This window comes from Sedimentibacter sp. zth1 (genome assembly GCF_017352195.1).
Taxonomy (GTDB): domain Bacteria; phylum Bacillota; class Clostridia; order Tissierellales; family Sedimentibacteraceae; genus UBA1535.
On record NZ_CP071445.1, the window covers coordinates 807,400 to 865,070 of the forward strand.

Genomic DNA, 57,671 nt, shown 5'->3' on the forward strand with positions numbered 1-57,671 from the left:
TTTTTCACAAAACTTATACTTTTATGAGATATATCTGTAAAGTGACACTGTTTTGCACCTCTGCATAAAAATTCTATACCAACATTTCCTGTGCCTGCAAATAAATCTAGCACAACGCTATCTTCATCAATATATCCTAACATATTAAAAATTGCTTCCTTGATTTTATCAGATGTTGGTCTAACTGACATATCCTTAGGTGCAAATAATTTTTTCCCTTTATTGTTTCCTGATATTACTCTCACTTAGTCACTTCCTCAAAATTTATATCTAGTTAAATACAATGTTTTCTTTATCAAATAATTTTAATATTTTATCTTTTAACGCTTTGTACTCTTCACCAATTAATGATGGATTATGAGTTAATAGGTCTTTAGTTAGTAATTGTACGTTTTGAACAATTTTGATATCTTGAATTAAATTCTCAATATTGTATTTTTCTACTCCATGTTGCCTTGAACCAAAGAAATCACCCGGTCCTCTAATTTTTAAATCTTCTTCAGCTATTAAAAACCCATTGTTGGTATCTTGTAATACCTGCATTCTTGCTTTAGAATGTTTCGATTTACTTTCATTTACAAGTATACAAAAAGACTGATATTGGCCTCTACCTACACGCCCTCTTAATTGGTGAAGCTGCGCAAGCCCAAATCTTTCAGCATTCAAAATTAACATTACAACTGAATTAGGAACATCTACACCAACTTCTATAACCGTAGTTGAAACCAAAACATTTATTTCTCCATTATAGAATTTATCCATTATTTCATCTTTTTCTTTATTAGTCATTTTACCATGTAGTAATCCAAGATTAAATTCCTTGAAATAATCATTTTTTAATTTTTCATATATTTCAGAAGCAGAATCTAGTTCCATAGTTTCTGATTCTTCAATTAGTGGAGCTACAATATATGCTTGCCTACCTTCATAGATTCTCTTTTTAATAAATTCATACGCTTCTTCTTTATCATTCCCTTTTATAACTTTTGTTATAATTTGTTGTCTGTTTGGTGGCATTTCATCAATGATAGAAATATCTAAATCCCCATATATCATCAATGCCAGCGTTCTCGGAATAGGTGTAGCTGTCATAACAAGTATATCTGGATTTTTTCCCTTGTTAGAAAGCATTGCTCTTTGCCTAACACCAAATCTATGCTGCTCATCAGTTATTGCCAATCCAATATTATTGAATTCTACATTTTTTTCTATTAATGCATGTGTACCTATCAAAATATCAATTTCATTATTCTTAACCATTCTAAGAATCTCAGTCTTTTTCTTTTTAGTAGTTGAACCAGATAAAAATTCCACTTTTAAGCTAATTCCACTTTTATCTAAATATTCTTTGATAGTTTGATAGTGTTGCATAGCTAAAATTTCAGTAGGCGCCATCATAGATGCTTGATATCCTGATGAAACAGAAATAAGCATAGCAATTATAGCTACAATTGTTTTACCAGATCCAACATCACCTTGTATAAGCCTATTCATAGGTTTATTTGATTGCATATCTAATTTTATTTCATCAACAACTCTAAGTTGGGCATTGGTTAACTTAAAAGGTAAATTAGAAAACAATTTATCAGACAAAGAAGTATTTGTTTGTACTATTCCTTCACCACTCAGATTAAGTTTGCTTTTTATGCTTAACAAACCTATTTCCAACACTAACAACTTTTCAAAAGCTATTGTTTTTTTTGCCAAAGTATATTTTTTACCATCCGGTGGGAAATGTAAATACCTAATCGCATCTTTTTTATTTAACAAATTATATTTATCAATTATTTCATTTGGTAATATATTTTCTATATAAGCACTATAATCTCGCATACATTGCATAATTAGTTTTGTAAGCTCATTATTAGTCAATGAATTAGTTAATGCATAAATGGGCATAATTCTGCCTGATTTTACGCTTTCATTTACATTCTCAATATCCGGATTAATCATTTCAATATTACTACCAATTCTTTTGCATTTTCCGAACAAATAAAAATACTGGTTAAGAATAAGCTTATCAAACAAAAAATCTTGATTAAAAAACGTTATAGTAATATAGCTTGTATCATCACTAGCTATAACCTTAATAATGGACATTTTTTTGTTAACTTTCCTGATAGTTGGTGGTTTTAAAATTTTTACCCTCAATAAAACCTTAATATCATTTTCAACATCAATTATATTGGATATTTTTCGTCTATCCTCATATTTCGTTGGAAAATAATTCAATAAATCTTCTACTGTGTAAATATCAAGCCTATTTAATTTTAAAGCTCTTTTGGGACCTACTCCCTTTAAATACTTAACATTAGTATTAATCATAACTAACTCCATCAACATATTGCAAAAATGCCAAATAAATCAAGCATTTAGCAATATATAAATTTTATTCAACAGCTATAATGTAATAATATAGCGGTTGACCACCATACACAATTTCAACATCACAGAAATCAATAATTTCTTCAACTTTACATTTTAAAGATTTAGCCTCTTCTTCTTTTAACGTATCACCATAGAAAATTGTTACAAGAAAATTATCATCTGAAACCATCTTCTTAATAAGTTCAAGAGTTTGTTCTTCAATATTAGCTCCATGGTTTACTATATTTTTATCAAACAATGCTATTATGTCATCTTTTTTTATATCAAAACCATTCATAGATGTATCTCTAACCGCATATGTTACTTGACCAGTTTTAACATTTTTAATTGCCTCTTCCATTTCTTTCACATTATCTTCTATATTTGATTCCTCATTAAAAGCAAGCATAGCACTTATACCTTGAGGTATTGTTTTAGTAGGTATAACATGTAAATCTTTTTCAGATAAATCTTTTGCTTGTTGTGCAGCCAAAATTATATTACTATTGTTTGGCAATATAATTATATGCTCAGCATTTAATTTATTAACTGCTTCAATTATATCTTCAGTACTTGGATTCATTGTTTGACCACCTGATATAAAGTAGTCAACATTCAAGTCATAGAACACCTTTTGAATTCCTTCACCAAATCCTATTGAAATAAAAGCAAATTTTTTCTTTTCTTTGCTAACAACTGGTGCTTCTTTAATTTTTGCTCTAAATTGCTCTTTCATATTTTCTATCTTAATATTCATAATTTCACCAAATCTAACAGCTTTGCTAAGTATTAGACCCGGGTTATTAGTATGAATATGTGTTTTTATAATACCATCTACTCCAACACAAACTATTGAGTCACCTTTATCCATGATAAATGGCAAAAATTCTTCATGACTTATTTTAGCATCTTTTATCATAAATTCTGTACAATAAGTAAATAAAATTTCATCTTCACTACCAAACTCAGATACTTCGGCTTGAGTTTCAACCACTTCGTTAGTGTTTTGTTGCTTCACTATTTCTACTCCTTTAAGAGCAGCTAATGCACCTTCTAATAAACATACTAAACCTTTACCACCTGCATCAACAACTTCCGCTTGCTTTAATACTGGTAGCAAATCTGGAGTTTTATCCAAAGTTATTTTAGCTTGTTTAATTAATTCTTCTAAGAATAGTATCATATCTGAATACTGATCACATATTTCTACTGCTTTTTCAGCAGTTTCTCTTGCTACAGTAAGTATTGTACCTTCAATTGGCTTCATAACAGCTTTATACGCTGTATCTGATGCATTTTTAAAAGCACTTGCAACAATGCAAGGAGTCAATTGATTAACATTATTAACACCTTTAGCAAAACCTCTGAATAATTGAGATAATATTACCCCAGAGTTACCACGAGCTCCCATCAAAGAGCCTTTTGCAGATGCATCAGCTAAATTTTGAATACTACTTTCTGTAAGATTATTTATCTCTTTAACAGCAGATTGAACTGTCAAATTCATATTTGTACCTGTATCACCATCTGGAACAGGAAAAACATTTAGCGAATCTACTAATCCTCTATTGTTTTCAAGATTAGTCGCCCCTCCTAAAATCATCTTTTTTAACATAACATTATCTATATAATTAATTACCATTATAGCCTCCCAAACTATTTTTGAACCCTTACACCTTGAACAAAAATATTTACTTTACTTACATCTACTCCCACTAAAGATTCAACATTATATTTAACTTTTGATATAATATTTTCAGCTACAACTGATATTTTTACACCAAATTGTAATACGATATATAAATCTATAGCAATTTTATCATTTTCTGAATCTACTTTTATTCCTTTAGATAATTGATCCTTTTTTAAAAGTTCAAAGAAGCCTTCTGTAGCATTCTTAGTTGCCATTCCCACTATTCCATAGCACTCCATAGCAGCCATTCCCGCAATACTCGCAATAACTTGATCGTCTATTGATATATTACCCAATTCATTAGTAATTTGTAATGACATATTTAGTACCTCCTATTTATATTAATTTTATTTTTTACAATTTTATGTCTTTTATCATTATATCATAAAAAAATAATTATGAAAATATTATATAAAATTAAATTACTTATTGCAATATATATATTTTAATGTTAAAATAAAAAAGCTTGATTTAATACAATACTAATTTACATAAATTTATATATAATTTAAAATTATTGATTTTTAATGGGAATTAGTATAAAATAATATTATTATAATAACTTTGCTTAAATAGGAGGTGTGAAAACATGGCAAAATTCTGTGAAATCTGCGGAAAAGGAAAAATGTCAGGTCATACTGTAACTTTCTCAGACAAAAAAATAAATAGAACTTGGAAACCAAACGTAAGAAAGATTACTGTTATTGAGAACGGAGTATCTAAGAAAAAATATGTTTGTACAAGATGCATGAGATCAGGTAACGTTGTTCGTGCTATATAATTAATTTTTCAATAATGGCCTTGGCCATTATTTTTTTATAAAAAATTAGTGATTTAAAATAATTTTACTAATGTACAACCTAAAGCTATCAATAAAATGCCTAGAATAAACAACCAAATTCTTAAAGGTAAAATTTGTACAACAATAATTGCACCTATTACTGCCACCATTATCCCTAATATACTTGTAAAGCGAAATCTACAGCATCCTTTTTTATATCCAAAAAAACCCATATAGTCATTCTCCTCATATAATTTTTAATTCATTAATATAAAATATATAATATATAGTATTCAAAATTATACAAATAATGCTTATCTATATAATAATAATAAGAAAAACCGTTTACAAAGTAAAAATACTCTATTAACGGTCTATAATTTTACATTTTTAACAAACACTTATTGAATGAGATTGTAGTAGACTAATAATTTTTCAAAATCAATCTCGCAAAAATTATAATTTCTTTTTATACTGATAAGAACATATATTATTTGGGAAACAATCTAATACTGAATACAACTCATACCCTTGGCGTTTATAGAAATTAGGAGCTTGAAATGAAAATGTGCTTGTAATTGAATAAATACAACCCGCTTCCTTGCCAAGCCTTTCTGCTTCATTCATTAATCTATATCCAATTCCTTTTCCTCGATATGCTTCAGCAACCCAAAGAACATTAATGTCCAAACACTCTAAGTACGTTTCACACATGATACCACCAATCACGTTACCATCTTTGTCACGACAAACCAAATTAACATTAACACCTGGCTTTAAAAGCAACCCTTCGGTTGCGTCAATATTATATTGCAAAAGCCCATGTTTGCACACAATTTCCTTCAATTCTTCATCAGTACATTTATGGTCAATATATTCTAAAAACATTTTTATAATCCTCCCTTAATGAATATTTATCATTTTAATTCTTTCTTTATAATCCGGCATATACTTTTCTATTTCTTTATAAAAAATTTTGCTATGGTTTTTTATTTTAATATGAGCTAATTCATGCACTACAACGTAATCAATAAATTCATTAGGCATATTAGCTAATCTATATGAAAAACAAAGACTATTTTTGTAGCTACAGCTACCCCACCTTGTTTTTGCAGATGTTATTTTAATACCAGTTGGATTTACATTCATCATTTTACTGAAATACTCAACTTTTTTTGGTATGATTTTTTTAGCTAAAAGCTTTAATTTCAGTATTTCTTCAGTTGTTAATTCTTTGAAGTCATTTTTTGAAATTTTGTTTTTCATTATTACTAAGTGTTTTTCAATCCATTTATTATTTTTAAGCACAAATTTTTCTATATCCATTGTAGACATTATAATTGGTGCTCTAACAATAATTTCAAGACTTTTATTGATAGATAACTCTATAGTTTTTCTATTTGAACGTATTAGTGTGTAATCATATTTTTGCATTAATGTGCACCTCTAAGTAACATTTTATAGTATTATTGCTTAATAGCTATTATCTTCCCATTTCATTATTAGCGAATAATATAATTGATGATGCAACTATACCTGCTGTTTCAGTTCTTAAAATTCTCTTACCAAGAGTTACAATATCTGCTCCGATCTCTTGAAGCTTAGCTATCTCATTTTCATCAAATCCGCCTTCAGGACCTATTATAATGTAATATTTGTCTTTTCCTGATGTTAATGCTTCTTTTAACGTCTTATTACCTTCTAACTCATATGGAACTATAATTTGAGCATTCTCGTCCTTTATTTTAGCAATTAATTCTTTCAAAGTCATAACATCAAATACATTAGGAACTATATTTCTTTTACTTTGTTTGGAAGATTCATGCGCTACCTTTCTCCATCTTTCTAGTTTCTTTAATTCTCTAGATTTATCATTTAATTTCACAACACATCTCTCAGTAATTAAGGGAATAAAGCTTTTTACACCAACCTCTACATTTTGCTGTATGATATCTTCCATCTTAGCTTGTTTAGGCAAGCCCTGTACTAAAGTAATATGAATATTTGATTCATTATTTATATCTGTTTTATGATTAAATTTACATACAATTTCGTCATTAATAAAATCCAATATATTATAAACATATTCAGCTTCTTCTGTAACAATGGCAACCTCTTGACCAATTTCAGCACGCAAAGTATTTTTAAGATGTTTTGCATCAGTACCTTTTATATTAACTATCTGATTAATTATTTTGCTTTCATTAGTAAAATATCTAAACATTTTTCACCTCTATTTGTATAGTGCAGTAATAGACACCCAGTCTTCTTTCTGTCTAGTTTCAAGAATTTCAAAACCAATATTTTTAAGTGTTTCTTTAACTTTGTCTACATATTTTTCTATTATACCAGATGTAACCAAAATACCGCCTTGTTTTAAAAATTTTGGAAAGCTATCGCTCATTGCTATAATAATATCTGCAATGATATTTACAGCAATCATGTCATATTGATTGTATCCTATAGTATCTTGTAGTCTTTCATCCTCAATTACATTACCACAGTATGTTGTAAATTTATCTTCATGAATTCCATTTACAAGTGCATTTTCCCTAGCTATTCTAACTGCATTTTCATCAATGTCTACACCAACAACATTTTTTGCTCCCAATAAAATTGAAGCAATGGAAAGTATTCCGCTTCCACAACCCATATCTAAGATTTTCATATCTTTTTTGATGTATTTTTCAATTTGTTCAATACATAACTGAGTCGTAAAATGCTGTCCTGTACCAAAGCTTGCTCCAGGGTCAATTTCCAACACTACTCTATCTGTATCGTTTTCAACAGTTTCCCAAGTTGGTTTAATAATAATATGCTTACCAACCTCAAAAGGCTTGAAAAACTGTTTCCAATTATTTGCCCAATCTTCATCATTTACGGTATTCATCTGAAGATTTAAACTTCCCATATCAATACCAAAACTATCATTTTTTAAATTATCTATTTCACTTTTCAAGGCTAAAAGTTGTTTTTCACCTTGTTCATCTTCATTCAAGTATAATTTAACTCTACTAGGACAATTTTTCATATTATTTAAACTTTCATCATAATAATCCCAATTCATAGTTTTACTTTCTAAAAACTCTTCAAATACACTAGCATCTTCAATAATTACTTCAGTAATATCAAGCTTTAATAAAATAGCATTTAGTATTTCTAAACCTTGCGATGTTGTTTCTATAATAATCTCATTAAATTTCATGTGTTTCTCCTATCTTAAAACAATTATGTTATCCATAAATATATAATATACAAACATTTTTGTCAAATATTTAAAAATTATGTGTAATAATTTAAAATTTTGGATATAATAAACAAGTCGAGAGTAAAATAATGAATTAATATAAAAAATGCCCTATAGTACAATCATAGCGCATTTTTTATTTTTTGTTATTCATTATAATTTTATATAATAAATGATATAGCTATAATATAAGCTATGTAAACAGCAATCATTATAATTCCTTGAACTCGGTGTAATTTTTCTTTAAACAATGTTGGAATAACAAATATACCCATCACTGCGAAGCAAACAGGTATGTCAATCATAAATGTTTGTTTAGCAATTGGTAAAGAACCACCTGATAACAAAGCACACACTGGTAAAATAATTGTAACATCAATTATATTTGCACCTAAAATATTACCTAATCCTAAAGAACCTTGCTTTTTAACAATAGAAATAATTGTTGTAATCAATTCTGGCAATGAAGTTCCAATTGCAATAACTGTTAAACCAATTACACTTTCAGATATTCCTATAATTCTAGCAAGTTCACTACCATTATCTACGAGTAATCTTGCGCCAATAACAATACCTGCTGCACCACCAATAAATTTTAAAGCATTAATTACAATATCTTTTTTACCATAAATCATATGTTTTTCATTCGATATTTCAGATTTAGCTGATTTTACATTTTCTATGATAAATATAAAAAACATTGCTAATAAAACAAGACTTCCGCCTAATTTCAATTCACCACTAAGCGATAGTAATAACAATGATAAACAAGATACAATCATCAAAATACCTTTAAAAGCAAAACTTTTTCTTTTAACAACTGCCGGTATACAAACTATTGAGATACCCATAACTAAGCCTGTATTGCATGTAACAGAGCCAATTGCATTTCCTATAGCCATTCCTACTTTTCCATCAACTGCAGCCATAGCGGATACAATTAATTCTGGAAGAGTTGTGGCTAAACTTACGACTGTAGCACCAACTATAAACTTTGGAATACCCGAAACTTCCGCAATCCAAGTAGCTGCGTCAACAAAGTAATCTCCACCTTTTAAAATTAGTATAATACCTAAAACAAATAAAAGTATTACAATAAAAATTTCCATAAATAGACCTCCAATAATATTTTGCCCATAAAGATAAAAAAAACTCTTAGCATTATAATATAATGCCAAAAGTCTCGTTTCCTTAAAAAAAATCAATTAAGGTGTATAACCACCGATTGAAAAATCAGATGATGTTGATTATACAACATAACTACTCCCTTTTGCTTATATGAGTATAACTTATATAGGAAATTATGTCAATAAATAATTTTGATGTGGAGTTGCGTAGCAACTTTTTTATACAATCTTATTCACATAATATGTTTAAATCAATAAATTTACATACGCCATCATTGTCATTGTTTTCTGCAATATATTTAGCTGAATTCAACACGTTATTAATTGCGTTTTCAACAGCTACACCATATCCGCAATATTTAACCATTTCTTCATCGTCATTATCATCGCCAAATGCAGCTATTTCATCTAATGAAATATTATAATATTCTGCTAATGTTTTTATACCATTTAGCTTGGTAGCTTGATTAGACAATATTTGAAATAAATAACCTGCTGCAATTTTTCCATATAAATTTGAAGGCAAAAGGTTGATTATTTTTTGCAGTTCCACGTCATTTTCAACAGTAAGCAATATTTTGTCTGCCTCAAGGCTAAATTCTTTAAAATCAGTAATTATGTTGTTGGTAACTGTTCCGAATACATTTTCTATATCAAAATTAGAAAATATTATGTCATCTGACTCAACTGATAATTTACAGTCTGGATATATATTTATTATTTTTTGGATTAAATCAAAAGTTATCTTATTACTAATTGTGTTTTTTTCTAACACTTTCCCATCTATTGTAATTAGCGCACCATTTAAACAAATTATATCATTGCAACCAATTTGTTTAGCATACTCAATTGTTGCTCTATATGGTCTTGCAGTTGCAATTACGAGTTTTATACCATTACGCTTACATCTATTTAAAATTTTTAATGAATAATCTGAAATTGTTTTATCTGTTCTCAGGAGAGTTCTGTCTAAATCCATAACTATCATTTTAGTTTTCATTTTTATTCCTCCAACTATTATTGTAATTATAAAATTTTGTGTGTATTATTTAGAATACAACGTTTTCCTTTGCTTGTCAATAATAGTTTTTTAAAATTACATTGTAGAAATTTATATAATAATGGTGTATTATATTTATATATAAAAAATACAGGAGATTAATTATGAAAAATATTGTACCTACAATTGCAGCAATTCATGATATTTCAGGTTATGGTAGATGTTCTACAACTGTTGCTTTACCTATTTTATCTGCTCTTGGTTGCCAAGTATGTCCTTTACCTACTGCAATACTTAGTAATCATACAGGATATAAGGATTTTTTCTTTTTTGACTATACTGATTATTTAGAAGAATATTATAAACATTGGGAAATCAATAATTTCAAATTTGATTGTATGTATAGTGGATTTCTAGGCTCTCAAAAACAAATTGAAATTATAACAGATATAATTGAAAGAATGAAAAAAAATAATAATACCTTGATTGTTGTTGATCCTGTTATGGGTGACCATGGCGAGGTCTATTCTACATATACAAAAGAATTAATAGAAAAAATGAATGAGCTTGTAAAACATGCTGATATAATAACTCCAAATTTGACTGAGGTATGTATTTTGCTCAATATCAAATATGAATCAACTAATTTATCGATTGAAACATTAAAGGACTATTTGTATAAATTGAGCACTATCGGCCCAAATACGGTGCTTATAACAGGTGTAAAAACTGTAGACAATGAGTTTGTAAATGTATGCTATGATAAAAAAGAAAATAAATATTACAAAATACCTTATGAAAATATTGATATTAAATATCCTGGAACAGGAGATTTATTTACCTCATTATTTGTTGGATATTTGTTTAAGGGATTAAAATTACCCGAAGCTATAGAAAAAGCTTCAAAATTTGTTACATTGGCTGTTAAAACTACTTCAAAATATGATGTAGATATAAACAATGGTGTATTGTTTGAGCTAATAATGAAAGATTTGTTTAATGAAAATAATATTTATAATTATTTAGTAATTTAATACGTGAAAAAGGTATTACTCTACAACCAACTTAGTAAAGTAATACCTTTTTATATATTTAACTTTGTAATATAAATTATTTATAAATTATAATTTCCATAAATCTACGCAAAACTGCACTCACCTGTGCCCTTGTAGCTGTTCCTTTAGGTTTAAATTTAAAATTACCAGTACCATTAATTATTCCAGCTTGCTGCATTGCAAATATAGCTTCTTTTGACCAATTACTAAAATTGTTAACATCATTAAATAAATATTTTTCGCTCATAACTGGTATTTCATATCCTGAATATTGTGCAAATTTATACATCATTACTGACATTTCTTCTCTAGTAATTGGTTTATCAGGTGAAAAATTATTATTTCCTACACCAGTAGCAATATTGGCTTTAACTGCCCATTCAATATATGGTGTATAATATTTGTTTTCGTCAACATCTTCAAAACCACTTTTAACAGATCCTTCTAAATCTACATCTACATCAAGATATAACCTTGCAAGTCTTCCTAAAACTGTTACAAACATTCCTCTTGTCATTTCGTTATTTGGTAAAAATGTGTCATTATTATACCCTGAGAAAATACCTAATTCTATCATAAAATCAATGTCTATTTCTGCCCAATGATTAACGGTATCTCGGTAGCATTTTGAATTATTATTTCTACCAAGACCTACTATTCCTAGTTTATCTGTTTTCAAAATAAAGTATTTACTATTTTCTTCATAATCATAATTTTTACAATAAACTACTCTATTATTATCATCTATTATTACAAAAAATATACTATCCTGTCTTCTATTATTATCTTTTACTAAGCCTCTCAATTTATCAATTTTGTCTATTATTGAAGAATTCATATCGTATTTTATTCCAATTTCAACGTCTTTAAAATCAAAATCATTAATATACGAAACTGCTTTTCTTCCATTTATTACCATATTGTAATAAACGGAGTAATTATATACAGGTCTTTTGTAGATAATTTTTTTCATAGAATTAGTAAGCTTACTCTTATCAAGTTTTTCAATATTTATTATGATATCATTTTCAGTTTCATTATAAATAGTATACAACGAGTTATAGTTAAATTCTAAATAAGTATTATTAGTTTCAACATACAATGATTTGACATTATAATTTAAAATTTTGTTAATAGAATTATGATCTAAAACTATTTTTATACATTCGCTTTTTAGACTTCCTTGATTGTTAACAAGTCTAATTTTTAACGAAATATCTCTAACTTTTTTGCTTGACATAAATTTATTTGCCTTGTTCAATGCGTTTGATATTATATTTTTTGATACACTAATACCATTGCTTATTTTAATATCATCAACCGGTACTATATCTATACATGCAATCAAAGGTTTAAGCCTTTCATCTGCATTTTCAAAGCTAATTTTATAATATAGATTATCTGTATTAGCAGGAATCACTGAAATTGAAAACTTTTCTATATTTGAGCATGGGCTATAACCAAATAAAGTACTACCTTTATATATAATTTCAACATAATAATCCCCAACTTGCAAAGGTGCGTTTTCTAGTTTTTTTCCAATAATATTTCCATCACGTTCGTAGAAATTAACTTCACATTTAGGTAGGTTGATTATTTTACCACTTAATTCACTATATTCCTTTATGTAATAACTGATATTAGGTACTTTTTCATTGTATTCAAAAATATTTAATGTTGGCATATCAAAAAATATTTTTGTTTTTGCACCAATTCTTATAGTATTGTCGTTGAAAACATATATACCATAGCTTTCTAGATCCGAATCATATATAAATTTTTCTATATCAAGATACTGTTCATCTTTTGCATAAACTAACAAAGTACTTAATGTTCTTTTAGACGAAGAAATACCTATTGTTCCATCTATTTTACCTACAATATTTATATAGGTGTTCTCCAAATAAACATTTTCATTGTCTATATTATCAATAATACTTATTTTTCCTTTTATAGCTAAAGATGCGCCAAATTTGACAAATACATTGCCTAATTTAATTGATTTATTACTAATTATTTTTCCACCAAATAAGTTTAAATCACCATTATCAATAAAAATTGCACCACCAAATGAACTACAGTTATTTTCTATAGAACCACCATACATATTTAAAATTCCATTTTGCACATATATAGCTCCTCCATACGATGTTACATTATGATTATTTTGAATTTTAACACCATCATATAAATTAATAATCCCATGACTGAGCTTTATCAATGCTTCTTCTGATTTTATTGAGTTATTGACAGACAAATTACTATCATCCCATTCTGCTCCTCCATCAATAACTAAAGCATTTCCATCTCCCATACCACCAATTTTTCCAAAAGTTAAGGTACTAAATTTTTCGGTTTCAAATAAAGCACCCCAAAATACTGTGTTTTGTGTATCCTTATTTATTTGTCTGTAAATTTTTCTATTGCCTTTAGCTACAACTTGAATATTCTTATAAGGATTAACTTTCAATGTTTCATCTACATAACAATCCCTTATTATGCTAATAATTGCGTTATCAATGTTATCCTTCTCATTAATATAATTAATAGCATCACCTAGTGTACAAAACTCTTTAGTACTTTCTTCATTATTAATTTGAAGAATAACTACTGTTTTTTCAGTAATAGTTTTCTCATCAGCATAAATATTTAAGATACCGCTAAGTATAGTTATAGTAAGAAAAAAACCAATGATTTTAATAATTAATTTCATCTAAATACCACCTATCACAATAATTTATTATATGTAACAAACTTATCATATAATAATTGTAAAATATTGTAATAAACAAGAAATAAAAAAAATAGTTGCATATTTCGTGCAACTAAAATCGACTATAATTATTTTTTTATGATTTTACTTGATATGTAACTACTTAATAATGCAAGACCTCCATAAATTAGAGCATAAGATAATGCTGAATCATCATAGAATAAAAAAGCTGTAGGAACAAATAACACACCTACTGTGATAGGATATAAAATATTAAATCCGTATTTAGAACCACACACAAAAGCTTCGGCTATGGTTAACATTGGAAATATTAACGTTAATAACATTACTAAGTGGTTCTGATTACTTGAAATAAGTGGCAATATATAAAATGGCAATATATTAGCGGCTAAGTAAGGTAGCATCTTTTTTAACTTTTCCATAGTATCTCCTTAAATTATATAATGAAAACATTTTACTATATCCTAGTCATAATTTCAATATAATTTTATTTTATTTAAAATTCGCAAAAAAAACTAGGCGAACTCATTACCTAGTTTTTACTCATTTTTAAATCCATCTACATACTCTTGACCTAATTCTTCCATTATCTCAAATGCTTTAATTAATTTTTTACCCTTATCTTCTGTTAAATAGTATTCTACTTTAAAAGGTTCGTTAACAAAGTTTTTTTTACCTACTAAACCATATAATCTTAGCTCGTTCAGTTGTTCTAATAGCATTTTTTCACTAATTCCTTTTATACTCCTTTTCAATTGAAAAGTTGTGGCGCCTGATCTAAATCTAAGTTGCCAAAGAATAACTGTTTTCCATTTACCTTTTAAAATATCATGTACATATTCTAAAGGATTGATACTGTTTTCACTTGCTTTCATTGTAGATTTCTCCTATTTCATATATGAAACCACATAATTATTAAAACAATAATTTTTTAGGTATCTTACATAATTAAACTTAGAATATTATTATACCACCAGTTATAAAAATTATAACTTTAAATGATAATTTATATTTTGCATAATAATTTACTTCGAAATTCCATTTATAAACTTTTAACTATTTTTACTACTCTACTAGTACCTAGTCTATCAGCACCAAGTTCAATAAATTTTTCAGCATCTTCTAATGTTTTAATTCCACCAGCAGCTTTTACTTTTACATCTTTTCCAACATGGTTACGCATCAATTTAACTGCATCAAAAGTTGCTCCACTTGTTGAAAATCCAGTAGAAGTTTTGATATATTCTGCATTAGATTTAGTAACAATTTCACACATTTTAATTATTTCTTCATCTGTTAGCAAACATGTTTCAATTATTACCTTTAACAATTTTCCATTGCATGCTTCTTTAATTTGATTAATTTCAACAAGTATTTCATCATATTTTTTATCTTTTAACATTCCTATATTTATAACCATATCTATTTCGTCAGCACCATTATGAACAGCATCCTTAGTTTCAAAAACTTTTGTTGATGTCGTCATATATCCATTTGGAAAACCAATTACAGTACATATAGGTAATTCATCAACTACATAATCCTTAGCTTGTTTTACAAAATATGGAGGAATACAAACTGAAGCAGTTTTATATTTCATTCCATCATCACACAATGCTTTGATTTCATCCCAAGTAGATGTTTGAGCAAGTAATGTATGGTCTACAATTTTTAAAATGTTATCATATTTCATTTCATTCACCCTTTATTATTTATTAGATTTATCTTCTTTAATTAAAATTCTTAAAGCCTCAATTCCTACCTTTATAGCAGAGTCCGTATCATGAACTATTGGATTATCTAATCCCTTTTTTTGTCTTTCTTGATTAGCAACAACTAAAAAATTCGAACCTACCCTTACCCTTTTATGAGCACCAACAATAAAAAGAGCAGCTGATTCCATCTCTGAAGCTAAGCATCCCATTCTTAACCATGCATCCCATTTGTTCATAAGCTCATAGCTAACAGGCTTAGTTTCTGGTTCATGCTGTCCATAAAAAGCATCCTTACATTCCACTACACCTGTATGATAATTATAATTTAAATTTTTAGCAGCTTTAACAAGTGCATTTGTTACATTTAAATTTGAAACTGCAGGAAACTCTATTGGGGCATATTCTTTAGAAGTTCCTTCCATACGAATTGCTCCAGTAGCAACAACTATATCTCCACCTTTAACATTTATGTCCATACCTCCACATGTTCCAACTCTAATAAAAGTATCAGCACCACAATTAACAAGCTCCTCTAAAGCTATGGAAGCTGATGGTCCACCAATTCCTGTTGAAGTAACACTAACCTTTTCTCCATCTAAAAATCCTGTATATGTTATATATTCTCTATTATCAGCAATTAATTTTGCATCTTCAAAATATGCTGCGATTTTTTTACATCTCTTAGGGTCACCAGGCATAATAACATATCTTCCAACATCACCTTTTTTGATAACTAAATGATACTGTAAACCTTCTTCTCCCGAATATTTTTGCATTTTATATCTCCTTTCAAAATTGTATAAAAAAGCTGTGTATTTGTATATTACAACAAAAATTTTATTATGTCAATTTTATATAACTAGTATATTATTCATATAGTTTACTAAAATAAATCATATTATCTACATAATTATAAAAGTTTTAAAATAAATGAAGAATGAGCTAAACAATAGCTTTAAAATATTAAACATTATTGTCAAACAAACATAAAGTGGAAAAATATAGATGACAAAGATAAAGAGAAATACATATTTTCAATTTTTGGGACTACAAAACAATATCATATTAATTACATGTATAATTTGCTATGAACATCTGCCTATATTCAACTTATTTCAACATTTATTATCATTATTTAACAAATATATATTATTTTTACTATTTATGTTTATTTTATAACTAAATTATAGTATAATAATAAGGAAAATATTTTAAATTACACAAGGAGAAAACATTATGAAAAATAGCTACAATTTTATTTTAAAAGAAAAAAAATTTGTAAAAGATGTAAATTCTGAAGTATATGAATATGAACATCAAAAAACAAAAACTAAGCTAATATTTGTTAAAAATGATGATACAAATAAAGCTTTTACTGTAGGATTTAAAACTATTCCAAATGACAGCACAGGTGTAGCACATATAATTGAACATAGTGTATTATGCGGATCAGAAAAATACCCTATCAAAGAGCCTTTTGTTGAGTTAATGAAAAGTTCTTTAAATACTTTTTTAAATGCTATGACTTTTTCTGAAAAAACTTTATATCCATTTTCTAGTCAAAATGAAGAAGATTATATGAATATTTTAAGTATTTATTTGGACGCTGCTTTCAAACCAAGTATCACAAAAATCAAAGAAATATTTATGCAAGAAGGATGGCACTATGAATTAAATGATAAAAATGATAAATTATCTATAAATGGCGTTGTTTATAACGAAATGAAAGGTGCATTCTCATCTCCAATGGAAATTTTGAACGAATCTGTTAATCAATCACTTTTTGACAATTGTTATAAATATTGCTCAGGTGGAGATCCAGATGTTATACCAACTCTTACATATGAAAACTTCATTAAGTTTTATAATACATTTTACCATCCATCAAATTCGTTAATGTATGTTTACGGAGATTGTGATATAGATAAAATAATGAAATTTATAGATGATAACTATTTATCTAAATATGATTATTTGGAAGTAGATTCTTCAATTAAATTTGTTGAACCATTTAAAAAAGAAAAAACATTGTCTGTCCCTTACTCAATAAATGATGAAGATTCAGAAAAACAAAAAACATTTCACTCTATAAATTATGTAACTTCAGTAGCTAGTGATGAAGAAACTTGCTTAGCAATGGATATTTTGCAAGATGTTATAGTTAATTCTGATTCATCTATCATTAAGAAAAAGCTTTTGGAAAATAATTTATGTGGTAATGTTAAAGCACAATTTGATAATTATACAATGCAACCTACATTTAGTATCATAGCTCAAAATACTGATGTCGAAAACATTGATAAAATCAATGAAATTGTTGAAAGTACACTTAAAGAACTTGCATTTAATGGTATAGATAAAAAGTTTCTTGAAGCTTGTATAACAAAAGCTGAATTCGACTTAAAACAGGATATTTCTAATAATAGCTTTAAAGGAATTGAACTTGGAATTAAGCTATATAATCGTTGGTCTTTTATAGATAATCCTGTTGAAGTATTATATTTTGAAGATAGAATCAAAAAAATGTATTCTTGGCTTGATAATAAAGGTTTTGAAAAATTAATAGAAAAATATTTTATCAATAATAATCATAAATCTAAAGTTACTCTTTATCCTAAAAAAGGCCTAAGCAAAGAAAAAGATTTAGCATTAGATAAAAAACTTCAAGAATATAAAAATAGTTTAAGTGATTTAGAAATTGAGAAAATCATTGAAGAAAATAAGAAACTAAAAGTTAGACAGTCAAACCCTGATACAGAAGAAGAACTTAAATGCATGCCAACTTTAAAACTTGAAAGCATAAATAAAAAATCTATTAAAAGAAATGTTTCTGAATATAAGATTAATAACTTTGCCCTACTACATCATGAAGCGTTTACAAATGATATAGTTTATGCTAATTTAATGTTTGACGCTTCTAATTTAACAGAAGAAGAAATATCTTACGCAGGACTTCTAACTAAAATATTAGGTAAGATTTCTACTAAAAATTATACTTTAAATGATTTATCAAATGAAGTAATGATAAATACTGGAAATATCAAGTTTACTAACAATGCATTTCTTGATACAAAAGATATTAATAACCCATATAAACAATTTGAAGTTAATTTTAAATCAACAACAACTAGATTACCTAAAGCTATTAATCTTGTTAAAGAAATATTATTTAATTCAGATTTAAACGATACACAAAGATTACAACAATTATTAAATATTAATATTGGATCAATTCAAAGCAGACTTGTAAGTTCTGGACAAATATATGCAGTTATAAAAGCAGCATCAAAATTTGATACAGCATATTACTATTTAGAAAAAGCTAGTGGTTATAGTTTCTATGAATTTATCAAAAAATCAAATGATAACTTTAACTCATTAAGTAGTGATATAGTTAAAAATCTTAAACTTGTATTAAAAAAATTGTTAAACAATAACAATTTAATTATCACTGTAACATGTACTAAAGAACAAAAGGATATATTTGCAAAAGAAATATTGCGTATTACAGATGAGCTTTCTAATGAAAATCAGCCAATAGTTTTTGATAATTTTAAGTATAATAATCAAACCGAAGCATTTTCAATAGCTTCTAATGTTCAATATGTAGCACAAGGTTATAATTATAAAAAGCTTGGATACAAATTTACTGGAGCTTTGAAGGTTGCTGAAACTTTACTGTCTACAGATTATTTATGGAATAATATACGTGTTTTAGGTGGAGCTTATGGTGCAATGATGAGATTAAATCAGTCTGGACAAATTTGTTTTGTAAGTTACAGAGATCCTAATTTAGCAAAGACCCTAGAAAATTATAAAAATATATATAATTATTTTAATAATTTAAAATTAGATTCTAAACACATGACAAAATATATCATAGGTACAATTAAGAATTTAGATCAACCATATTCTATTGAAGTTGAAGGTGATATTGCTTTTAAAAACTATATTTCACATAATTCATATGAATATCAACAATCAATTAGAGATGAGATATTTGCTACTAAATGTGAAGACTTAGTTAATACTAAATCTTTATTCAAATCTATTTTAGATAAAAATCTATATGTAGTGTTTGGTAATAATGAACAAATTAAAAATAATAGCAATATATTTGATAAAATAACTAATGCATAATAAATTGATATAACAAAAACACCTCTACTTAAGGTCTTGATGACCATTAAATAGAGGTGTTTTTTTATGAGACTATCTTTCAATTCCATCCCTTGCTTCTACTCCGGAATAGTAATAATGCTTAATTTCCTTCATTTCGGTAACTAAATCTGCAATATCTATTAATTCCTTTGGTGCATATCTTCCCGTTATGACAACCTCAACATTTTCAGCTCTATTGTTTAATATTTCAATAACTTTCTTTACATCAAAAAGTTTGAAGTATAAGGCTATATTAAGCTCATCAAGTATAACTAAATCATAATCTCCTGATTTTAAAATTTTAGCACATTTGTTTAGACCTTCTGTAGCAATATCAATATCTTCTTGTTTAGGCAAAGTATTAATAAAACAGCCATGACCAAGTTGCTCTATTTTAATATTTTCGAAATATTTTTCTATTTTGGTTTCATTGTACTTCATATCCTTTACAAATTGACCTATATAGACACTTTTACCTGCCATCATAGTTCTTAATGCAAGCCCAAAGGCAGCAGTTGTTTTTCCTTTTCCATTACCGGTGTAAATATGTATATATCCTTTATCCATAATTTCTCCATTATATTATATTTTAGTTTAGTTTTTTAAACTATAGTTAAAATAATAATTTTACTAATCTACATTCAATTGTATTTAATAAAACTCATCACCATATTATACAATATTTATGGAAAAGTTTCTATGCAATTTTGCTAGGAGGACCTATGTCTCTCTTCGGCATAAAAATCAAAGTTCTTACAATTTGTAAGAACTTTGACTTATTTACAATAATTTTTTATTTATTTCTAAACGGTAACTGTAGCTTCTTCCTGCTTTGCCTCTTCCAGTTCTACTTCTTTCTCATCTTCATAAGGAATATTTTCTATATCAAATCTCAATTTATAAAAATACTTAAGCCAGTCAGGTTGATTTTTAAGTTCCTTAGTTAATTTTTCAGTAAGTTTAGGTGTTACCCTTTTATCCATTATAGCAAGCATTCTGATTAATGGATTATGCGAATATAAACTATTGTTGAAATTAGAACGTTTATATTCTTTTATAGCTTTTAACATATAAATTGAATCAAGACCATTTTCTTTAATTGTGTTTTGTTCATCTTGTTGTTGAATAACTTTTTTATCCTTTAATGCTTCAATATTTCTTTCTATGCCATCAACTTTAATGTAAACAACTTTTTTATTATCTGATTTTATAATGTATTTTACACGTCCCTTTAATTTATCACATAATAAATTTTCTTCTAAATCTCTTTTGATTACACTCCATGAATTTTGCAATTAAGTATACCTCCTAATAATTTATATATTGTAGTTAATATATACCAGGAGTTAAGATTTCCTAGTATATAAAAAAGTTGCTACGCAACTCTGCGTATATAAAAAAACAAGCCAATTATTATGACTTGTGCATGAAATAATGCCACAAAACGTTTTTGGTGAATATGTGCATTAGTCATAGCATAATCATACAATAATTTTCTTGTCCTGTCAATATTTAGAATTTAGCACTGCTTATCTTATTATAAAGTATAATACTTTGTAGTATCCATTTCTTTCTTGGTTTTGATTCCCTTTTCATATGTAATTTTATATGCTTTTGAGTTGATATTTTCTTTTATTACATGATATTTGCCATTTTCATCAACAAAAGCTGAACCGTTTTCGAGTGCTATACCACAAATCGTCTCATCCTTAAGCATTTCATCAAAACTTTCCCTACCTTTTTCATTGTAATGCGGGCAATGAGCTGCCTTTATTAACCCTAAACCATAAGCTCTTGTAAAATCCCACCATCCAACATTATTAAATGAATTACTGTCACTATGACCAAATTCAAACCAACAAATAGAACCAGCACTTATACCTGATAAAACAATGTTTTTCTCATATGCTTCCTTTAAATATTCATCAACATGATACTGCTTCCAAACTTTCATCATTTCAACAGTATCTCCACCACCAACATATATAATATCCGTATCGAGAATCATATCTCTTATTTTATTTTGGCTATATGAATCGCTATATAAGCATAACGCATCTACCGTACAGCTTTTCATACCAAAATACAATTTTATATTATCTATGTAACCCTTGTCATCATGGCTTGCAGTTGGTATAAATAACAATTTTGGATTTTCTTTTCCGCTAAGCCTAATTATATAGTTATCTATACTGTTTGTTTCTCCATTTCTCATTTCTCCGCCGCCTATTGCAACAATTTTACCCATAAATTCACCTCATATTAAATTATTTTAATAAAAATCAATAATCTACTAAATCGTTTTCCTTAAATGTAAAAAAAAAAGAGTTAGTCGTATTTTAGCATTGTTTGAAATTGAAGTCAATAAAAAATATTATTACTCCTTCCACCTAATAAAAATATCTTTCCTTATAGTAGTAGCATCAAATCTATAATGTCTAACAACATTTGAAATTTTAAGATAATCTTCTTCCCTATGAATTTGACCACCATTATGTATAACATAAGCTTGACCTTTTCTGTTCCTCTTATCTGAAATTATGCCTATGTGCTTATCCTTGCCAAAAATAACAATATCACCTGGCTGCCATTCTTCAATTTTGTTTATGTCAAGTGTCAATTTTTCTGCATATTTATCAAAGAAAACTCTTAGATTAACAACTCTTCTAAAATCAATATTTGTATCTGGTTTCTCTATATTTTTGTAATCTTCCAAACTTTCTGCTATATCGTTATCAATCATACCTTTTAGACTGTATCCGGCATTTTTAAAAGCTCTCCAGATAACATCTGAGCATACACCTATTTCATCTGGGGGATAACCTTCTGCTATATACTTTCCATTGTATTTCGGATGATTATCAGCATCCTTTCTTGCACCAAGCATTATATCGGTATAGTCATCAATGCCGTCATTATCAAAATCTACCATGCTTTTTACTGTTTCAATACCAAAATGCTCTGCTGTATATGATTTGAATTGAATTAATCTTAGATTTTTGAATAAAATCATAACTAAAATGAACAAGCTAATTATAAGTACTATATTTATAATTTTTAGATTCTTTCTATTTGAACTCAAACCATACCTCCTAAAATACCTAAACTATATAACAATATTTTACTATAATTTTACAATAAAGTAAATAAGGCACTAAACATATTTGTAGTTTAGTGTCTTTATATTTTGACAATATTTTAAAATTATTTAATTTTAAAGTGTTTTATTCTACCATTTGAGTAACAATTGTTGTGAAATTTTAATGTCTTGTTATTATCTATTAAAATCTAATTTGTCAGGATAATAATTAATTATTAGTTCTTTAGGAAAATTAACTTCTTTTATTAAGTTTATGCAATTTGTAAATTCACCAACATCATAGCACATATGTGCATCACTACCAAAGATTATTTGTACATTATGTTCTTTACAACGTTCAAGCAATTCAATATAATTTTCTCTTGCATTTTCTCTAAAGCTTGTTGGATTTAATGATGAGTTATTAACTTCCAAAAATATATTGTTTTCTTTAGCAGCAAGAACAAGCTTTTCATAGTCTATAGGAAATTTTCCATCATCAGGATGACCTATAATTTTAACCTTTTCATGTTTCATTGCTCCAATAAGAGCATTAGTATTTTCTTCTTTAGTCCCAGGTTTTATACATGGACCGTGTAAACTTGCTATCATATAATCTAGCTGTTTTGAAATTTCCACGTTAACATCTGTGTTTCCTTTAAAATCAATAATATTTGCTTCTATTCCCTTTAATATTTTAACTCCCATAATTTCATCTCGTATAACTCTTAAATTATGAAAATAGAATTCATGTGCAGTTCCAGGCATATTGACTGCATGTTCTGAAAGGCCATATATTTTTAATCCTTTATTTTTTGCTTCCTGAATATTTTCCATAAGTGTACTATAAGCATGCCCACTTGCAAGTGTGTGTGTGTGTAAATCTATTAATGGTTTCATGTAATCTCCTATATTTATACTATTTGAAATTTCAATTTAAAAATAACTACTCTATACTATCATTAAATAATTAAATTATCAATAAAAGTTTTAATCTTATTGAAAACAAAAAAATGTATTGAAATTATTTCAAATCCAATACATTTTTTATTGATTTACTTAATTTTGATTTTTATAGGAGTTTTTAATTCAGTATGTTTTGTGATATCATTTGCATCATCTAGGAAAAATACTGTTTTATAAGGGTAATCGGTTAGCCTAATTTCTATAATCTCATGATATTCTGGAATATCAATAATATCTTGTTTTGTACGATACCTATAAGTCTTATGATAACATCTTATCTCGTTGATGTAATATCCTTTATCTACTTCGTCATAGTAAATTCCACCTAATGATACAAAATGATTTTTACCAAAATATGAACCTTCAAAAGCTAACACCCAATCTTTCCCTTCTTTAAAAGCTTCAATCAGTTTATATGGCTGATTCTCAAAATTATTTTTTTCTATGTCTTCTAAATATATTTTCACTTTTTCTTTGCTATTTTCAACCCACTCAGCTTGTGTTATATTTAAAGTTAAATGTTCATTATTAAAAAAGTAAGGACTTTCCAGATAATACATATCCATAGTTTTAGAGTTTACAGCACTTGCTATAGTTCCATTTTGGCGATAATCAAATCTTTCTCCGTTTTCATTCAATACATACATAGTTAATCCCTTTAACCATGCAGTATTTTTAATATCATCCTTAAATTTAAGTTTCATATTAGACGGACTTATTTTAATATATTCTAATATCAGCTTTTGATTATCAATATAGAATGTTTTATTTAGACTAATATATTCACTTTTTGCTACTAAATCAGGATTTAATTTTATATCAAACTTAAAATTTGCTATATAATCTTTTTCCTCATTTTTAGAAATTATTATATTATTATTTACCTCATTTTCTTGATTTGAATTAAATACGTCCAAAGAAAAAATAAATCCTTCTGAAAAGTTATTCATAAAAAAAGATATTCTCTTATCAATATTTGAATTCGCTACTCTTAAGTTGCTTTTTCGGATAAATTCATTTCTATTGAAACATGTGTTAAATTCATTTCCATCAAGTGATTTAATTTCAGATGTTTCGTATAAATTTTTATAAGTTTCTGATTCTAATGTATAAAAAATATTGATTTCATCCTCATCAACTATTGCATATTTAACCGTCGCTGTAATTCCGTTAATAGTTTGAGACTGATTAATTTTTTGTACATAGTCATTCTCAAATGCTTTTTCTAAAGATGGTGATATTTTTACAGCACTTGCTAAATCCCGTAAAATAGGTAATTCTGCGCATGCATATGCAAATTCTGGTACAAAATTCACAAAGCAAGTAAAAATCGCTAAAATCATTAACAAGGAACTTATAGGTATGCATAAACAATTTCTTATTCTTCTTTTGAATACTTTTTTCTTAAATCTTTTTTCTACATTTTCAAGCCCATTTGGTACAACAGCATTAAGTTCATCTTTTAAATTATTCAATTCTTCAATCCTATTCATTACTTTCCTCCTCAATCAAATCAATTCTTAAAAATTTTAGTGCCTTTCGTTGTTTAGTAACAACTGTTCCCTGCGGTATATTTAGAGTCTGAGCTGTTTCATGCAAAGTAAAACCTATAAAATATCTTAAGATGATAATACTTTTTAAGTCATACGGTAATTTATTTACTGCTTCTTTAAGTGGCAATGAATCATAATTAAAATCTTCAATATTTTCATTTGCTGTAAATTCTATATTTTCATCTAATTTAATTCGTTTTTGCCTTTTAAATTCCTGTTTGCATTCATTTATTAAAATTCGTATAACCCATGTATTAAAATATTCAGGATGATTTAAAGTTTTTAATGATTTATAAGCTTTAAATATGCTTTCATCAACTATTTCCATGGAATCTTGTTCGTTACCGAGATATAAAAAGGCAGTATTGTACAGTTGCTTTTTTATAACAGTAATTCGTTCTGTAAACTCTTTTTTATTCATTTATAGCCCCTTTCTTTATCTATCTAATTATTAGATGAATTAGTAGCGTGTTTTGATTTAAAAAATTAAAAAATCTTACAAATATTTATATTTTTGTAAGATTTGTTGTTTTTGGCTAAACAATGTATTTCTTTTATCTTATATTTTAAATTAGATTATGTAAATCTTAATGATGGCTAATATAACCAAATGTAATGGATAGAAAATATAAAATGCCCATTTATTAAATTTATTATCACTACCCTTTTCACCGTTGTATAGATAAATTATAGGTAAAAATAGAAACAGCCCTACTTGCCATAACTCGCCATACCATTTAAATCCATTTGATATTGAAAATATTATGCCTAATATAACCACAACACCTGATATTAATATGTACGAAGTAATTTTTGATGATGGCTTATTCCTATAAATTCTAAAGAACAATACCCATAAAGGAGCAATGACACCCCAATCACCAAAAGATGATAACATTATGAGTACTATTATGGAAATCCATTTTAATAATATGTTTTTGATATTATCGTAACTTAGTAGTACTAAAAAACTAATTAAAAATGTATAAATAACATTTAAATCTAAATCCCCTAATTTATTACCATGCGAAAAAGCATATGCAAATTGAGAAATTATAGCAAATATCAAAAGCCTAAAAGCATACTTTTTCTTTGAAGAAGTATAATAATAACCTTCTGCCAAAAAATACGACATAATTGGAGCTGTCAGTCTACCTACTACTCTGCATATAACTCCTAAAGGATTAACTAACGGTATAAAGAACATACCAATATGGTCAATTAGCATTGCTATGATTGCAATGTATTTAATTTGTGTTCTGTTTAACTTGTTCATTATCATTTGTCCTTTCTATGTATATAATATTATATCATAAAGTTCACAAATGTAAATATACGGAAAAAGAACCAAATTTGATAGTTGGTTCTTTTTTTCCTGTTGTTGCTACATTTTCAGTTGCAACTATGTGCTCTGTTTTATATCATATCTAATTTTTTATTTAACTTATTATAAATTATTTTCATATATGGTTCTGAACATTTTTCAACTGCCTGTTGTTTATCAAACCATTGTATACCGCTGTTTTCGTCAGGTTTAATTCTTATTGATTTACTTTCATCTGCAAATAATAAATATGTAACATTTAAATGCAAGTGATTTGCAACATATTTTCCATGCTTAACATGTCCATCAACGCCCAGTATCTCAAGCGAAAATATATAATTATTTAGACGAGTAAAATTATCCAAACCAGTTTCTTCATTTGCTTCTTTTAAAGCAACCTCTAAAAGATTTTCCTCACCATCTGCATGACCACCTACCCATGACCATGAATTATAAATATTGTGATATATCATTAATACTTTAGATTTATCCTTATTAACTATCCAAGCAGATGCTGTTAAATGTGCCATTTCATTGTTTCTTGTCAATAAGTCATCAAATGTATCCATATATTTTAATATTAACTCTTTATCTTTAGCTTCTTGTTCATTAAAAGGATTATATTGCTGTATTAATAATTTTAAATTCATTTAATATATTATCTCCTTTTCAAAGCACTTTAGATTTTCTTTATATTTATTCATAAAGTAAAATTCTTCTATGCCAGCATAGCGATAGCCTAATTTATTATATAATGATGCAGCAGGTATATTGTCTTCATTTGTATCAAGTCGAATAACCTTATAGTTTTGTTCTTTTGCATAATTTTCAATAAACATCATAAACTCTTTTCCCTTGCCTTTTCTTGAAAAAAGTGGACTAATACATAATGTGTGTATTACTAAAACTTCTTCTTCATTAGCAATATACTTCCAATTTATTTTTTTGTATTCCATCGCTTGTATTTTATTTAATATTACTGATCCAAATATAATTCCATCTTCTTCACCAACAAAAAGTGTACCTTCATTTAATGAATTCTCAGCCACAATTCTTGTAGGATAAATACCTCTGTGCCATGATGAATAGTTTTTATTTTTCTCCTCATAATCAAATAAATCGTTATAAACCTTTTCTACCGTATTAATATCGTTTTTTCTTGCTTTTCTAATCATATTTACCTCTTTACAGCTCTTGTAGCATAAAATGTTGGAGTAAGTAATCCAAGTTTACTTATATTTAAATAACTTGTACAATAAAACTATACATAAGTTTAATTCCATATAGAACAATTATAGAGCCACATATAATATTAACAACCCTAAGTATTTTATCATTAAATATATTTTTAAATGTACCTATAATTAATGATATACCCAAAAACCATATAAATGAAGCACTTGATGAACCAAGTATAAAACTTGTTAAATTTGATGGTGATAATGTCGCCCTAAATGCACCAAACAATATAGTTCCATCAATAAGAGCTTGAGGATTAAACCATGTAACAATACATGATGTACCAATAATTTTTGTTATAGATACATTAGTATCCACCTTTTCATTTGTATTTATTTTTGAAATAATAAGCTTACTACCAAGGTATATTAAAAACACACTACCAACAAGTAAAATTATCATTTTTAATATTTGAAACTTATCCATTAACGAACCTATACCAAAAAAACACGCTAATGCTAATGTTATATCAAAAAATATAACTATAAATGCAGTTATTAAAGACCTTTTTTTACTCTGCTGTAATGCTGTTTCTATAACAAACAAATTTTGTGCTCCTATTGGCGCAACATACGCCAATCCAATAGTTAATCCCTGAAAAAAATAATTAATATTCATGTATATCTTCTCCGCAATTGTATTTATTTTTTATGAAGCACATGCCAGACGTCATTGCCCATAAACCCACATTTTCTATATAAACGCATTGGATTTGTTTTATTTACACATATTTAAGACAAATTCAAGATCAACATCTCTTTCTAAATGCGCTGGTGTCCAAGGTATATATACATCAACATCTACACCTTTACCTTGTATCCCTTTGCCTTCATCAACAACATTTGAACGTGATAGCGGATACATAAGTTTAAAATCTCCTAATTTTGAAAAAGTACAATTACTATAATCAGTTATTCCAAAGGTATTTCTACCAATCACAGTAACTTTAGAAGATTTTTTACATGTTTCTACAAAAGAATCGCCTGAACTTCCGCAATATACATCACTTAATATATATACTTTTTCAGGAACATTCATCCCTTTTATTTCATAATCAAAATCATCATTATTTATTACAAAACCTTTACCCCAATTATTATGTATTTGACTAATCATATGATCAACCAATTTTTTTGTTTCTTCATTAGCTTCGTGTTTAGCATATTCTGTTAACATTTCTAATCTGTTTGCGCAATTTCGTTCAGAGTAATTAACGTAATCCTTTACGCCGTTAAATAATTTTTTTATTGATACATTTTCACTAAATATATATTTTAACAAAGGAAAATATGATGTATCAGAACCACCATCGTTAATTCGCACATCTATAATTAAATTTTTTTTACTTTCAATTTCTTGTATATTACTATTTATTAACTCAACAATTTTTGATTCATCCTCAAAATTTGGAAGTGTCATAATTAAAGTGTTTTTATCAATACTTTTAAAACTAAATTTTCCCGCAATATTTACAGGCTTATAATGTTTTAAAACAATTTCACTTTCAGATTTGTCTTTATGAACAATTTTACAAACAGAGCCTTTTTTTATTATTTCTCTCCACTTTTGTCTTTCATTTGTTTCTTTCTGTAAATACAAACTATATTCTATTTCTAATTGTGGAATTGTTTTTCCGTCAATTTCTTTTATGGCGTCTCCTACAATTATATTGCTCTCTTGCTTAGCATTTGTCACATATAATAAATCTTGATAACGTCTAACAGAAAATCCATTTGAAAAATCGATATCATGGTTACTAAAAAATGCTACGTGTCCATCACAAAAAGGCAATAGATATTCCTTTACTAAGCACAAAAAGTCATACTCGGACATCATACTGTTCTTATTAATTAAATTTATGTATTTTTCTGGATTATCAATATTAACCTTGTCATTACAGCCTGCATAATCATTATGCATTATATCTACTACTTCATTGAATATTTCTATGTAATTCATTAGTTTTCTCCTTATTATATTTATTTTATTAGTATATTATGACTTATTTATTCCCCCCCATTTGTTATATTTAAAAAATCCGCTTTATAAATATAATAACATATTTTGACAATTTGCTCAATATTTTTTGTATTATTTATATTGTAAAATATAAATAGTGTAGTGGTATAATATAGTTGTAACACCTCAACCTAATATGTATAATAAATAATATTAGAGAGAGGTATGCAAATGAAACATTATGAACCAGAGTTTAAAAATAAAATAATACACCTTCACATTGAAGAAGGACGTACAATTGAAAGCTTATCTAATGAATACAAAGTATCAAGAGCTAGTATATCAAATTGGATTAAGTAAACCCGTGAAGAATGCCAAGCAAACAATGAGACCAAAGAAAATTATGATTACATGATAGAGAACCGAAAGTTGCGAAAGCAATTAGAAGAAATGCAAAAGGAAAATCAATTCTTAAAAAAAGCAGCGGCATTTTTCGCAAAAGTCTAGTTATCGTGCTCAAAAGCAGAACATACTTCATGAGATAAAACATATTTATCATGAAACAGAAGGTATTTTAGGTCATCGAAATATGAAAATATTCTTGTCAAGAAAGGACATTTTCATAAGCAAATCAACTGTACATAAGTATATGAATAAACAATTAGAACTGCATTCTATTGTAAAGCCTAAAAAACCTAAATATGTTAAAGGCCATGCTCATAAAGTATTTCCAAATCCCCTTAATCAGAATTTTAAAACAGATAAAAAGAATTCTGTATGGTGTACTGATTTTACTTATTTGAACCTTACTGATGGCAGTAAAAGATATAATTGCTCTATAATAGATTTATATGATCGTTCGGTTATTTCTAGCTTAAATGGTAAAAATAACAGCTGAATTAGCTATTAGAACATTAGAAAAAGCTTTAACTTTTCAACCGAAATTAAAAAACCATTTAATTATACATAGCGACCAAGGGTCGCAATATACTTCTAAAGAGTTTATTGATTATTGTAAATCTAATAATATTACTCAAAGCATGAGTAAAGCAGGATGTCCATATGATAATGCACCAATGGAACGATACTTTAATGCATTAAAAAATGAATTAATATACCACCATTATTATCATAATGATAATGAATTAAATATTGCTATCAATAATTATGCCTATGTTTGGTATAATCATTTAAGACCTCATACTTTTAACCGTGGTCTTACACCTTTTGAAGCTAGAAATCTTAAGTAAAAAAATTGGGTTTTAGTGTTACAAAAATGCTTGACAATTGCAAATATTAACGAAATCAACTATATTTTACCGACTAATTGCGTTTCGTTTTGACTATATAATCCTTAATAATACAGGATTATATAGTAATATACATTTAACAAAATAATTATTTGGTATGCTTCAAAGAAATAACTAAAGCCACAACAAGTTTGTTGTGGCTTTAGTTACGGTAAATATAAATTATATATACCTTTAATAAAACAATACAGTAATATCAACGTAAATACTTTGTTGATATATATACAATGCTAGTTCATTTACGCCTGCTCTATTGTATATTGATATAGTATCTAGATGTCAATGGTAAGTAAACCATTTGCCCATGCCATGGACATTTAAAAGCAATTAAAAGGTAAGCCCTTAATAGTAAATATCCTATCTCAGTGAATACTATGTATACTATAAATAATAAGTATAGTTATACGTTCTAAAATACATTATTTCACCTCATTTGATACTATAAATACCATTATTTTTATTGTCATAGTTATTATAAATGATGTGCCATATAAACTCTTTATAACATACATGTACACTCCTATTAATATAATATAGAACATACATAAACGAAAGGAGGGTTATTTATGAATAAAAAAGATAAGAAAGTAAGCAAATTAGCTTATTTAGGCTTGTTAGGATATGTAGGCATATTCTTAGCACTATATACAAAAGATAATAAATGGTTTGGTTTGGTAGGCTTTTTCCCATTTCTAAATTACTACAAATTCAGATAGAATAAGATGTCTTTTATTATCATTACCTATTTTCAGAACTTATTGTATTTATGTGTTTAAGCTACTATACTTATTGAGAATAAGTTTACTAAAATTCACTAACTTACTTTTCATTATATCATCAAAATTGAGAGATTTATCTTAAACTTATTCTTGTTCTAACTCTAATACTTTTATTTTATTCTTATCACTAAGACTTAATTGTTGTTGCTGACTAAGTAGTTTATATAAATTCTCTTTCTCCTGCTTTGCTTTTTCTAGTTTATCTTTAGAATGCTTAAGCTCTCTTTCTAAAATTTCTATTAGCTTATCTTTGCTTGAATTTTCCGCGTATTGTCGCGTATTACTTTGTGTATCATTATGCGTATCACGCGTGTTACATCGTGTATCATTATTTATATAATAACACTTCATAAACAATGATACAATTTATAAATATTTATAGACTGTAGGTCTACTTATTTGTAAAACTCTTGCAATTTCTGTTGGATTATCATTAGGATTTTCTTTTATATAATCTTTAACAAGTTTCTCTTTTGAAGGTCTGCCTTCTGATTTCATTTCTCCTAAATCTTTTTAAGTCTGCTTTGTTCCCCTTGCAATTTGCAAGTGTGTTCTTTGAGTACGATAATTCCTTTTATTCTTTTCAGCAAGTAAAATTATCATTTTTAATATTTGAAACTTATCCATTAACGAACCTATACCAAAAAAGCAAGCTAATGCTAAAGTTATTAAAGACCTTTTTTTACTCTGCTGTAATGCTGTTTCTATAACAAACAAATTTTGTGCTCCTATTGGTGCAACATACGCCAATCCAATAGTTAATCCCTGAAAAAAGTAATTAATATTCATGTATATCTTCTCCGCTATTGTATTTATTTTTTATGAAGCACATGCCAGACGTCATTGAATTCATATAAAATTATATATTTACAGTTTTCACTTTGCCTTATAATCACAGTAACATATTTTGACAATTTACTCAATATTTTTTGTGCAATCAATATAATAAAATATACATAGCATCAAAATATAAATTATAGTATAATTATGTATACAAAAGATTAATGGGAGGCTTTATGACTCTTGAATTTATTGATGCTAAAACCATATTGTCTAATTATTCTGATGACAATAAATGGTTCGGCTGTAACTATAATATGAATATATACAAAGGCTGTTGTCATGGCTGTATTTACTGTGACAGCAGAAGTGAATGCTATAGAGTTGATAATTTTGATAAAGTAAGAGCTAAAAAAAATTCAACTGAAATAATAAAAAATGAATTAAAGAAAAGAAAAAAAGTTGGAGTTGTTGGTACAGGTTCTATGAGTGACCCTTACAATCCTTTTGAAAAGAAATATGAATTAACAAAAAAAGCATTGGAACTAATTGACTATTATGATTTTGGTGTAGCAATAGCGACCAAAAGTGATTTAATAACAAGAGATATTGATATACTTAAAAAAATCAAAACACATTCTCCTGTTATTTGTAAATTAACAATAACGACAGCAAATGATAACCTAAGTAAAATTATTGAACCTAACGTGTGTTCTTCATTTAAACGTTTTGAAACTATCAGAAAGCTATCACAAGAAGGCATATTTTCAGGTATATTACTTATGCCCGTTTTGCCTTTCATAACTGACAGTGAAAAAAATATAAAAAAAATAGTAGAACTTGCACATCAAAACGGAGCAAAATTTATATATGCTGCATTTGGGATGACATTAAGATCAAATCAAAGAGATTATTATTATCAAAAATTAGACGAAAAATTTCCTAATTTTAATTTAAAAGAATCATACAACAGACAGTTTGGAGACAAATACAGTTGTGGAAGTCCTAATGCTAAAGAACTTTGGAGTGTATTTGTTCATGAATGTGAAAAATACTGTATACTTTATAAAATGTCTGATATTGTTAATGACTATAAAAAAGGCTATGAAGACAGACAGATTAGTATTTTTAACTAATTGCTATTTCATAGCTTTAATACCTTATAATTTATATTCGCAACGGAAAGATTATTAATTAAATTTTACAAATGAAACACATCCATATTTTTCGCTATTATTAAATCCACACTTTTCATAAAAAGCTTTTTTGTCTTCCATATTATCTGTTAACAAAACATTTTGGTATACATTATCAAATTTTTCAAATACAGCACTAAGCAACCTATATCCTATACGATTTCTTTGATACTCAGTTAAAACAAGCAAATCCTGTATGTATATTATTGAGTAGCCATCACCTACAACTCTGATTACGCCTACAAGTTTTTCATCATGCCATGCAGATATGATTTTAAGTGAATTTTTATATGCATTTTCAAGCATTTTAGGATTACTTGTATAATTAGTCCATCCTACGTTATTATATAAACTGATAAGCAGTTCTAATTCAGGAATTATATCTTCTTTTATTTCAATATTCATTTTATTCTCCTATTGTCTTAATTTCGAATTATTTGATTGTACTAGATAGAAGAATACATCATCTATTTCTGTGCAATACAAATATTGATAAATCGGTCAAAGTTTTAAATCTTTCTCTTATTATCTTGTTATATAATCATAATTTGTATATTGCTGAATCTCAAGATTATCATTAATTCCTCCATTCAATATTCTATGTTCTGTATCTATATATGGAATGTTAATTGGATGAATTAAATGAACATATTCAAAAGATGAGCATGTAGATATTATACCATCGTTATCATCCCTATCAAAATAATATAAAACGTAGCCTCTTTGATTTTTTGTATTAAATGGGAAGCTTAGTGCGCCATAAATTTGAAAGAAATCAGATTTATAATTAAAAAAACTATTACAAGACATTTTTTTTGAACATATTCTTGGGAAGTCAGCAATATACCTAATATTATTTTTATCAAACATAAGTTTTGCATTGACAAGTTTTAACTCTCTATCAAAGTCAGCCCATATTCTGATTCCATCCTCCCAAAAAGCATTTCCATTTATCCATTCAAAATAGTGTAAAACATACAATTTTTTGTTTGGCAATTCTGTATACACTGTAGTAACTTTAATTATATTACCTTTATCAATCTTATTTTCAACTATGTCCTCTATCATATATATCTTATAATTTTTATTAAAAGCTAAATACTCACTTGACACTGATACCTGTAACGCATTATGCATCATTTCAATATTCTCTTCAGGAAGCTCTTCTATAATATTATCAGGAAAACCTAAGTTAATTAGTTTATTTCTATTTTCGGACATTATATATTCTTCTAAAGGTCTATCCTCAATATATAAATGATTAAAAAACGCACAAAATAAACAAACAATAATAAATGAAAATAAAAGATAACCATAGCTAATAATGGTATTAGAAATTTTATGTTTTGGTGCGATAAAATTATATTCAGATTTATATAAACATAAGCCAATTCGATAAATAGATTTAATAAATTTAATATATAAATAAACCATAATTATAAAAACAATCCAAGAATTATTAAATGATGTAAAAGAAATAAGTAGGTACATAATTTGAAGTATTATTAGTCCCATAAATGGATTTTTATCTAATCTATAATTTACTTTTTTGCAAGCATAAGATATTGCTTCACTAAACATTATTATTAAAATAATATTAAATATAAATATCATAAAATTAACTATAGATAATAGTACTTCGTTTTTGCTCAACGGAGATGCAATAAAAATTATATCAAATATATAATAAATTGAAGATAATGCAGAAATATAAAAACATATTTTAAAATATTTATTTTCATTGCAAAGGTCTCTAAATCCGATAAAAATCAACATGTAACCTATTGCTGTAAAAATATATGATAAATGAAATAAATTAATATGTATGCTAATTAGTACCATACCCCAACAAATGGTTTTAACTTTCTCAGAAATTATATTATTACTTGATATCATATAATTCCCCCTTAAACTATTTTGCTACATTGTATCATATGTGTTAATTATTAACAATAATATTATACTCCTAGAAATATCTTCAAGGCAAATTCAATAAAAATAATCTCACGTATTGACATACTATTTATTACATGGTATTATCAAATTAATTCGTAGTAGTAATTTATTTACTGCATATATGACTGACGGAAGTGGAATTAACCACAGGGAATATAGTTATGGATTTACAGCCGACCGTCTGGGCAATTAGTGCTCAGAGTGTCGGTTTTTTTATTTATATAAATTATGGAGGTTATTTAAATGCAAATCAGAAGCTTAGAAACAGAATTAAAATCAAATTCTTATCCAGGAAGAGGAATTGTAATCGGTAAATCAAAAAATGGTAAATATGCTGTTACTGCATACTTCATCATGGGAAGAAGTGAAAATTCAAGAAACAGGATTTTTGAAGAAGTCGGAACTGGAATTAGAACAAAAGCCTTTGATCCGTCAAAACTAACTGATCCAAGTTTAATTATTTATGCTCCTGTTAGAGTACTTGGAAACAAAACGATAGTTACAAATGGTGATCAAACTGACACTATATTTGAAGGAATGGATAAGCAGTTAACTTTTGAGCAATCTTTACGTACCAGAGAATTCGAGCCCGACGCGCCAAATTACACACCAAGGATTTCCGGTATCATGCATTTAGAAAATAATACGTTTAACTATGCATTGTCAATTTTAAAAAGCAACAACGGGAATCCAACTGCCTGCAACCGCTATACATTTGCATACGAAAATCCATTGAACGGTGAAGGACATTTTATTCATACTTACATGGGTGATGGTAATCCTCTACCAAGCTTCGAAGGTGAGCCAACATTAGTTGAAATAAAAAATAATATTGATGAATTTACTGAGATGCTTTGGGAAAGTTTAAATATAGATAACAAAGTTTCTCTATTTGTCAGATATATTGAAATAGAAACAGGAAATTATAAATCAAGAATTATAAACAAGAATAAGTAATAATTATTTTTAAAAAATATATATAATAATACAGGAGTTTATAAAATGAATGAATTAGAATTAAAATATGGTTGTAACCCTAATCAAAAACCATCACGAATATTTATGAAAAACGGAAAAGACTTACCTATAAAAGTATTGAGTGGAAAACCCGGCTATATAAATTTTCTTGATGCATTTAACGGATGGCAGTTAGTTAAAGAATTAAAAGAAGCAACAGGACTACCTGCAGCAACATCATTTAAGCATGTATCACCTGCAGGTGCCGCTGTAGGATTACCATTGAGTGATACACTTAAAAAAATATATTTTGTTGACGACATGGGAGAATTATCACCTTTGGCATGTGCTTATGCAAGAGCAAGAGGTGCTGACAGAATGTCATCTTTCGGTGATTTCATTTCTTTATCAGATGTATGTGATGTTGATACAGCTAAAATTATAAAAAGAGAAGTTTCAGACGGAGTTATAGCACCCGGATATGAACCCGAAGCACTAGAAATACTTAAATCAAAAAAGGGTGGAAAATACAATGTTATAGAAATTGACCCTACCTACTCTCCTGAGCCGGTTGAGCACAAGCAAGTTTTCGGAATTACATTCGAACAAGGAAGAAACGAACTTAAAATAAATGAAGAATTACTTAAAAACATTGTTACAAATAATAAAGAGTTACCAAAACAGGCTAATATAGATTTGATTATCTCACTTATTACACTAAAATATACTCAGTCTAATTCTGTATGCTTTGCTAAAGACGGTCAAGCAATCGGAATAGGCGCAGGACAGCAATCTCGTGTTCATTGTACAAGACTTGCAGGTCAAAAAGCTGATAACTGGTTACTTCGCCAATCTCCTAAAGTACTGAATTTACAATTTGCAGACAATATAGGCAGAGCTGTCAGAGACAACGCAATCGACAATTATATAGGTGATGAATATATGGATGTTTTAGCCGAAGGTGCATGGCAAAGAGTATTCAAGGTTAAACCAGAAATATTTACAAAAGAAGAAAAACGTGCATGGTTAAATCAAATGGACAACGTAGCACTAGGTTCTGACGCATTCTTCCCATTCAGCGATAATATAGAAAGAGCTAAAAAAAGCGGTGTAAAATATATAGCTCAACCTGGTGGTTCAATAAGAGATGATGCAGTTATAGAATGTTGTGATAAATACAATATGGTTATGTCATTTACAGGTATTAGACTGTTCCATCATTAAATAATTTAAAACAATAAAAACTTTCTATTTTGATAAAAATACTAACGTAAATTAAACAACAGCTTTCGATAGATTTGAAAAATCGAATGCTGTTGTTTTTAATAATATATTTAGTTGGCTTACAACAAAATCTCAATGTGCATATATTCTGGTCTTTTCTTCGCTAAATGATTAACTTTATAATATCAAATAAACACAAGAAAATTCAGTAGCGGTTTTAGTTAAAAGCTACCAAGCCCTATGAATCTACCAAAATGGGTTTACGTTGTCTATTATTTCTATTAATATTTCTAGAATTTTATTTTGTATATAGAACTCATAAATATTTTTTCTTTATTTATTCATCTTATCATTATGTGATATATTCCAGTAGAACTTTTTACCCATGCTCGTCTTGGCATATTTCACCTCAAATTTTTATTGTTTTATTATAGTTTTACTGTACTACTGTTTCTATACTTTGTCACTCCAAACCGTCCCTATGTCTTCAAATCCGTATGAATTTTCTGAAAATATTGACTCATAAATTTTACTTAGTTCTTGAGCTATTGCTTGTTGTATTAGATGTTCCTTAAGTTCATAAGTTTTCATCCCATCTACTCCATGACTTCCTATATTGGGAATTACTCTTTTAAGTGCTAGGAATATACTTTCTCTATCAAGTATTCTTTCAAGCAAATTATTAGTATCAATTATTTCATTTTTTTCATTTTCCCTCTTTGATCACGCCTTAGTTCTATTAAGCGCCCCTTGCTTATCTTGAAGTTCCACTTCTACCTCCCCAGGTAAGAACGCGAACTTTCATTCCATATATCAGCCAAAGTTTACTCTACCTGTTTCGGATAGCTATTGGGCTTTGTTTTAAATTGCAAACTCACCCTTGTCTTAAGCTAATGGGTGCCCATATCAATCCCAGTATCAGACTCTCAAAGACTAGTTTTCGCCCATGCTGGGCGTAATACCAGTATGAAAAGAACCTAAAAAGGTTCTTTTCATATTGAAATAATTATATTGATTTGGCATAATTAACAAAGTGTGAATAATAATATTTTTTATTAATGAATAAAATCTCCATATTTATTTGCTAAATAGTCTATATACCTATTATGCATTTTATTAATATTAATTTTGTAAATTTCCATAAAATTGTATGTTGAATAATCATCAAATACTTGCATATATTTATCTATACCATAATTATCAATCAAATATTTAACAAATGAACATCCATACACATAAGGGTAAAATGCTTGGTCTTGACATAGCTCTTCAGTGCCTAAATCTAATAAATTTTTATAATACATTATCTCTATAAAATCAAATCGTCTATCAATATTTTCAAAAACGCTTTTGTTATATTCAGTAATTCCAATTGATTTCAAATATGAATTAAAAGATTCTTTAATATATAATGTTTTGTTATTGTAATGTGTATCATACATGTAAAATTTATTTAATTCATCAATATTATAGCTTTCAAATTTATATGAGCAAACCTCTGCTATACCTTCCTTGAATATAACATCAGGTTCACGTATTTTATTATACAGTGTTATATAGTGTGTATATTCATGTATAAAATATGCTCTATCTTTAATAAAAATACAGTCATTCACAGCGTCACAATATCCACCAATGCTTATATCAAATTGTTCAATTTGTTCTTGATTTGAGAAATAAGTAATTACATCCTTGCAATCCTCTTTTGTTATATCACAATTCCAGAAATTTCTAACATCACTCATGTTTTTATCAAAATGTTCTATTGTTTTTTTAATAAAAGAAAATACTATACTTCCTGATATATTGTTAGGATTACTACGTGGGCTTAATGATTTTAAAGTAGTATCAAAACAATATTTCATCCATTCTGTGCATATACATATAGGAAAATCATTATCATTATATATCTTATATCTATATATAAATGTATCTTTTTCTTTTATAATATTAAATTTTTTATATAATAAAAACTCATTCATATATTCTGTAAACTTATCATCATACTCTAATTTATATTCTGACGATAGCTCTAGTAATTCAATAAATTGACCATTACTATAATTATTCTTTATAAAACTTACAAATTCTGTCGATAATGATTTTATATAGTCAATATCTAAAGAATTGTAATATGTTTCAGAAAATACAGGCAATGTCAAATCTAGCATATCAGGATTATTAGAAATTTGTTTTTTTATATATTCTTGATTATACACAAGGTTTTGTTCATTATAAATCTTTAAACTTTTTTCTATATCTACCATTTCTCCATATAGCAAACCATAATTACTTGTATCTTCAAAAATATTGTACAAAACTTGTATAATAAAATCTTCTGAATCAAAATTACACTTATTATATTTTATATATATTTTATTATTGTCATTATGACTTATAACCTTTTCGCTTATAAAAAGCTCATATGTATTATCAATGTTATATCTTTTATTTAATTCGGTTAATATGTTGACTGTATTTAAAATATATAATTTTCTATTTTTTAAGTCTATATCACTATCAAACCAGTACTCAGCTTTTGATATATTTATTTGTTCCCATTTTATCTCGATAGGTTCTGTTACAGAAACTACATGAAAATTTGGTCCGTATTGTTCCGTAATTTTAACATTGCACTGATAGTTATCACTTTCAAGCTGATTTATAGTTTTTAAATCATCCTTTGATAAATTATCATTTTTATTACAACCAGCCAATAATCCAACTGATAATGATATTATTAAAACAATAAATAATTTAACTAACTTCATAACAACCTCCTGGTATAATGAAAACATATTAAACAATAATATTTTTTCATTTCTTGATTATTTTTATATCTTTATTTTTTATTAAATATTGAAATATTTTGCCTATAGTTAAATGATTCAAGTTATTATGACACCAATTATAAAAATGCTCTTGTTCTTTAGTATTAGGTGATGTAATATCAAAATTATTTATTATTTCTAAGAAATATAAAAATAAAAATGAATCATCTCTATATTTTCTTAACAAAGTATATGCATCGCTAAGATTACCGTGTCCAATACATAACTGAATACTTTCTAATGTTACTACAATAGAATTTAATAATTCAGTGTTCATTAAAACGGGTTTATTGTTGTACATTATAAAAAATATTCTACCATTAACACTTATTAACGTTGATAAATTGCTGTATAATTTTTTTAATATCATCTATTGTTTTATTAATATTAATATATTCTTTTAGCTCCAATGTATATTTTCTTCTATGTTCTCCTGATATCATTACTTTAAAACCTCACTATAATTTGTTTAACAAAATATGACAATTGCACATAACGTTTCGGGTAGTTCCGATGTTTTACCATCGGACCACCAGCGACTTTCTCCTCTACACGATGATGAAATGTGGTGCTGCCTTGCCATATCGACGTGTCGAGTAGACGAACCCGACACCCTTTCTTTTTAAGGTTTTCTTAAAGTAAAAGGTTACTGTCTGTTCGCCCCTCTCGGAACCGTACGTGCCCTATTTAGGCATACGGCTCTTCATATAAAACTTTATAGTTCTACCATATGTTTACACAAATCTTTGGACTTGGAATATATGCTTCCCATATTTTTTCAAATATATCATAAGACATGCTTTTCTTTTGATGTCTTCTGTTTAATCTTTTGTAGCATTGGTATTTAACATATCCGTGGAATTTCTTTATTCCTTTGATATTTCCACTTATCCCATAGTAGTTATAGTGTCCCACCAGTTTTCTTTTCAAGCTTTTCATTATTGTATCAATAGGTTTGTGCATTACTTCTTTTAGCCAACTTTTCGCATTTTGCCTTTTTACTTTTAGCTTTTTCTTACTTGTGTTGATATGCACACGATATTTACCATTTTTTGTTTTTCCATTTACAAATGTAAATCCGAGAAAATCAAAATTTTCTTTTGTTCCTCTATGTTTTCCGAATGGTATTATCCTTGTCTTTTCTATTGCTACTTCTAATCCAAATGTTTTCAATCTCTCTATTAGCATCTTGTATACTTTTTCCGCTTCGCTTTCTGCTTGAAACTGTATTGCAAAGTCATCTGCATATCTCACCAGATACGCTTCTCCATGCAGTTTTGGTTTCACCGACTTTTCAAACCATATATCTAATACATAGTGTAGGTATACATTTGCCAATACTGGTGATATATTTCCACCCTGAATTGTTCCTTTGTCACTTTCTACGTATTTCATGTCTTCCCATATTCCTGCTTTTAGAAATCTTACTATATATCTAAGAAAATTCTTATCTTGTATATCGTGTTCTAAAAATTTCATTAGCCATCCTTGGTCTACATTGTCGAAAAAGCCTTTTATATCACAGTCTAGTATATAGTTTACGTTTTTGTGCATTATCGTATTGTTTATCATTTTTATTGCTTGATGGCAATTTCTGTTTGGTCTAAAACCATATGATATATCAAGAAATCTTGGTTCATATACTCCATTCAATATTTCTGCCATTATTGTTTGTACTAACTTATCTTCATATGACAGTATTCCTAATGATCGCATTTTTCCATCGCTTTTTGGTATCATTACTCTTCTTGTGGGTTTTGGTTTGTATCCGAACTTCTTCATTTTTTCTAGGAGAATTTTTATATTATCTTCTAGTTGTTCTGAATATTGTTCTTTTGTTACTCCATCTATTCCTACTGCTTTTTTCTTGTCCTGTTTTTCATGCACCTGTTTTAAATTTTCTTCATTTACATAGTGCATTAGTGTTTGCAGTTTTGCGTGTTTTATTGATAGTTCTTTTATTTCTTCTTGTATCTTTCCCATGTGTTTATTTAACCTCTAGTGTCTTTCATGTGTTACTTTCCGAATTGTCTTACATGCTAATCCCTTTGCTCCATAGACTTTCATCTACTTCTTCACTACTATGAATTAGTCCGACTTCTTGCAGCTCTTAAGACTTCTTTGGTTTTCTACACCTTATGCCATCCTTATCTGTTTTTGTTATTCAGAAAACTACAAGACCTCCCAGGTACGCTTAATATACCTTGTTTGCTCGCCATGCTCTCAGACCCCGGTGAAATTTCCATAACCTTGCCTTTATCGGTTATTTCTTTTTGTCTGCTGTCAGAGGAATGACATCGACTTTCACTTATCGGACTAACGAGGCTCTATCACTTCACGCTTTCGCATTACGGCTCTCAAACTTTCTTGCCTACGCTTAAACCTTACGTCACCGCTTCGGCTCCAAGGCTAGATACTGGCTGTTGGCTAAACTTTACCAGGCTAGGAGTTTCACCTAGCTATATATTAAACGCCGAACTGGCGCACTCCTCTGGCACCCTTGTGGGAACACGTTGTTATATGTCGGAATGATAGCACTCCCTAACGCCTTACTTAAACTAATTTTATAAAAAAATCTTTCTTTCATCTAATTTCTAATAATATTAAAATACTACTAAAATATCTATTCATTGAGAAAATATAATATTATTTATATTTCATGTTATGCTCAAAATCTTAACGACAAACTGGAGTTTACCATCTCTCCATATTTTTCTTATGTTTTTCTAGATATACTTCTTTCAATTCTTCAACAGAAATATCATAGCAAAGCATTACGTCATTGAAATACATGAGAACATCACACATTTCTTCAATAAAGTGTCTTCTTACGTCCGAATCTTCGATAATTTTCTTATTTCCATCTTTTTTAATAATATCTGCAACTTCACCAAGTTCTATCATTAGCCACAGTAATTGATTCTTTCCTGTTTCTGGTGAAATAGGTTCCCATTTATCCTTATATTTTTCTTGTAACTGTTTTTGAATATCTTGCATTTTATTTAAACCAAACTCTTCCATTTTTTACCCTCATAAATTCAAATTTGTTTTTTACATTATTTTTAAATAATCTTCATTATCTATACATCTATTTCAAACAACTTTAAATACACATTTATAATGACCTCAAAGCTATTCTCTAAATTATATCATTCTGTCCTATAACGTTTCTGTGTTCACGACGTTTCTCAGCATTACAGGTGTTTTGCAACCTTAGATAGCTCTTATCTTAGGTTGCAGGGCGCCGACTCGGTTAGCTGAGGAATGTGGTGCTGACTTGCTCACTCTGACCGTTCCCCTAAGCACCATTGCGGAAACATGTTGTTAAATGATGGGTTAATATCAACCATCAACGCATTACTAAACTAATTCTACAGAATAATTTCTTTATCTTCTTCTTTTTCATTCTAAATACATTTCATTTTTATTCTTATAGATAAATCCAATATCTTCTCATTAAGTGGTTACCTTCTGCTTTGTTGTATGATTGTATTTTATCCATTAATTTTCCCCCAAGTTTTTCAACTACATATATTGATTGTTCATTAAGTTCATTGATATTTAGCAACACTTTATCTAATCCATTTTTCTTTGCAATATCTAAACCTTGTTTCAATATTTTTTGTCCATACCCTTTCCTTTGCTCTGTTATTCGTACCGAATATCCAATACTACCAATTCCATTCATAATATCTTCTGTTAATTCTGTTCTCAACTGGAATTCTCCAATAAATCTATTTCCATCTACTGCCCAAAAATGAAGAGTTTTTGGTTGACCTTCAAGTTGTCCTAACTCTTTTTTATCATACCATTCCTTACTCCTTTGATACCAATTTTCATCTATTGACTTAGGATTGGTTGGACAAAAATATGTTACTTTATTATCATAAAATTCTTTGCAATATTCTTTATAACCATTTACATATGACTCTTCTCTTTTAATTAGCTTAAGCATATTTCCACTTCCTTTTCTAGAGTATAAACATAATTAATTCTTTATATTTTTCTAATATTTATTGACAACTTTAAACGCATAGATATACCTAAAAACTATTCTCTGAAATGATATTCTCCTTTCATCTAACGTTCCTTTGTTCCCAACGTCCCTGAACCGTCTTTAGTAGCTAGACCTCTTGAAGGAGCTTCGATCCCGGTGAAGGGATGTGTGAGGGCAAGCCACAGAGATGTTTCAAGATAGCAAGCGACCCTACCCGAACGAATGTGAACGCGTTGTTAGGTGTTGGGTCAATATAAGCTACTTGACTACCTATAAGTTTTATATCAAGCGTTTTAATTTTAAGTTATATTCCGGTTTTGTAATGTATTCTAAATATTGTACTGATCCTTCATAGTTTAAATATGCTTTAAATCTTTCTATCAAATTAGGTTCTGTAATATAATTTAATACTGCATTTTTATCAATCCATAATGATTCAGATGTTTCATCTGACGTACATAATTCTCCATCTACATATTTACATGTAAATCCAAACATCACTTTTGTTGGAACTATAGTATAGCCATTATATCCTGCATGAGTCCCTGTGTTTGATGAAACACATATTAGTTTTTCAACACTTATATCTATTCCTGTTTCTTCTTTTATTTCACGAATTAATGCATCAATTAAATTTTCACCTATTTCAACTTGTCCACCAGGAATTGTATAAATACATTTATAAGAGTTTTTAACTAAAAGTATTTGATTTTTTTCATTTTCTACTATTCCATCTACAGCTACTATATGAGTCGGAAATTTTTTCTCCATTTTATATCCCCTTTTATACTCAATTTTTATTAATTATATAATTCATATGCTTCGCATTTAATTTGACATCATAGACATTCTCTGAAATTATATTGACCTTTCACCTAACGTCCCTATGTTCTCGACGTCACTGAACCGGACAGAATTAACTAGACCGTCTTGGCGGTGGTTACACCCGGTGAAGTGGTGTGGTCTGACCTGCCCCTTGAACGTTCTATCTAAGAACCTTGCGTGAACATGTTGTTAAGTGATGGTTTTTTATTGACCCGTAATATTTTCAGTATGCAAATTAATAATTTTTTCTTATTCTTATTAAGTTAATATATTTATAAAATAATTTCTACTTACTACTTTTTCATTAACTCTTTGATTTCCTCTTCTGTATAACCTGTCAAAAAGTAACTTTCTCCTACTTCTTCAACAATTTTTCCCATATTGTATAAATCAAACTCTACTTGTAAAGATTCTTCACCTTTCCATGCACCTACATGTATATGTGGAGATCTTGAACATCCATTATTTCCACCATAGGCTATAACATCACCTTCATTAACTTCATCCCCTTCTTTCACCAATATATCTTTTACATGTGCAATAAAAATATTTACCCCATCTTCTCTTTCTATTGTAACACTTGATGCACGTCCTGGAGTGAAAGAACCTGGGGTATTTGTATTAGGATTTTCATATATTTCTTTAACAACCCCTTTTGTTGGTGACAAAACCTCTGCATTATACGTATACCAATCCTCATTCTTTGTTCCATCATTTCTATATGCCTTCAAGCAACCAACTGTTTGTGTAGAACATATATCAAATGCAATAATATTACAATCTCTTCCTAATGCATCTCCTAAATTAACTAGATTTCCAGCAAAATGTTCAACATATGTCATAGCTCTTTTAAATACAGGAAATAATCTTACACTTTCATAATCTCTAATCATAAGTCCTCCTACAAAATACATTATTTTTCTATCTATAAAATTCAAATGCAGTAATTAACTACCTATAAAAAAACTGTCACTTAACGTTCCCTTATTGACGACGTCCACTTTGACCCCAAAGCTTGACCAAAGAAAAGTGGATATGCGTAGCAAACGGCAATATATTGTTAGATGATGGACAACTAGTCATATTTCCAAAGCATCAATTCTTTTGTTTATTTTAGTAATTAAATCATCTGGATACTTAATAAATTCTAATATTTTTATTGCATTACGTGTTGTAGTAACACCTCTACGTATCTTATAATCAAATTTCATAGATTCCTTTGTAACATTCTCTGTGAAGTAATAATACTCGTATCCTACTAATTTAGATAGTATCTGTAAATCATGGGTTGTAACAAATACCTTTGTATTACTTAATGCTAATATATTTAATATTTCCATTGAAGCTGCTAATCTTTCTGCTGGATTTGTACCTTTGAAAATCTCATCTATTAATATAAGCGAAGGATATTTATCATCTTTTAAGCTGATCATACGCTTAATCGCTTCTGCCTCCATTAAAAAATAACTTTTATTTTTTAAAACATCATCATTCAAGCTTATTGATGTTATTAATCTGTAAAAACTAGTTCTATGTTCTTTAGATAAACTTGTACAAATACTTTGAGCAAATAGTGCATTTAATCCGATAGTTCTCAAAAAAGTGGATTTTCCACTCATATTAGATCCTGTAATTACAATAGCTTTAGACATACTTATAGAATTTGATATGGCATTATTTATTAAAGGGTGGTACATATCAGTTATATGAATTTCTTCTATATTATAATCAATATTAGGCTCGCAATAGTAATCTAAATCACTTCTATACTTATTAATACTTAATATAGCATCTAGTTCTCCAATTAACTCATAAACTTCAATAATTTCTTTCTTATGCTTATGCATCTGCTTAGATATCATCAGAAAATTTATTTCTTTTAATAAGAAGGTAATATTAATATAATCGGCAAGTACATCTAATCCTTCAATTGTAAATATTACTTTTCCTTTCTTAGCAATATATATTAATATATCATTAATCTTATCAAGTCGATTAGCTAATTCTGATGTAAATTGTTCTAATAATTTTTTATTATTCCTACTAAAAGATAATAATCTTAATATATAATTTAAAACTTCTAATTGTTCGCCATATTTCATAATAAACTTATAATGTACAAATAAATTAATTGTGAAAATCAACATCAAGATTGGTAATAAGAAAAAATCCTTTATACTTATCGAATACGCAATAATCGCAAAATTTATAGTTGCAAGTATAATAAAAAGAGCCAGCATAACATAATTAACTAGAAAGTTACTTTCCATTATTTTTCTGAAGTTATATTTAAAATATCCTATCTTAGAAAGATTCATTCTTAACTTGTGTAAAATAGTTTTGTTGTTATTAAATCTACTAATAAAGTCCATTCGCTCTTCAAGTTCTTTTTTATCTTCTAATGGATTTTTCAACCAACTATATAGACATTCTTCACCTGGAGTAGTAACTGTATAATTTATTCTTGCAAATACATTGTTCATGTCCAAATCATTCCATGTAATGTCATCCACTGATGAACTAGTTTTATTAAAATAATTATTTGCTTGCTCAAGTTTACAAAAATTTACATCTTTTATGTCTTTTTTATTAATATGATTATTATCTTTTCTACACAAATATTTCTTTATCATCACTCTCATCCTCATCTTTTTTTAACTACAGCCTACCAATAACCAGCTTTGTCTGTCATCTAACGGCTCTGTGTTCACGACGTCGCTGAACCGGACTCTCAAAGCCCTTCTCCCTGGCGGTGCTCGCACCCGACGAAGAGATGTGCGTAGCGAACGGGAATATATTGTTAGATGCCGTCACATACGGAATACTTGAACATTTTTATTAAAATCTTTATAAATAATTCATATATGTCAAACTCCTTAAAACTATACGTTACAATTAGTTTGCTTATTCATACTTTTAAATTACCTTCTTATTTCAAAATATATTGATTCAATTTCATCTTCTACAAATGTTTCAACCTTAGCAAATCCAGCCTTTTCTAATAGACCTATTGATCTATTATTAAACGTATATGTATAAGCTCCAATCTTTTCTAACTCATACTTACTAAAAACTTCTTTAATAAAATCTTTGGTAGCTCGTGTTGCTATACCTTTCCCCCATAGTTCCTTTTCAAAGATAACGATGCTCAACATCGCCATCTTTTCATTAATTTCATCTATACAATAACACCATATGTCTCCAATATATTTTCCTCCGTAGTAGATGACTTTTCCATAACTTAGTGCAACATCTTTTAGAGATTCTTTATATAATTTCAATGCTTCTTCTAACGATTGAATACTGAAGGGAAATAATTTTTGTAATTCTTCATCTTGAGTTTTCTCCCAGAAAATCACAACATGATCCTTCATTCTTTGCTTTAGTATTATGTTCATAATATTCAACCTCCAATAATATTTCATTTTCAATACTTTGGTATCTTTACATATATTAGCATATTCCTACTATAAACTCAAACCTTATAGATAAAATAGTTGTTATGGCATCTAACGTTTTTGTGTTCACGACGTTTCTCAACCTTTAGAAGGAGTTGCTCATGCCCTGCCAAGGGCTAATGCAACGACTGACGCGACGCGCTTAGGTTGAGGAATGTGGTGCTGACTTTCTTCTTGCTAGCTCGTCCTTTATTAACTTGCTTTCCAGCTGTCTTGTCGAGTAGACGAACCCGACACCCTTTCTTTTTAAGGTTTTCTTAAAGTAAAAGGTTACTGTCTGTTCGCCCCTCACGGAACCGTACGTGCCCTATTTAGGCATACGGCTCTTCATATAAAACTTTATAGTTCTACCATATGTTTACACAAATCTTTGGACTTGGAATATATGCTTCCCATATTTTTTCAAATATATCATAAGACATGCTTTTCTTTTGATGTCTTCTGTTTAATCTTTTATAGCATTGGTATTTAACATATCCGTGGAATTTCTTTATTCCTTTGATATTTCCACTTATCCCATAGTAGTTATAGTGTCCCACCAGTTTTCTTTTCAAGCTTTTCATTATTGTATCAATAGGTTTGTGCATTACTTCTTTTAGCCAACTTTTCGCATTTTGCCTTTTTACTTTTAGCTTTTTCTTACTTGTATTGATATGCACACGATATTTACCATTTTTTGTTTTTCCATTTACAAATGTAAATCCGAGAAAATCAAAATTTTCTTTTGTTCCTCTATGTTTTCCGAATGGTATTATCCTTGTCTTTTCTATTGCTACTTCTAATCCAAATGTTTTCAATCTCTCTATTAGCATCTTGTATACTTTTTCCGCTTCGCTTTCTGCTTGAAACTGTATTGCAAAGTCATCTGCTATCTCACCAGATACGCTTCTCCATGCAGTTTTGGTTTCACCGACTTTTCAAACCATATATCTAATACATAGTGTAGGTATACATTTGCCAATACTGGTGATATATTTCCACCCTGAATTGTTCCTTTGTCACTTTCTACGTATTTCATGTCTTCCCATATTCCTGCTTTTAGAAATCTTACTATATATCTAAGAAAATTCTTATCTTGTATATCGTGTTCTAAAAATTTCATTAGCCATCCTTGGTCTACATTGTCGAAAAAGCCTTTTATATCACAGTCTAGTATATAGTTTACGTTTTTGTGCATTATCGTATTGTTTATCATTTTTATTGCTTGATGGCAATTTCTGTTTGGTCTAAAACCATATGATATATCAAGAAATCTTGGTTCATATACTCCATTCAATATTTCTGCCATTATTGTTTGTACTAACTTATCTTCATATGACAGTATTCCTAATGATCGCATTTTTCCATCGCTTTTTGGTATCATTACTCTTCTTGTGGGTTTTGGTTTGTATCCGAACTTCTTCATTTTTTCTAGGAGAATTTTTATATTATCTTCTAGTTGTTCTGAATATTGTTCTTTTGTTACTCCATCTATTCCTACTGCTTTTTTCTTGTCCTGTTTTTCATGCACCTGTTTTAAATTTTCTTCATTTACATAGTGCATTAGTGTTTGCAGTTTTGCGTGTTTTATTGATAGTTCTTTTATTTCTTCTTGTATCTTTCCCATGTGTTTATTTAACCTCTAGTGTCTTTCATGTGTTACTTTCCGAATTGTCTTACATGCTAATCCCTTTGCTCCATAGACTTTCATCTACTTCTTCACTACTATGAATTAGTCCGACTTCTTGCAGCTCTTAAGACTTCTTTGGTTTTCTACACCTTATGCCATCCTTATCTGTTTTTGTTATTCAGAAAACTACAAGACCTCCCAGGTACGCTTAATATACCTTGTTTGCTCGCCATGCTCTCAGACCCCGGTGAAATTTCCATAACCTTGCCTTTATCGGTTATTTCTTTTTGTCTGCTGTCAGAGGAATGACATCGACTTTCACTTATCGGACTAACGAGGCTCTATCACTTCACGCTTTCGCATTACGGCTCTCAAACTTTCTTGCCTACGCTTAAACCTTACGTCACCGCTTCGGCTCCAAGGCTAGATACTGGCTGTTGGCTAAACTTTACCAGGCTAGGAGTTTCACCTAGCTATATATTAAACGCCGAACTGGCGCACTCCTCTGGCACCCTTGTGGGAACACGTTGTTAGACAATGTAGATTTATAAAGTATATACTTATTTTTATCAATCATTTACTTTATTCTTATATGGAACCCTACTAGAAGGTATTACCTCACTTGCTGGTTTTACGTGTACATCTTGGTCATCAAAGAATATATGGGCATTAAAAGCTTTTAACACTTCTTTTTTTTGAATACCCCCAAGAAAAAATACTTCATCTACATTTACTCCCCAACTTCTAAGTGTGTATATAACTCTTTTATGTGCTGGACTATTTCTAGCGTTAACAATTGCTATCCTTATTAATTTAGGATCCTTGTCTTTTATTAATGATAAAGTTCGTAATAACTTTGCAAAAGGTCCTTCTGGTAAATCTTTTTTCACATTTTTATTTTCGTGCTCTAAAAAAGCCTCCAAACCTTCTGATTTATAGATTTCCTCAGATTCATCAGAAAAAACAACAGCATCTGCATCAAATGCAATTCTTATTTGAGATTCATCTGGGTTAAAATCAGATGGTACATCATAAATCAATGCTGCAGCAAATCCACTATCTATTGCTTGTTGTACATCATATTCATTTTTGGAAAGAAATAAATCAGTTTTAAATGCACCTAAATATCTTGCAATCTCCTCACCACCTGTAAATGCCGCCCTGACAATATTTAATCCATGTTTATCTATTGAATTAAAAACTCTTAAACCAGTTTCTGGATTATTTCTTGAGATTACAATAACTTCTACAATGGGATCTTCAAATCTCTCATTTAATGAAAGTAAAGCCTTAATTAGTGGAAATGCTGTACCTTCTTCTAACTGCAACTCTTCATGTTCTAACTGATATTTAGAATAAGCATCTAAGCCTTCTTTTTCAAAAATTGAATTCTCATTTTTCAAATCAAACAATGCGCGTGAAGATATGCAATTACTAATTTTTCACTTAAATCATATGCCATATTCTCTCCTTCCTAGTAATATAACTATTACTTCAAAATATTTTTATTATATATCAATCCAATATGGATAATCTATTTCGCCTAACGGCCCCGTATTTCTGACGTCCCAGCACCTTAGAAGGAATCGCTCATGCCCTGAATAAGGGCTAATGCGATGACTGTCGCAACGCGCTTAGGTGGTGGGATGTGTGAGGGCTGACCCTCTAGGAATACCCAACCCGAACGAATGGAAATACATTGTTAGGCGATGGATAATACGGAAATCACCTGTAGCCACTATTGCAAACAATATTCTACAATATTCAAACTACGAATCTTTTTATTTTCCTATTAGTTAAAATAAATTTAATATTTAATATAACTTAGAGCTTATATTAAGTAGACCCGTTAGTTCACAAAGTACGAAGAATACGTACTAATTTAAATAATGGTTATACTCAATTTACATAGTATTACTAAAACTCACATTTATAATAATCAACTTGAAAATCAATCTGAAATCCACACTTCTTATATAAATGAAAAGCTGTTGGATTTTTCGAATCCACATCAAGCACTACTTTATCCATTTTTTTTATTCCCTCAGTCAATGCAAACCCAACCAATTGCTTTCCAAATCCTTTTCCACGATATGGTGTGTATATTGCTACACCATAAAGGAAAGTATCTCCTTCTTCATAATTAAAATCAAAAACGCCTACAGGAATTCCTTCTTTGTAAGCTACATACCCCTTTCGGTTTTCAGAAGAAATTACAGTATCAATAAAATTACTACTTTCCTCTAAATCGGGAAAAGCATCCTTTGTAATTTTTGCAAAAATTTCTTTGTTTTGATTATTTACCTCGAAAAAATGCAAATCTGGATATTCTGGCAAACTTTTTGAACCATTATAAGACATCCTGTATTCTGAACGCTCCAACTTCGCACACTCAAAGGTTTTTAAAACTTCAACACCACTTTTACTTTTCGGTTCTACAACCAACAAAATTTTCTTTATTCCTGCCAATAATAACGTTTCATTAGCAGACTGAAACAGTTTTTTAAAACATCCTTTTCCTCTGTACTCTGGATGAGTAACCGCTAATATTTCCGCTTCATAAGAAGTGGGCATAAAGGTAGTTAAAAAAGCAACTAACACATCATTTTCATAGCACATGTAGAAGCACTGCAATGTCTTGTCAAAGTTAATTTCATTTGATAAAAAAGCATGATTTTCTAAAGCATCTTCACGAAAAACGACTGTTTCTAAATTTAGAATTTCAGTCATCTGATTTTCTGTTAATCTATTTGCTGTTTCGATTCTCATGTAAATTCCTCCTGTTCTTGTAAATCTAAATAATCCTTACTTCACAATATTCTACAATTGAGTCATATTATATCAACTAATATATTTACATCTTTTGTCTTTTAATTAAGTAGTATTATCTGTTGCCTAACGGAACCGTATTTCTGACGTTCCAGAGCCTTAGAAGGAGTTGCTCATGCCCTGAATAAGGGCTAATGCAATGACTGTCGCGACGCGCTTAGGCTGTGGGATATGCGTAGCGAACGGAAATATATTGTTATGTGACGGTGACTTATTCATCTTCGAAGCTCCTACCCTAATAGCTTGTCTAATAAAATCTATTACTTATTATCATCTAAATATGTAGTAAACTATTGATTTTTTCTAATCTAGACAACCTTTTGGATTCATTTTAATTAGTTCCCATTCACCATTATTATTCTTTCTATATTGAGCAATCTCTATGTCTTTTCCATTAGTTAGTTGGAAAAATTGTATCCAATACTCGTAACCATCTGTTCCTTTGAAATATATGTTTTTGACGTAACCATCTTGTTGAGTTTCATAGCGTTCCTCAACTAAAGAACACCAATTACCATAAGTAATATCCACAACGGCTTCTCCAATATAATTCCATCCATGATAAGGGGCACACAAGTAATCTTCCCCCTGAAAATGTATATTACCAATTTTATAGTTTTCTCCTTCCTCTTCCATACATATAAAACCATAGTAATATGCAAAATGGCCAATAAAATCTTCAGATCCTACAATGGATTCAAACTCAATAAAATAACGTGTACCATCACAACTCTCATTTTCAGGAACTTCATGTACTTTAATTAAATTCATATGAAGCATATTTTCAAATAAAGCTAGAAACTCATCATAGCTTAATTTCTCTTGATAATTAGATGACAAAAAATTATAAGCAACTGGATAGGGATTCCTTGAATATCCTAGTGTACCACATCCTGTACCTTTTCCTTCAACGGGATTTGCTGCCTGTTTTAAAACACTAAAATAATTTATTATTGTATCTTCGGGCTCCTCTAGCAAATAACTTGGCAAAGTAATATTATCTGGTTCTTTTCCATAAAATTGGCTAAAAAAATTCGATCTAAAATCTTTATTATTTAAAATTGGTAAATTGGATGGGCGGAAATATTCTGTTTCAATAGCTTGATAATTGTCATTGTTATCATTAGTTGAATATCTATAAACTTGATGCAAATCATTATCAACTGTCACATGTTTATTTTGTTTACTAACTATTATTGCTAATAAAACCAGGATTGAAAAAACAATTGTAATCATCATAATAATTTTTTTCTTACTAATAATAAATATTTTCATTTTACCTTCCAATATATAGCTTAGTATAATATATTAATAACAGTAAATAATATTCGAGATAAATTTTTATGAGCTAGTTTACAGACTATACCAATTTTACCTTATTCCTTCACTTTGACCCAAGAGGAATACCCTGAAATGAATAAGTCACTGTCATATAACGGTCTTGTGTTCCCGACGTCACTGAACCGGACAATCATAGCTAGACCGTCTGGGCGGTGCTCGCACCCGGCGAAGGGATGTTGTCTGGCTTTCTTCCTTGACGCTACTTCTTAGACCCTTGCGTGAACATGTTGTTATACGTTATTGGCTTATTCAGCCTCGTAGCAATTCCCTCATTTTATTTTATTTCAATTTAATAATAATTATTTATTTCTAAAAATAGTTACATTCCCAAATACTAAAAGATTTTCGTTATCTATAACGATTCCTCCTCTATCTCCTATGGCATAAATAGTATCGGTTTTTTCTTTTAAAGCTATTTTAATACAATTGTTGTGAAATTCAGTATCCTTATAATGAACTACAATATAAAAATCTGTGTTTATTAATCCAAGTCCATTGAAATACATTAAATCTGAAAAATCTTCATCTGGAATTATGAAATATTTAACTAACTGCATTAAAGCACCTGCACTTGCACCTATAACTACTCTACAATTATCAATATAATTTAACAAACCTTTTTCTATTACTCGTTCAATTGCTCTATCAGTAAGTCCACCAGTGAAAAATATTATATTGCTGCTTTCGACTATTCTTTTAATTTCTTCGTCAGTATCTTCAAAGTAATTTAACCATATAATCTTATCCTCATCAATACCATACTCTAAAAATGGTTCAACCACTTCTTTATAATTACCATTCTCTCTGTTATAAGCATTTTCCCATTCACTCGTATTACTTATCTCATCATCATCAAAAGAAAATGGAACTATTACAACTTTATCATTTTTATTTATATAATTTTTTAATGTATCTTTTGCCCAGTCTTCGTGAAAATAATAGTGACTCAATAATATGTTTATCATACATATTCTCCATTTCTATTTTATTATTTTCGAATATTTGTTACATCCTAAAAAATGCGAAATACTATATCCATTAAATGATTTCCCCCAAAGGAATACCACGTAATGAATAAGACAGTTTCGTCTAACGCCCCCTTGTTCCCGACGTTTATCAACGTTACAGGTGTTCTGCAACCTTAGATAGCTCTTATCTTAGGTTGCAGGGCGCCGACTCGGTTAGCTGGGGAATGTGGTGCTGACTTTCCCTCTCTGAACGTCACTTCTATGCACCCTTGCGGGAACATGTTGTTATGTGGGGTATCCTATAACTCTCTTCGGTTTATAGTTACTCAATTAATTAATATCTTTATTCCACTCACTTCTTAAAATTCCATACTCATATGTATCAAGCCAGATTGGGTTCCCATCATTGTCCTTTTTAAAATATATATTTTGCAGTAATGTTCCCTCTCTTCTCATTTTCAACCTTTCAAGTAATTTCCATGATCTTTCATTTTCAGGATTACACATAGCAACAATTCTTCTAACATTTAATTCTTCAAACGCATATTTCATTATTCCTTTTGTACTTTCAGTTGCATATCCATAACCTTGGTATGACTTGTTAAATACAAATCCTAATTCCCATGTACCAAAATCACCTTCATTAAAATATATATTACCAATAACCTTGTCCGTTTCTTTAATACAAACCGCAAAAAAAGATTTGCTATCTATTCTATATTCTAATTCTTCTTTAGTTTCTTCTTCACTAAACACTCCATATGGCTCGTATTTAACTACTTTTTCATCTGATAAATAATCATGTAAATCTTTGAAATCTTTTTCTCTAAATCTTCTTATTACTAACCTATCTAAAATAATTTCTGTCATTTTCTTTCTCCTTTTCAATGTAAAACTTCATCTTAATTCTTAAATTTAACAAAAAATTTGCTATGGATATTTCACATAACGCCTCTGTGTTCACGACTTCACTGAACCGGACATCAGAGCTAGACCGTCTTGGCGGTGGTCACACCCGGTGAAGTGATGTGTTCTGACTTGCTCGCTTGACGTTACTACTAAGACCCTTGCGTGAACATGTTGTTATGTAACGTTGTATATTCACATCCCTTATTACCAACCTAATTTAAGTAATTACAAAATTTTAAAATTGTATTTTATATTTCGTCTACAAGAGATTCTTTGCTATGAACTTCAACCAGCTCAATTGGAGATTTCCAGCCTTCAATTGAGACCTCTAAAACAACTGTTATAAAATATGTATTCTTTCTTTTAATATATCCAACGTTAATCATAAGATCGCTTTGAAATATAATTGTTAACATAATTTATTTGCTTTTTTCATATATTCCTCTAAAACTAAGTATTATAAATACTATATTATATTTTAACTAATGAAATAAGGTAAAAACAAACCTGCTATTATTACAGTCATTGAAATTGATGCTATAACTAATTCCTTTGTAGCTAATTTCCCATTTTTTAATGACTTGACTAATCCATCAACAAAAGAAAATACAAAAACAAATGGCCAAACAAACCAAGCTACAATATAGATATTACCAATCATTTCAAATATTTTAGCGTACATTTATTACCTCCAAATTAATA

The 57,671-nt window shown here is 28.5% G+C and carries 57 protein-coding genes, 3 pseudogenes and 1 riboswitch (1 of these 61 running past the window's edge); of the genes and pseudogenes, 8 read left to right on the forward strand and 52 right to left on the reverse strand.

Annotation, left to right across the window (positions count from 1 at the left end; translation table 11 throughout):
* The 4 genes from rsmD to JYG23_RS03920 form a co-directional block, all read right to left on the reverse strand.
* Positions 1-245, reverse strand: partial view of a 16S rRNA (guanine(966)-N(2))-methyltransferase RsmD gene (gene rsmD, locus JYG23_RS03905; RefSeq protein ID WP_207237224.1) — the 5' portion only. It extends 316 nt beyond the left edge of the window; only the first 245 of its 561 coding nucleotides appear in the window; it begins with the start codon at positions 243-245; the stop codon falls past the left edge of the window.
* Positions 246-270: 25 nt separating this feature from the next.
* Positions 271-2,325, reverse strand: coding sequence for an ATP-dependent DNA helicase RecG (gene recG / locus JYG23_RS03910; protein ID WP_242631627.1), 2,055 nt, complete (start codon positions 2,323-2,325; stop codon positions 271-273).
* Between the two features lie 64 nt (positions 2,326-2,389).
* Entirely contained in the window at positions 2,390-4,009 is a 1,620-nt protein-coding gene (locus JYG23_RS03915) for a DAK2 domain-containing protein (protein WP_207237225.1), read from the reverse strand.
* Between the two features lie 14 nt (positions 4,010-4,023).
* A complete protein-coding gene (locus JYG23_RS03920; RefSeq protein ID WP_207237226.1) occupies positions 4,024-4,380 on the reverse strand; it encodes an Asp23/Gls24 family envelope stress response protein in 357 nt (118 codons plus the stop codon).
* 269 nt (positions 4,381-4,649) lie between these two features.
* On the opposite strand from JYG23_RS03920, the gene rpmB reads away from it, so the two are divergent.
* On the forward strand, positions 4,650-4,841 hold the full coding sequence (rpmB, locus tag JYG23_RS03925; RefSeq protein WP_207237227.1) for a 50S ribosomal protein L28: 192 nt from the start codon (positions 4,650-4,652) through the stop codon (positions 4,839-4,841).
* 53 nt (positions 4,842-4,894) lie between these two features.
* Here the strand turns inward: rpmB and JYG23_RS03930 are convergent, their stop codons facing one another.
* The 7 genes from JYG23_RS03930 to JYG23_RS03960 all read right to left on the reverse strand — a co-directional run bounded on the left by JYG23_RS03930 (position 4,895) and on the right by JYG23_RS03960 (position 10,215).
* The gene (locus JYG23_RS03930; RefSeq protein WP_207237228.1) at positions 4,895-5,074 is read right to left on the reverse strand and encodes a hypothetical protein; all 180 of its coding nucleotides are present in this window, start codon (positions 5,072-5,074) and stop codon (positions 4,895-4,897) included.
* Positions 5,075-5,297: 223 nt separating this feature from the next.
* Entirely contained in the window at positions 5,298-5,729 is a 432-nt protein-coding gene (locus tag JYG23_RS03935; RefSeq protein WP_207237229.1) for a GNAT family N-acetyltransferase, read from the reverse strand.
* A gap of 15 nt (positions 5,730-5,744) precedes the next feature.
* On the reverse strand, positions 5,745-6,275 hold the full coding sequence (locus tag JYG23_RS03940) for a M48 family metallopeptidase (protein ID WP_207237230.1): 531 nt from the start codon (positions 6,273-6,275) through the stop codon (positions 5,745-5,747).
* 49 nt (positions 6,276-6,324) lie between these two features.
* Entirely contained in the window at positions 6,325-7,065 is a 741-nt protein-coding gene (locus JYG23_RS03945) for a 16S rRNA (uracil(1498)-N(3))-methyltransferase (RefSeq protein WP_207237231.1), read from the reverse strand.
* Between the two features lie 9 nt (positions 7,066-7,074).
* On the reverse strand, positions 7,075-8,046 hold the full coding sequence (prmA, locus tag JYG23_RS03950) for a 50S ribosomal protein L11 methyltransferase (RefSeq protein ID WP_207237232.1): 972 nt from the start codon (positions 8,044-8,046) through the stop codon (positions 7,075-7,077).
* Between the two features lie 203 nt (positions 8,047-8,249).
* On the reverse strand, positions 8,250-9,197 hold the full coding sequence (locus tag JYG23_RS03955) for a calcium/sodium antiporter (RefSeq protein WP_207237234.1): 948 nt from the start codon (positions 9,195-9,197) through the stop codon (positions 8,250-8,252).
* 247 nt (positions 9,198-9,444) lie between these two features.
* Entirely contained in the window at positions 9,445-10,215 is a 771-nt protein-coding gene (locus JYG23_RS03960) for an HAD family hydrolase (RefSeq protein WP_207237236.1), read from the reverse strand.
* A gap of 164 nt (positions 10,216-10,379) precedes the next feature.
* Between JYG23_RS03960 and JYG23_RS03965 the strand changes: the two genes are divergently transcribed.
* Complete coding sequence (locus JYG23_RS03965; protein ID WP_207237238.1) at positions 10,380-11,249, forward strand: pyridoxamine kinase; 870 nt, start codon at positions 10,380-10,382, stop codon at positions 11,247-11,249.
* A 76-nt stretch (positions 11,250-11,325) separates the two neighbouring features.
* Here the strand turns inward: JYG23_RS03965 and JYG23_RS03970 are convergent, their stop codons facing one another.
* From JYG23_RS03970 to udp, 5 genes are all read right to left on the reverse strand, one after another.
* Positions 11,326-13,983 carry an S-layer homology domain-containing protein gene (locus JYG23_RS03970; RefSeq protein ID WP_207237240.1) on the reverse strand — a complete coding sequence of 886 codons (2,658 nt, stop codon included), beginning with the start codon at positions 13,981-13,983 and terminating at the stop codon, positions 11,326-11,328.
* Positions 13,984-14,111: 128 nt separating this feature from the next.
* The gene (locus tag JYG23_RS03975; RefSeq protein ID WP_207237242.1) at positions 14,112-14,426 is read right to left on the reverse strand and encodes a hypothetical protein; all 315 of its coding nucleotides are present in this window, start codon (positions 14,424-14,426) and stop codon (positions 14,112-14,114) included.
* A gap of 117 nt (positions 14,427-14,543) precedes the next feature.
* Complete coding sequence (locus JYG23_RS03980) at positions 14,544-14,879, reverse strand: helix-turn-helix domain-containing protein (RefSeq protein WP_207237243.1); 336 nt, start codon at positions 14,877-14,879, stop codon at positions 14,544-14,546.
* 167 nt (positions 14,880-15,046) lie between these two features.
* Positions 15,047-15,697 (reverse strand): deoxyribose-phosphate aldolase, encoded by a 651-nt coding sequence (gene deoC, locus JYG23_RS03985; protein WP_207237245.1) that lies wholly within the window; start codon positions 15,695-15,697, stop codon positions 15,047-15,049.
* Between the two features lie 15 nt (positions 15,698-15,712).
* Positions 15,713-16,495 carry a uridine phosphorylase gene (gene udp, locus JYG23_RS03990; protein ID WP_207237247.1) on the reverse strand — a complete coding sequence of 261 codons (783 nt, stop codon included), beginning with the start codon at positions 16,493-16,495 and terminating at the stop codon, positions 15,713-15,715.
* Between the two features lie 460 nt (positions 16,496-16,955).
* Here udp and JYG23_RS03995 point away from each other — a divergent pair, with 460 nt between their 5' ends.
* Positions 16,956-19,859, forward strand: coding sequence for an insulinase family protein (locus tag JYG23_RS03995; RefSeq protein ID WP_207237248.1), 2,904 nt, complete (start codon positions 16,956-16,958; stop codon positions 19,857-19,859).
* 72 nt (positions 19,860-19,931) lie between these two features.
* On the opposite strand, the gene cobO is transcribed toward JYG23_RS03995, so the two are convergent.
* The 12 genes from cobO to JYG23_RS04055 form a co-directional block, all read right to left on the reverse strand.
* Positions 19,932-20,447: a cob(I)yrinic acid a,c-diamide adenosyltransferase gene (gene cobO / locus JYG23_RS04000; protein ID WP_207237249.1), complete on the reverse strand. Its 516-nt coding sequence runs from the start codon at positions 20,445-20,447 to the stop codon at positions 19,932-19,934.
* A 236-nt stretch (positions 20,448-20,683) separates the two neighbouring features.
* On the reverse strand, positions 20,684-21,175 hold the full coding sequence (locus JYG23_RS04005) for a hypothetical protein (protein WP_207237250.1): 492 nt from the start codon (positions 21,173-21,175) through the stop codon (positions 20,684-20,686).
* A gap of 242 nt (positions 21,176-21,417) precedes the next feature.
* Complete coding sequence (locus JYG23_RS04010; protein WP_207237251.1) at positions 21,418-22,128, reverse strand: peptidase E; 711 nt, start codon at positions 22,126-22,128, stop codon at positions 21,418-21,420.
* A gap of 129 nt (positions 22,129-22,257) precedes the next feature.
* Complete coding sequence (locus JYG23_RS04015) at positions 22,258-22,962, reverse strand: DUF1287 domain-containing protein (RefSeq protein ID WP_242631628.1); 705 nt, start codon at positions 22,960-22,962, stop codon at positions 22,258-22,260.
* Between the two features lie 192 nt (positions 22,963-23,154).
* Complete coding sequence (locus JYG23_RS04020; protein WP_207237252.1) at positions 23,155-23,859, reverse strand: phosphatase; 705 nt, start codon at positions 23,857-23,859, stop codon at positions 23,155-23,157.
* A gap of 155 nt (positions 23,860-24,014) precedes the next feature.
* Positions 24,015-25,418, reverse strand: a complete 1,404-nt coding sequence (locus JYG23_RS04025) for a DUF4179 domain-containing protein (RefSeq protein ID WP_207237253.1) — start codon at positions 25,416-25,418, stop codon at positions 24,015-24,017.
* Complete coding sequence (locus JYG23_RS04030; protein ID WP_207237254.1) at positions 25,411-25,899, reverse strand: sigma-70 family RNA polymerase sigma factor; 489 nt, start codon at positions 25,897-25,899, stop codon at positions 25,411-25,413. Before JYG23_RS04030 ends, JYG23_RS04025 begins: the two co-directional genes overlap by 8 nt.
* Before the next feature lie 150 nt (positions 25,900-26,049).
* On the reverse strand, positions 26,050-26,754 hold the full coding sequence (locus JYG23_RS04035; RefSeq protein WP_207237255.1) for a TraX family protein: 705 nt from the start codon (positions 26,752-26,754) through the stop codon (positions 26,050-26,052).
* Positions 26,755-26,894: 140 nt separating this feature from the next.
* Complete coding sequence (locus JYG23_RS04040) at positions 26,895-27,452, reverse strand: NUDIX hydrolase (RefSeq protein WP_207237256.1); 558 nt, start codon at positions 27,450-27,452, stop codon at positions 26,895-26,897.
* Positions 27,453-27,977 carry a GNAT family N-acetyltransferase gene (locus JYG23_RS04045; RefSeq protein WP_207237257.1) on the reverse strand — a complete coding sequence of 175 codons (525 nt, stop codon included), beginning with the start codon at positions 27,975-27,977 and terminating at the stop codon, positions 27,453-27,455.
* Positions 27,978-28,041: 64 nt separating this feature from the next.
* Entirely contained in the window at positions 28,042-28,653 is a 612-nt protein-coding gene (locus tag JYG23_RS04050; protein ID WP_207237945.1) for a LysE/ArgO family amino acid transporter, read from the reverse strand.
* Between the two features lie 105 nt (positions 28,654-28,758).
* Positions 28,759-30,000, reverse strand: coding sequence for a S41 family peptidase (locus tag JYG23_RS04055; protein WP_207237258.1), 1,242 nt, complete (start codon positions 29,998-30,000; stop codon positions 28,759-28,761).
* Positions 30,001-30,231: 231 nt separating this feature from the next.
* Here JYG23_RS04055 and JYG23_RS04060 point away from each other — a divergent pair.
* A pseudogene (locus JYG23_RS04060) lies at positions 30,232-31,250 on the forward strand (IS3 family transposase).
* A gap of 626 nt (positions 31,251-31,876) precedes the next feature.
* Positions 31,877-32,026 carry a hypothetical protein gene (locus tag JYG23_RS04065; RefSeq protein ID WP_207237260.1) on the forward strand — a complete coding sequence of 50 codons (150 nt, stop codon included), beginning with the start codon at positions 31,877-31,879 and terminating at the stop codon, positions 32,024-32,026.
* A gap of 147 nt (positions 32,027-32,173) precedes the next feature.
* Here JYG23_RS04065 and JYG23_RS04070 read toward each other — a convergent pair whose 3' ends face one another.
* The 3 genes and pseudogenes from JYG23_RS04070 to JYG23_RS04075 form a co-directional block, all read right to left on the reverse strand.
* Entirely contained in the window at positions 32,174-32,440 is a 267-nt protein-coding gene (locus JYG23_RS04070) for a hypothetical protein (protein ID WP_207237261.1), read from the reverse strand.
* A 15-nt stretch (positions 32,441-32,455) separates the two neighbouring features.
* Positions 32,456-32,587, reverse strand: a complete 132-nt coding sequence (locus JYG23_RS15005) for a hypothetical protein (protein ID WP_256440303.1) — start codon at positions 32,585-32,587, stop codon at positions 32,456-32,458.
* A gap of 90 nt (positions 32,588-32,677) precedes the next feature.
* Positions 32,678-32,872, reverse strand: a pseudogene (locus JYG23_RS04075) (amino acid transporter); the annotation flags it as partial.
* A 233-nt stretch (positions 32,873-33,105) separates the two neighbouring features.
* Between JYG23_RS04075 and JYG23_RS04080 the strand changes: the two are divergent.
* Positions 33,106-34,005, forward strand: a complete 900-nt coding sequence (locus JYG23_RS04080; protein WP_207237265.1) for a radical SAM protein — start codon at positions 33,106-33,108, stop codon at positions 34,003-34,005.
* A 54-nt stretch (positions 34,006-34,059) separates the two neighbouring features.
* Here JYG23_RS04080 and JYG23_RS04085 read toward each other — a convergent pair whose 3' ends face one another.
* Positions 34,060-34,470, reverse strand: coding sequence for a GNAT family N-acetyltransferase (locus tag JYG23_RS04085; protein ID WP_207237267.1), 411 nt, complete (start codon positions 34,468-34,470; stop codon positions 34,060-34,062).
* A gap of 120 nt (positions 34,471-34,590) precedes the next feature.
* A complete protein-coding gene (locus JYG23_RS04090; RefSeq protein ID WP_207237268.1) occupies positions 34,591-35,961 on the reverse strand; it encodes a hypothetical protein in 1,371 nt (456 codons plus the stop codon).
* Between the two features lie 171 nt (positions 35,962-36,132).
* Positions 36,133-36,215, forward strand: a riboswitch (ZMP/ZTP riboswitch).
* Positions 36,216-36,264: 49 nt separating this feature from the next.
* Between JYG23_RS04090 and JYG23_RS04095 the strand changes: the two genes are divergently transcribed.
* Together JYG23_RS04095 and JYG23_RS04100 are read left to right on the forward strand one after the other, a co-directional pair.
* On the forward strand, positions 36,265-36,978 hold the full coding sequence (locus tag JYG23_RS04095) for an IMP cyclohydrolase (protein ID WP_207237269.1): 714 nt from the start codon (positions 36,265-36,267) through the stop codon (positions 36,976-36,978).
* A gap of 45 nt (positions 36,979-37,023) precedes the next feature.
* Positions 37,024-38,202 carry a phosphoribosylaminoimidazolecarboxamide formyltransferase gene (locus JYG23_RS04100; protein WP_207237271.1) on the forward strand — a complete coding sequence of 393 codons (1,179 nt, stop codon included), beginning with the start codon at positions 37,024-37,026 and terminating at the stop codon, positions 38,200-38,202.
* Between the two features lie 453 nt (positions 38,203-38,655).
* Here JYG23_RS04100 and JYG23_RS04105 read toward each other — a convergent pair whose 3' ends face one another.
* From JYG23_RS04105 to JYG23_RS04190, 19 genes and pseudogenes are all read right to left on the reverse strand, one after another.
* Positions 38,656-38,880 (reverse strand): hypothetical protein, encoded by a 225-nt coding sequence (locus JYG23_RS04105; protein ID WP_242631629.1) that lies wholly within the window; start codon positions 38,878-38,880, stop codon positions 38,656-38,658.
* A 377-nt stretch (positions 38,881-39,257) separates the two neighbouring features.
* Positions 39,258-40,973: a hypothetical protein gene (locus JYG23_RS04110; protein WP_207237273.1), complete on the reverse strand. Its 1,716-nt coding sequence runs from the start codon at positions 40,971-40,973 to the stop codon at positions 39,258-39,260.
* 46 nt (positions 40,974-41,019) lie between these two features.
* Positions 41,020-41,403 carry a hypothetical protein gene (locus tag JYG23_RS04115; protein ID WP_207237275.1) on the reverse strand — a complete coding sequence of 128 codons (384 nt, stop codon included), beginning with the start codon at positions 41,401-41,403 and terminating at the stop codon, positions 41,020-41,022.
* A gap of 353 nt (positions 41,404-41,756) precedes the next feature.
* A complete protein-coding gene (ltrA, locus tag JYG23_RS04120; RefSeq protein ID WP_207235088.1) occupies positions 41,757-43,016 on the reverse strand; it encodes a group II intron reverse transcriptase/maturase in 1,260 nt (419 codons plus the stop codon).
* Positions 43,017-43,727: 711 nt separating this feature from the next.
* Positions 43,728-44,054, reverse strand: coding sequence for a MazG nucleotide pyrophosphohydrolase domain-containing protein (locus tag JYG23_RS04125; RefSeq protein ID WP_207237276.1), 327 nt, complete (start codon positions 44,052-44,054; stop codon positions 43,728-43,730).
* A gap of 409 nt (positions 44,055-44,463) precedes the next feature.
* Positions 44,464-44,988, reverse strand: coding sequence for a GNAT family N-acetyltransferase (locus JYG23_RS04130; protein ID WP_207237277.1), 525 nt, complete (start codon positions 44,986-44,988; stop codon positions 44,464-44,466).
* A gap of 321 nt (positions 44,989-45,309) precedes the next feature.
* Positions 45,310-45,801, reverse strand: a complete 492-nt coding sequence (locus JYG23_RS04135; RefSeq protein ID WP_207237278.1) for an NUDIX hydrolase — start codon at positions 45,799-45,801, stop codon at positions 45,310-45,312.
* 347 nt (positions 45,802-46,148) lie between these two features.
* The gene (locus tag JYG23_RS04140; RefSeq protein WP_207237279.1) at positions 46,149-46,748 is read right to left on the reverse strand and encodes a M23 family metallopeptidase; all 600 of its coding nucleotides are present in this window, start codon (positions 46,746-46,748) and stop codon (positions 46,149-46,151) included.
* Between the two features lie 186 nt (positions 46,749-46,934).
* Positions 46,935-48,488, reverse strand: coding sequence for a DNA mismatch repair protein MutS (locus tag JYG23_RS04145; protein WP_207237280.1), 1,554 nt, complete (start codon positions 48,486-48,488; stop codon positions 46,935-46,937).
* A gap of 288 nt (positions 48,489-48,776) precedes the next feature.
* Positions 48,777-49,253 carry a GNAT family N-acetyltransferase gene (locus JYG23_RS04150; protein WP_207237281.1) on the reverse strand — a complete coding sequence of 159 codons (477 nt, stop codon included), beginning with the start codon at positions 49,251-49,253 and terminating at the stop codon, positions 48,777-48,779.
* A 407-nt stretch (positions 49,254-49,660) separates the two neighbouring features.
* The gene (locus tag JYG23_RS14805) at positions 49,661-50,125 is read right to left on the reverse strand and encodes a hypothetical protein (RefSeq protein ID WP_242631630.1); all 465 of its coding nucleotides are present in this window, start codon (positions 50,123-50,125) and stop codon (positions 49,661-49,663) included.
* 56 nt (positions 50,126-50,181) lie between these two features.
* Positions 50,182-50,919 (reverse strand): reverse transcriptase domain-containing protein, encoded by a 738-nt coding sequence (locus JYG23_RS14810; RefSeq protein ID WP_242631596.1) that lies wholly within the window; start codon positions 50,917-50,919, stop codon positions 50,182-50,184.
* 572 nt (positions 50,920-51,491) lie between these two features.
* Positions 51,492-52,384 (reverse strand): annotated as a pseudogene (locus JYG23_RS04160) (5'-nucleotidase).
* 455 nt (positions 52,385-52,839) lie between these two features.
* On the reverse strand, positions 52,840-53,691 hold the full coding sequence (locus JYG23_RS04165) for a GNAT family N-acetyltransferase (RefSeq protein WP_207237283.1): 852 nt from the start codon (positions 53,689-53,691) through the stop codon (positions 52,840-52,842).
* A 363-nt stretch (positions 53,692-54,054) separates the two neighbouring features.
* Positions 54,055-54,990 carry a hypothetical protein gene (locus JYG23_RS04170; RefSeq protein ID WP_207237284.1) on the reverse strand — a complete coding sequence of 312 codons (936 nt, stop codon included), beginning with the start codon at positions 54,988-54,990 and terminating at the stop codon, positions 54,055-54,057.
* Between the two features lie 401 nt (positions 54,991-55,391).
* Entirely contained in the window at positions 55,392-56,057 is a 666-nt protein-coding gene (locus tag JYG23_RS04175) for a Type 1 glutamine amidotransferase-like domain-containing protein (protein ID WP_207237285.1), read from the reverse strand.
* Between the two features lie 333 nt (positions 56,058-56,390).
* Positions 56,391-56,930, reverse strand: a complete 540-nt coding sequence (locus JYG23_RS04180; protein WP_207237286.1) for a GNAT family N-acetyltransferase — start codon at positions 56,928-56,930, stop codon at positions 56,391-56,393.
* Between the two features lie 287 nt (positions 56,931-57,217).
* Positions 57,218-57,385 carry a hypothetical protein gene (locus tag JYG23_RS04185; protein WP_207237288.1) on the reverse strand — a complete coding sequence of 56 codons (168 nt, stop codon included), beginning with the start codon at positions 57,383-57,385 and terminating at the stop codon, positions 57,218-57,220.
* Positions 57,386-57,447: 62 nt separating this feature from the next.
* Positions 57,448-57,651, reverse strand: a complete 204-nt coding sequence (locus JYG23_RS04190; RefSeq protein WP_207237289.1) for a hypothetical protein — start codon at positions 57,649-57,651, stop codon at positions 57,448-57,450.
* Positions 57,652-57,671: the final 20 nt, after the last annotated feature.

What these genes read in the sequence shown, in the direction of transcription:
- JYG23_RS04130 (WP_207237277.1), bottom strand. Translation starts at nt 44,988, where the DNA reads ATGCTTAAGCTAATTAAAAGAGAAGAGTCATATGTAAATGGTTATAAA.
- rpmB (WP_207237227.1), top strand. Translation starts at nt 4,650, where the DNA reads ATGGCAAAATTCTGTGAAATCTGCGGAAAAGGAAAAATGTCAGGTCAT.
- JYG23_RS04085 (WP_207237267.1), bottom strand. Translation starts at nt 34,470, where the DNA reads ATGAATATTGAAATAAAAGAAGATATAATTCCTGAATTAGAACTGCTT.
- JYG23_RS04035 (WP_207237255.1), bottom strand. Translation starts at nt 26,754, where the DNA reads ATGAACAAGTTAAACAGAACACAAATTAAATACATTGCAATCATAGCA.
- JYG23_RS03915 (WP_207237225.1), bottom strand. Translation starts at nt 4,009, where the DNA reads ATGGTAATTAATTATATAGATAATGTTATGTTAAAAAAGATGATTTTA.
- JYG23_RS04055 (WP_207237258.1), bottom strand. Translation starts at nt 30,000, where the DNA reads ATGAATTACATAGAAATATTCAATGAAGTAGTAGATATAATGCATAAT.
- JYG23_RS04140 (WP_207237279.1), bottom strand. Translation starts at nt 46,748, where the DNA reads ATGATTAGAGATTATGAAAGTGTAAGATTATTTCCTGTATTTAAAAGA.
- JYG23_RS15005 (WP_256440303.1), bottom strand. Translation starts at nt 32,587, where the DNA reads ATGAAATCAGAAGGCAGACCTTCAAAAGAGAAACTTGTTAAAGATTAT.
- JYG23_RS14805 (WP_242631630.1), bottom strand. Translation starts at nt 50,125, where the DNA reads ATGCTAATAGAGAGATTGAAAACATTTGGATTAGAAGTAGCAATAGAA.
- ltrA (WP_207235088.1), bottom strand. Translation starts at nt 43,016, where the DNA reads ATGGGAAAGATACAAGAAGAAATAAAAGAACTATCAATAAAACACGCA.
- JYG23_RS04150 (WP_207237281.1), bottom strand. Translation starts at nt 49,253, where the DNA reads ATGAACATAATACTAAAGCAAAGAATGAAGGATCATGTTGTGATTTTC.
- JYG23_RS04040 (WP_207237256.1), bottom strand. Translation starts at nt 27,452, where the DNA reads ATGAATTTAAAATTATTAATACAGCAATATAATCCTTTTAATGAACAA.
- cobO (WP_207237249.1), bottom strand. Translation starts at nt 20,447, where the DNA reads ATGGATAAAGGATATATACATATTTACACCGGTAATGGAAAAGGAAAA.
- JYG23_RS04145 (WP_207237280.1), bottom strand. Translation starts at nt 48,488, where the DNA reads ATGATAAAGAAATATTTGTGTAGAAAAGATAATAATCATATTAATAAA.
- JYG23_RS03975 (WP_207237242.1), bottom strand. Translation starts at nt 14,426, where the DNA reads ATGGAAAAGTTAAAAAAGATGCTACCTTACTTAGCCGCTAATATATTG.
- JYG23_RS04125 (WP_207237276.1), bottom strand. Translation starts at nt 44,054, where the DNA reads ATGGAAGAGTTTGGTTTAAATAAAATGCAAGATATTCAAAAACAGTTA.
- JYG23_RS04180 (WP_207237286.1), bottom strand. Translation starts at nt 56,930, where the DNA reads ATGACAGAAATTATTTTAGATAGGTTAGTAATAAGAAGATTTAGAGAA.
- JYG23_RS04175 (WP_207237285.1), bottom strand. Translation starts at nt 56,057, where the DNA reads ATGATAAACATATTATTGAGTCACTATTATTTTCACGAAGACTGGGCA.
- JYG23_RS04185 (WP_207237288.1), bottom strand. Translation starts at nt 57,385, where the DNA reads ATGTTAACAATTATATTTCAAAGCGATCTTATGATTAACGTTGGATAT.
- recG (WP_242631627.1), bottom strand. Translation starts at nt 2,325, where the DNA reads ATGATTAATACTAATGTTAAGTATTTAAAGGGAGTAGGTCCCAAAAGA.
- JYG23_RS03935 (WP_207237229.1), bottom strand. Translation starts at nt 5,729, where the DNA reads ATGTTTTTAGAATATATTGACCATAAATGTACTGATGAAGAATTGAAG.
- JYG23_RS04115 (WP_207237275.1), bottom strand. Translation starts at nt 41,403, where the DNA reads ATGATATTAAAAAAATTATACAGCAATTTATCAACGTTAATAAGTGTT.
- JYG23_RS04170 (WP_207237284.1), bottom strand. Translation starts at nt 54,990, where the DNA reads ATGATGATTACAATTGTTTTTTCAATCCTGGTTTTATTAGCAATAATA.
- JYG23_RS04165 (WP_207237283.1), bottom strand. Translation starts at nt 53,691, where the DNA reads ATGAGAATCGAAACAGCAAATAGATTAACAGAAAATCAGATGACTGAA.
- JYG23_RS04100 (WP_207237271.1), top strand. Translation starts at nt 37,024, where the DNA reads ATGAATGAATTAGAATTAAAATATGGTTGTAACCCTAATCAAAAACCA.
- JYG23_RS04045 (WP_207237257.1), bottom strand. Translation starts at nt 27,977, where the DNA reads ATGATTAGAAAAGCAAGAAAAAACGATATTAATACGGTAGAAAAGGTT.
- JYG23_RS03995 (WP_207237248.1), top strand. Translation starts at nt 16,956, where the DNA reads ATGAAAAATAGCTACAATTTTATTTTAAAAGAAAAAAAATTTGTAAAA.
- JYG23_RS03945 (WP_207237231.1), bottom strand. Translation starts at nt 7,065, where the DNA reads ATGTTTAGATATTTTACTAATGAAAGCAAAATAATTAATCAGATAGTT.
- JYG23_RS04190 (WP_207237289.1), bottom strand. Translation starts at nt 57,651, where the DNA reads ATGTACGCTAAAATATTTGAAATGATTGGTAATATCTATATTGTAGCT.
- JYG23_RS03930 (WP_207237228.1), bottom strand. Translation starts at nt 5,074, where the DNA reads ATGGGTTTTTTTGGATATAAAAAAGGATGCTGTAGATTTCGCTTTACA.
- JYG23_RS04090 (WP_207237268.1), bottom strand. Translation starts at nt 35,961, where the DNA reads ATGATATCAAGTAATAATATAATTTCTGAGAAAGTTAAAACCATTTGT.
- JYG23_RS03920 (WP_207237226.1), bottom strand. Translation starts at nt 4,380, where the DNA reads ATGTCATTACAAATTACTAATGAATTGGGTAATATATCAATAGACGAT.
- JYG23_RS04095 (WP_207237269.1), top strand. Translation starts at nt 36,265, where the DNA reads ATGCAAATCAGAAGCTTAGAAACAGAATTAAAATCAAATTCTTATCCA.
- JYG23_RS04135 (WP_207237278.1), bottom strand. Translation starts at nt 45,801, where the DNA reads ATGGAGAAAAAATTTCCGACTCATATAGTAGCTGTAGATGGAATAGTA.
- JYG23_RS14810 (WP_242631596.1), bottom strand. Translation starts at nt 50,919, where the DNA reads ATGGGAAAGATACAAGAAGAAATAAAAGAACTATCAATAAAACACGCA.
- JYG23_RS04025 (WP_207237253.1), bottom strand. Translation starts at nt 25,418, where the DNA reads ATGAATAGGATTGAAGAATTGAATAATTTAAAAGATGAACTTAATGCT.
- JYG23_RS03980 (WP_207237243.1), bottom strand. Translation starts at nt 14,879, where the DNA reads ATGAAAGCAAGTGAAAACAGTATCAATCCTTTAGAATATGTACATGAT.
- JYG23_RS04030 (WP_207237254.1), bottom strand. Translation starts at nt 25,899, where the DNA reads ATGAATAAAAAAGAGTTTACAGAACGAATTACTGTTATAAAAAAGCAA.
- JYG23_RS03940 (WP_207237230.1), bottom strand. Translation starts at nt 6,275, where the DNA reads ATGCAAAAATATGATTACACACTAATACGTTCAAATAGAAAAACTATA.
- JYG23_RS03960 (WP_207237236.1), bottom strand. Translation starts at nt 10,215, where the DNA reads ATGAAAACTAAAATGATAGTTATGGATTTAGACAGAACTCTCCTGAGA.
- udp (WP_207237247.1), bottom strand. Translation starts at nt 16,495, where the DNA reads ATGCAAAAATATTCGGGAGAAGAAGGTTTACAGTATCATTTAGTTATC.
- JYG23_RS04080 (WP_207237265.1), top strand. Translation starts at nt 33,106, where the DNA reads ATGACTCTTGAATTTATTGATGCTAAAACCATATTGTCTAATTATTCT.
- JYG23_RS04070 (WP_207237261.1), bottom strand. Translation starts at nt 32,440, where the DNA reads ATGAAGTGTTATTATATAAATAATGATACACGATGTAACACGCGTGAT.
- JYG23_RS04065 (WP_207237260.1), top strand. Translation starts at nt 31,877, where the DNA reads ATGAATAAAAAAGATAAGAAAGTAAGCAAATTAGCTTATTTAGGCTTG.
- JYG23_RS03955 (WP_207237234.1), bottom strand. Translation starts at nt 9,197, where the DNA reads ATGGAAATTTTTATTGTAATACTTTTATTTGTTTTAGGTATTATACTA.
- JYG23_RS04020 (WP_207237252.1), bottom strand. Translation starts at nt 23,859, where the DNA reads ATGAAACCATTAATAGATTTACACACACACACACTTGCAAGTGGGCAT.
- JYG23_RS03965 (WP_207237238.1), top strand. Translation starts at nt 10,380, where the DNA reads ATGAAAAATATTGTACCTACAATTGCAGCAATTCATGATATTTCAGGT.
- deoC (WP_207237245.1), bottom strand. Translation starts at nt 15,697, where the DNA reads ATGAAATATGATAACATTTTAAAAATTGTAGACCATACATTACTTGCT.
- JYG23_RS04110 (WP_207237273.1), bottom strand. Translation starts at nt 40,973, where the DNA reads ATGAAGTTAGTTAAATTATTTATTGTTTTAATAATATCATTATCAGTT.
- JYG23_RS03970 (WP_207237240.1), bottom strand. Translation starts at nt 13,983, where the DNA reads ATGAAATTAATTATTAAAATCATTGGTTTTTTTCTTACTATAACTATA.
- JYG23_RS04010 (WP_207237251.1), bottom strand. Translation starts at nt 22,128, where the DNA reads ATGGGTAAAATTGTTGCAATAGGCGGCGGAGAAATGAGAAATGGAGAA.
- prmA (WP_207237232.1), bottom strand. Translation starts at nt 8,046, where the DNA reads ATGAAATTTAATGAGATTATTATAGAAACAACATCGCAAGGTTTAGAA.